This window comes from Streptomyces neyagawaensis (genome assembly GCF_023516595.1).
In the GTDB taxonomy this organism is placed as follows: Bacteria; Actinomycetota; Actinomycetes; order Streptomycetales; family Streptomycetaceae; genus Streptomyces; species Streptomyces neyagawaensis.
Genome location: NZ_JAMGBG010000005.1, coordinates 342,869 through 400,173 on the forward strand (window position 1 = coordinate 342,869; position 57,305 = coordinate 400,173).

48 protein-coding genes and 1 pseudogene (1 of these 49 cut by a window edge) are annotated in these 57,305 nt (G+C 72.3%); 31 read left to right on the forward strand and 18 right to left on the reverse strand.

All coding sequences use genetic code 11. From position 1 onward, the window contains the following. Positions 1-1,006: the 3' portion of an S-(hydroxymethyl)mycothiol dehydrogenase gene (locus tag M8J73_RS03890; RefSeq protein ID WP_055540791.1), read on the forward strand. 83 nt of this gene lie to the left of the window's left edge; only the last 1,006 of its 1,089 coding nucleotides appear in the window; its start codon lies off the left edge, out of view; it ends in the stop codon at positions 1,004-1,006. After that, complete coding sequence (locus tag M8J73_RS03895; RefSeq protein ID WP_249828227.1) at positions 1,006-1,635, forward strand: MBL fold metallo-hydrolase; 630 nt, start codon at positions 1,006-1,008, stop codon at positions 1,633-1,635. The genes M8J73_RS03890 and M8J73_RS03895 overlap by 1 nt, the downstream gene beginning before the upstream one ends. A gap of 1,040 nt (positions 1,636-2,675) precedes the next feature. On the opposite strand, the gene M8J73_RS03900 is transcribed toward M8J73_RS03895, so the two are convergent. After that, a complete protein-coding gene (locus M8J73_RS03900) occupies positions 2,676-3,500 on the reverse strand; it encodes a PP2C family protein-serine/threonine phosphatase (RefSeq protein ID WP_055543220.1) in 825 nt (274 codons plus the stop codon). A 149-nt stretch (positions 3,501-3,649) separates the two neighbouring features. Between M8J73_RS03900 and M8J73_RS03905 the strand changes: the two genes are divergently transcribed. Further along, the gene (locus M8J73_RS03905; protein ID WP_055543221.1) at positions 3,650-4,564 is read left to right on the forward strand and encodes an SDR family oxidoreductase; all 915 of its coding nucleotides are present in this window, start codon (positions 3,650-3,652) and stop codon (positions 4,562-4,564) included. Here M8J73_RS03905 and M8J73_RS03910 read toward each other — a convergent pair. Beyond that, complete coding sequence (locus tag M8J73_RS03910; protein WP_249828228.1) at positions 4,555-5,097, reverse strand: hypothetical protein; 543 nt, start codon at positions 5,095-5,097, stop codon at positions 4,555-4,557. The two genes, M8J73_RS03905 and M8J73_RS03910, sit on opposite strands and share 10 nt — an antisense overlap. 87 nt (positions 5,098-5,184) lie before the next feature. Here M8J73_RS03910 and M8J73_RS03915 point away from each other — a divergent pair, with 87 nt between their 5' ends. Further along, positions 5,185-6,036, forward strand: a complete 852-nt coding sequence (locus tag M8J73_RS03915) for an SDR family NAD(P)-dependent oxidoreductase (RefSeq protein WP_249828229.1) — start codon at positions 5,185-5,187, stop codon at positions 6,034-6,036. Positions 6,037-6,093: 57 nt separating this feature from the next. Here M8J73_RS03915 and M8J73_RS03920 read toward each other — a convergent pair. Further along, positions 6,094-7,495: pseudogene (locus M8J73_RS03920) on the reverse strand (pyridoxal phosphate-dependent decarboxylase family protein). A 245-nt stretch (positions 7,496-7,740) separates the two neighbouring features. Further along, the gene (locus M8J73_RS03925) at positions 7,741-8,520 is read right to left on the reverse strand and encodes a DUF3050 domain-containing protein (RefSeq protein WP_055543360.1); all 780 of its coding nucleotides are present in this window, start codon (positions 8,518-8,520) and stop codon (positions 7,741-7,743) included. Between the two features lie 252 nt (positions 8,521-8,772). Between M8J73_RS03925 and M8J73_RS03930 the strand changes: the two genes are divergently transcribed. Genes M8J73_RS03930 through M8J73_RS03955 form a run of 6 tightly spaced genes read left to right on the forward strand, consistent with a single transcriptional unit; the run spans position 8,773 to position 16,838 of the window. Then, a complete protein-coding gene (locus M8J73_RS03930) occupies positions 8,773-9,360 on the forward strand; it encodes a putative antibiotic biosynthesis monooxygenase (protein WP_372503890.1) in 588 nt (195 codons plus the stop codon). A gap of 31 nt (positions 9,361-9,391) precedes the next feature. Then, a complete protein-coding gene (gene pabB / locus M8J73_RS03935) occupies positions 9,392-11,575 on the forward strand; it encodes an aminodeoxychorismate synthase component I (RefSeq protein ID WP_249828230.1) in 2,184 nt (727 codons plus the stop codon). Further along, positions 11,572-13,179, forward strand: a complete 1,608-nt coding sequence (locus M8J73_RS03940) for a benzoate-CoA ligase family protein (RefSeq protein ID WP_249828231.1) — start codon at positions 11,572-11,574, stop codon at positions 13,177-13,179. Before pabB ends, M8J73_RS03940 begins: the two co-directional genes overlap by 4 nt. 48 nt (positions 13,180-13,227) lie before the next feature. Then, entirely contained in the window at positions 13,228-14,817 is a 1,590-nt protein-coding gene (locus tag M8J73_RS03945) for a class I adenylate-forming enzyme family protein (RefSeq protein WP_055542055.1), read from the forward strand. Next, positions 14,814-15,995 carry an FAD-dependent monooxygenase gene (locus M8J73_RS03950; RefSeq protein ID WP_055542056.1) on the forward strand — a complete coding sequence of 394 codons (1,182 nt, stop codon included), beginning with the start codon at positions 14,814-14,816 and terminating at the stop codon, positions 15,993-15,995. Before M8J73_RS03945 ends, M8J73_RS03950 begins: the two co-directional genes overlap by 4 nt. A gap of 48 nt (positions 15,996-16,043) precedes the next feature. Continuing rightward, complete coding sequence (locus M8J73_RS03955; RefSeq protein ID WP_055542057.1) at positions 16,044-16,838, forward strand: aminotransferase class IV; 795 nt, start codon at positions 16,044-16,046, stop codon at positions 16,836-16,838. 78 nt (positions 16,839-16,916) lie between these two features. Here the strand turns inward: M8J73_RS03955 and M8J73_RS03960 are convergent, their stop codons facing one another. Further along, positions 16,917-17,417, reverse strand: coding sequence for a carboxymuconolactone decarboxylase family protein (locus tag M8J73_RS03960; protein ID WP_055542058.1), 501 nt, complete (start codon positions 17,415-17,417; stop codon positions 16,917-16,919). A gap of 134 nt (positions 17,418-17,551) precedes the next feature. Between M8J73_RS03960 and M8J73_RS03965 the strand changes: the two genes are divergently transcribed. After that, the gene (locus M8J73_RS03965) at positions 17,552-18,247 is read left to right on the forward strand and encodes a L,D-transpeptidase family protein (protein ID WP_055542059.1); all 696 of its coding nucleotides are present in this window, start codon (positions 17,552-17,554) and stop codon (positions 18,245-18,247) included. A gap of 38 nt (positions 18,248-18,285) precedes the next feature. Here M8J73_RS03965 and M8J73_RS03970 read toward each other — a convergent pair whose 3' ends face one another. After that, positions 18,286-19,488 (reverse strand): Gfo/Idh/MocA family protein, encoded by a 1,203-nt coding sequence (locus M8J73_RS03970; protein ID WP_055542060.1) that lies wholly within the window; start codon positions 19,486-19,488, stop codon positions 18,286-18,288. Between the two features lie 223 nt (positions 19,489-19,711). Here M8J73_RS03970 and M8J73_RS03975 point away from each other — a divergent pair, with 223 nt between their 5' ends. Together M8J73_RS03975 and M8J73_RS03980 are read left to right on the forward strand one after the other, a co-directional pair. Further along, complete coding sequence (locus M8J73_RS03975; RefSeq protein ID WP_055542061.1) at positions 19,712-20,902, forward strand: ROK family transcriptional regulator; 1,191 nt, start codon at positions 19,712-19,714, stop codon at positions 20,900-20,902. Positions 20,903-20,962: 60 nt separating this feature from the next. Then, positions 20,963-21,133 carry a hypothetical protein gene (locus M8J73_RS03980; RefSeq protein WP_169797929.1) on the forward strand — a complete coding sequence of 57 codons (171 nt, stop codon included), beginning with the start codon at positions 20,963-20,965 and terminating at the stop codon, positions 21,131-21,133. Positions 21,134-21,176: 43 nt separating this feature from the next. Here M8J73_RS03980 and M8J73_RS03985 read toward each other — a convergent pair whose 3' ends face one another. Both M8J73_RS03985 and M8J73_RS03990 read right to left on the reverse strand, forming a co-directional pair. Next, positions 21,177-22,550 carry a S1 family peptidase gene (locus tag M8J73_RS03985; protein WP_055542062.1) on the reverse strand — a complete coding sequence of 458 codons (1,374 nt, stop codon included), beginning with the start codon at positions 22,548-22,550 and terminating at the stop codon, positions 21,177-21,179. Between the two features lie 227 nt (positions 22,551-22,777). Next, positions 22,778-23,620 (reverse strand): SAM-dependent methyltransferase, encoded by an 843-nt coding sequence (locus M8J73_RS03990; RefSeq protein WP_055542063.1) that lies wholly within the window; start codon positions 23,618-23,620, stop codon positions 22,778-22,780. Positions 23,621-23,882: 262 nt separating this feature from the next. Here M8J73_RS03990 and M8J73_RS03995 point away from each other — a divergent pair, with 262 nt between their 5' ends. Both M8J73_RS03995 and M8J73_RS04000 read left to right on the forward strand, forming a co-directional pair. Further along, a complete protein-coding gene (locus M8J73_RS03995; RefSeq protein ID WP_055542064.1) occupies positions 23,883-24,518 on the forward strand; it encodes an HAD family acid phosphatase in 636 nt (211 codons plus the stop codon). Positions 24,519-24,595: 77 nt separating this feature from the next. Beyond that, the gene (locus tag M8J73_RS04000) at positions 24,596-24,994 is read left to right on the forward strand and encodes a PPOX class F420-dependent oxidoreductase (protein WP_249828232.1); all 399 of its coding nucleotides are present in this window, start codon (positions 24,596-24,598) and stop codon (positions 24,992-24,994) included. A 55-nt stretch (positions 24,995-25,049) separates the two neighbouring features. Here the strand turns inward: M8J73_RS04000 and M8J73_RS04005 are convergent, their stop codons facing one another. Further along, positions 25,050-25,172 (reverse strand): hypothetical protein, encoded by a 123-nt coding sequence (locus tag M8J73_RS04005; RefSeq protein ID WP_372503886.1) that lies wholly within the window; start codon positions 25,170-25,172, stop codon positions 25,050-25,052. 12 nt (positions 25,173-25,184) lie between these two features. Between M8J73_RS04005 and M8J73_RS04010 the strand changes: the two genes are divergently transcribed. The 3 genes from M8J73_RS04010 (at position 25,185) to M8J73_RS04020 (ending at position 28,777) form a co-directional block, all read left to right on the forward strand. Next, entirely contained in the window at positions 25,185-25,358 is a 174-nt protein-coding gene (locus M8J73_RS04010) for a hypothetical protein (protein ID WP_249828233.1), read from the forward strand. A 121-nt stretch (positions 25,359-25,479) separates the two neighbouring features. Beyond that, the gene (locus tag M8J73_RS04015; protein WP_249828234.1) at positions 25,480-26,256 is read left to right on the forward strand and encodes a peptidoglycan-binding domain-containing protein; all 777 of its coding nucleotides are present in this window, start codon (positions 25,480-25,482) and stop codon (positions 26,254-26,256) included. A 130-nt stretch (positions 26,257-26,386) separates the two neighbouring features. After that, positions 26,387-28,777 carry a SpoIIE family protein phosphatase gene (locus M8J73_RS04020; RefSeq protein WP_055541840.1) on the forward strand — a complete coding sequence of 797 codons (2,391 nt, stop codon included), beginning with the start codon at positions 26,387-26,389 and terminating at the stop codon, positions 28,775-28,777. Positions 28,778-29,159: 382 nt separating this feature from the next. Here the strand turns inward: M8J73_RS04020 and M8J73_RS04025 are convergent, their stop codons facing one another. Both M8J73_RS04025 and M8J73_RS04030 read right to left on the reverse strand, forming a co-directional pair. Next, complete coding sequence (locus tag M8J73_RS04025) at positions 29,160-31,064, reverse strand: phosphatase PAP2 family protein (RefSeq protein ID WP_055541841.1); 1,905 nt, start codon at positions 31,062-31,064, stop codon at positions 29,160-29,162. 95 nt (positions 31,065-31,159) lie between these two features. After that, the gene (locus tag M8J73_RS04030) at positions 31,160-32,071 is read right to left on the reverse strand and encodes an N-acetylglucosamine kinase (RefSeq protein ID WP_055541842.1); all 912 of its coding nucleotides are present in this window, start codon (positions 32,069-32,071) and stop codon (positions 31,160-31,162) included. Between the two features lie 240 nt (positions 32,072-32,311). Here M8J73_RS04030 and M8J73_RS04035 point away from each other — a divergent pair, with 240 nt between their 5' ends. The 6 genes from M8J73_RS04035 to M8J73_RS04060 all read left to right on the forward strand — a co-directional run bounded on the left by M8J73_RS04035 (position 32,312) and on the right by M8J73_RS04060 (position 40,594). After that, positions 32,312-33,433, forward strand: coding sequence for an ROK family protein (locus tag M8J73_RS04035; protein WP_055541843.1), 1,122 nt, complete (start codon positions 32,312-32,314; stop codon positions 33,431-33,433). A 277-nt stretch (positions 33,434-33,710) separates the two neighbouring features. After that, on the forward strand, positions 33,711-35,033 hold the full coding sequence (locus M8J73_RS04040) for an extracellular solute-binding protein (protein ID WP_055541844.1): 1,323 nt from the start codon (positions 33,711-33,713) through the stop codon (positions 35,031-35,033). 127 nt (positions 35,034-35,160) lie between these two features. Further along, positions 35,161-36,081 (forward strand): carbohydrate ABC transporter permease, encoded by a 921-nt coding sequence (locus M8J73_RS04045; RefSeq protein ID WP_055541845.1) that lies wholly within the window; start codon positions 35,161-35,163, stop codon positions 36,079-36,081. Continuing rightward, positions 36,078-36,980, forward strand: coding sequence for a carbohydrate ABC transporter permease (locus tag M8J73_RS04050; RefSeq protein ID WP_055541846.1), 903 nt, complete (start codon positions 36,078-36,080; stop codon positions 36,978-36,980). The genes M8J73_RS04045 and M8J73_RS04050 overlap by 4 nt, the downstream gene beginning before the upstream one ends. A 2-nt stretch (positions 36,981-36,982) precedes the next feature. Beyond that, the gene (locus M8J73_RS04055; protein WP_249828235.1) at positions 36,983-38,701 is read left to right on the forward strand and encodes a hypothetical protein; all 1,719 of its coding nucleotides are present in this window, start codon (positions 36,983-36,985) and stop codon (positions 38,699-38,701) included. Between the two features lie 63 nt (positions 38,702-38,764). Next, positions 38,765-40,594 (forward strand): hypothetical protein, encoded by a 1,830-nt coding sequence (locus M8J73_RS04060; RefSeq protein ID WP_249828261.1) that lies wholly within the window; start codon positions 38,765-38,767, stop codon positions 40,592-40,594. A gap of 87 nt (positions 40,595-40,681) precedes the next feature. On the opposite strand, the gene M8J73_RS04065 is transcribed toward M8J73_RS04060, so the two are convergent. Next, positions 40,682-41,344: a nucleoside/nucleotide kinase family protein gene (locus M8J73_RS04065; RefSeq protein WP_055542741.1), complete on the reverse strand. Its 663-nt coding sequence runs from the start codon at positions 41,342-41,344 to the stop codon at positions 40,682-40,684. A gap of 91 nt (positions 41,345-41,435) precedes the next feature. On the opposite strand from M8J73_RS04065, the gene M8J73_RS04070 reads away from it, so the two are divergent. From M8J73_RS04070 to M8J73_RS04080, 3 genes are read left to right on the forward strand one after another with little or no spacing between them, the layout of a single operon-like run. After that, complete coding sequence (locus M8J73_RS04070) at positions 41,436-42,314, forward strand: ANTAR domain-containing protein (RefSeq protein WP_055541259.1); 879 nt, start codon at positions 41,436-41,438, stop codon at positions 42,312-42,314. Between the two features lie 54 nt (positions 42,315-42,368). Then, positions 42,369-43,127, forward strand: coding sequence for an HAD family hydrolase (locus M8J73_RS04075; RefSeq protein WP_055541260.1), 759 nt, complete (start codon positions 42,369-42,371; stop codon positions 43,125-43,127). After that, positions 43,124-45,484: a glycoside hydrolase family 65 protein gene (locus M8J73_RS04080; protein ID WP_055541261.1), complete on the forward strand. Its 2,361-nt coding sequence runs from the start codon at positions 43,124-43,126 to the stop codon at positions 45,482-45,484. The genes M8J73_RS04075 and M8J73_RS04080 overlap by 4 nt, the downstream gene beginning before the upstream one ends. 4 nt (positions 45,485-45,488) lie before the next feature. Here M8J73_RS04080 and M8J73_RS04085 read toward each other — a convergent pair whose 3' ends face one another. From M8J73_RS04085 to M8J73_RS04105, 5 genes are all read right to left on the reverse strand, one after another. Continuing rightward, positions 45,489-46,658 carry a serine hydrolase domain-containing protein gene (locus tag M8J73_RS04085; RefSeq protein ID WP_249828236.1) on the reverse strand — a complete coding sequence of 390 codons (1,170 nt, stop codon included), beginning with the start codon at positions 46,656-46,658 and terminating at the stop codon, positions 45,489-45,491. 131 nt (positions 46,659-46,789) lie between these two features. Next, positions 46,790-48,145: a CAP domain-containing protein gene (locus M8J73_RS04090; protein WP_249828237.1), complete on the reverse strand. Its 1,356-nt coding sequence runs from the start codon at positions 48,143-48,145 to the stop codon at positions 46,790-46,792. A 40-nt stretch (positions 48,146-48,185) separates the two neighbouring features. Further along, entirely contained in the window at positions 48,186-48,503 is a 318-nt protein-coding gene (locus M8J73_RS04095; RefSeq protein WP_055522162.1) for a DUF1232 domain-containing protein, read from the reverse strand. A gap of 90 nt (positions 48,504-48,593) precedes the next feature. Further along, positions 48,594-48,977, reverse strand: a complete 384-nt coding sequence (locus M8J73_RS04100; RefSeq protein ID WP_107467553.1) for a hypothetical protein — start codon at positions 48,975-48,977, stop codon at positions 48,594-48,596. Positions 48,978-49,246: 269 nt separating this feature from the next. Further along, complete coding sequence (locus tag M8J73_RS04105; RefSeq protein WP_249828238.1) at positions 49,247-50,170, reverse strand: MurR/RpiR family transcriptional regulator; 924 nt, start codon at positions 50,168-50,170, stop codon at positions 49,247-49,249. A gap of 185 nt (positions 50,171-50,355) precedes the next feature. Between M8J73_RS04105 and M8J73_RS04110 the strand changes: the two genes are divergently transcribed. Both M8J73_RS04110 and M8J73_RS04115 read left to right on the forward strand, forming a co-directional pair. Next, positions 50,356-50,739: a hypothetical protein gene (locus M8J73_RS04110; protein WP_249828239.1), complete on the forward strand. Its 384-nt coding sequence runs from the start codon at positions 50,356-50,358 to the stop codon at positions 50,737-50,739. Continuing rightward, a complete protein-coding gene (locus M8J73_RS04115) occupies positions 50,739-51,572 on the forward strand; it encodes a DUF1206 domain-containing protein (RefSeq protein ID WP_055542427.1) in 834 nt (277 codons plus the stop codon). Before M8J73_RS04110 ends, M8J73_RS04115 begins: the two co-directional genes overlap by 1 nt. Before the next feature lie 7 nt (positions 51,573-51,579). Here M8J73_RS04115 and M8J73_RS04120 read toward each other — a convergent pair whose 3' ends face one another. Next, positions 51,580-53,232 (reverse strand): cholesterol oxidase substrate-binding domain-containing protein, encoded by a 1,653-nt coding sequence (locus M8J73_RS04120; RefSeq protein ID WP_055542428.1) that lies wholly within the window; start codon positions 53,230-53,232, stop codon positions 51,580-51,582. A 285-nt stretch (positions 53,233-53,517) separates the two neighbouring features. Here M8J73_RS04120 and M8J73_RS04125 point away from each other — a divergent pair, with 285 nt between their 5' ends. After that, positions 53,518-54,018 carry a DUF6328 family protein gene (locus M8J73_RS04125; protein ID WP_055543290.1) on the forward strand — a complete coding sequence of 167 codons (501 nt, stop codon included), beginning with the start codon at positions 53,518-53,520 and terminating at the stop codon, positions 54,016-54,018. A gap of 65 nt (positions 54,019-54,083) precedes the next feature. Beyond that, positions 54,084-57,299 (forward strand): amidohydrolase family protein, encoded by a 3,216-nt coding sequence (locus tag M8J73_RS04130; protein ID WP_249828240.1) that lies wholly within the window; start codon positions 54,084-54,086, stop codon positions 57,297-57,299. The last annotated feature ends 6 nt before the right edge of the window (positions 57,300-57,305 follow it).

The following is a 57,305-nucleotide window of genomic DNA, read 5'->3' on the forward strand; positions in this document are numbered from 1 at the left end:
GCCCGGGGAGGCCGTGGTGAAGGTACAGGCGTGCGGGGTGTGCCACACCGATCTCCACTACAAGCAGGGCGGCATCAACGACGACTTCCCCTTCCTGCTCGGCCATGAGGCGTCGGGCGTGGTGGAGTCGGTCGGCGAGGGCGTCACGGACGTCGCCCCCGGTGACTTCGTGATCCTCAACTGGCGTGCCGTCTGCGGCAATTGCCGCGCCTGTCGACGCGGCCGGCCCTGGTACTGCTTCGCCACGCACAACGCCGAGCAGAAGATGACCCTCGCCTCCACGGGCCAGGAGCTGTCGCCCGCGCTCGGCATCGGCGCCTTCGCCGAGAAGACGCTCGTCGCCGCCGGGCAGTGCACCAAGGTCGACCCGGCCGCGTCCCCGGCGGTCGCCGGTCTGCTGGGCTGCGGGGTCATGGCCGGCATCGGCGCGGCCATCAACACCGGCAACGTGGGCCGCGGTGACAGCGTCGCCGTCATCGGCTGCGGCGGCGTCGGGGACGCGGCCATCGCCGGGTCCCTGCTGGCCGGCGCGGAGAAGATCATCGCCGTCGACATCGACGACCGGAAGCTGACCACCGCCAAGAAGATCGGCGCCACCCACACCGTCAACTCCCGTGAGACGGACCCGGTCGAGGCGATCCGTGAGCTGACCGGCGGCTTCGGCGCCGACGTCGTCATCGAGGCGGTGGGCCGCCCCGAGACCTACCAGCAGGCCTTCTACGCCCGCGACCTCGCCGGCACGGTCGTCCTCGTCGGCGTCCCCACCCCCGACATGAAGCTGGAGCTGCCCCTGCTCGACGTCTTCGGCCGCGGCGGTTCGCTGAAATCCTCCTGGTACGGCGACTGCCTGCCGTCCCGTGACTTCCCCATGCTGATCAACCTCTACCTCCAGGGCCGCCTGGACCTGGAGGCGTTCGTCACGGAGACCATCGCACTCGACGACGTGGAGAAGGCGTTCGAGCGGATGCACGCCGGGGATGTCCTGCGTTCGGTGGTGACGCTCTGATGACCGCGCGGATCGAACACCTCGTCACGTCCGGCACGTTCAGTCTGGACGGCGGCACCTGGGACGTCGACAACAACGTGTGGATCGTCGGCGACGACCACGAGGTCGTCGTCATCGACGCCGCCCACGACGCCGACGCCATCGCCGAGGCCATCGGCGACCGCAGGCTGACGGCCATCATCTGCACCCACGCCCACAACGACCACATCGACGCCGCGCCCGCCCTCGCCGAGCGCACCGGCGCCCCGATCTGGCTCCACCCGGACGACCTGCCCCTGTGGAAGCAGACCCACCCCGACCGGCAGCCCGACCACTGGCTCGCCGACGGCCAGGTCATCGAGACGGCCGGCGCCGACCTCACGGTCCTGCACACCCCGGGCCACGCGCCGGGCGCGGTGTGCCTCTACGATCCGGGCCTCGGCACGGTCTTCACCGGCGACACCCTCTTCGCGGGCGGACCGGGCGCGACGGGCCGGTCGTACAGCGACTTCCCGACCATCATCGACTCCATCCGCGACCGCCTGCTGGCCCTGCCGCCCGAGACGGTCGTCCGCACGGGCCACGGCGACAGCACGACCATCGGGGCCGAGGCCCCGAACCTCCAGGAGTGGATCGACCGGGGCCACTGACCACCACCGCCCCCGCCCCCGCCCCTCCCCGCGGAGGTGCCGGCCACCACGAAGGCATGGCGGCGGGCACGGGCAGAGGCACGGGGAGGGGGAGGGGTGGCGCGGGCGACATCGGCACCGTTCCCTTGGGCGGTTGGGCGGTTGGGCGGTTCGGCGGTTCGGAGGTTGGGCGGATGGGCGTCAGTCCGGCTCTGCGGCGCGGGTCGGCTCCGCGGGATGTCGGCGCCGGGCTCGCGTCGAGTCAACCGCCCTCATCCGCCCGGCGTCGGCCCGCCCGGTTCGCGGCGCATCGACGCCGGCCCGGCTCGCCCCGTCGGCGTGGCATGGTGCCGGCCCGGCTCGCCGTGAACCAACAGGGGCTCGGCGGCGTACCGGCCGGGCCCGGCGGCGCCTTGACTCGGCTCTGCGCGGGCGTCGGCCCCGGCTTCCGCGTCCGCTGCCGCTCCTCTCAGCCCGTCGCCGTCGTCGTCACCTCCAGCCCGTCGCCGTCGTCGTCACCTCCAGCCCGTCGCCGTCGTCGTCACCTCCAGCCCGTCGCCGTCGTCGTCACCTCCAGCCCGTCGCCGTCGTCGTCACCTCCAGCCCGTCGCCGTCGTCGTCACCTCCAGCCCGTCGCCGTCGTCGTCACCTCCAGCCCGTCGCCGTCGTCGTCACCTCCAGCCCGTCGCCGTCGTCGTCACCTCCAGCCCGTCGCCGTCGTCGTCACCTCCAGCCCGTCGCCGTCGTCGTCACCTCCAGCCCGTCGCCGTCGTCGTCACCTCCAGCCCGTCGCCGTCGTCGTCACCTCCAGCCCGTCGCCGTCGTCGTCACCTCCAGCCCGTCGCCGTCGTCGTCACCTCCAGCCCGTCGCCGTCGTCGTCACCTCCAGCCCGTCGCCGTCGTCGTCACCTCCAGCCCGTCGCCGTCGTCGTCACCTCCAGCCCGTCGCCGTCGTCGTCACCTCCAGCCCGTCGCCGTCGTCGTCACCTCCAGCCCGTCGCCGTCGTCGTCACCTCCAGCCCGTCGCCGCCGTCGTCACCTCCAGCCCGTCGCCGCCGTCGTTACTCTCGGCCCGTCGTCGCCGTCACCGGGATGATGAGCGCGGTGACGTTGTCCTGGCCGCCGGCCTTCAGGGCGTACGACACCAGGGCCCGGGCACCGTCGAGTGGGTTGGCCTCCCGCAGCACCGCCCTGAGTCCGGCCGCGTCCGGCAGATGGCGCCACAGTCCGTCGGTGCACAGCAGTAACCGGCCCGTGCACCTCGGCCGGTAGCTCCGTACGTGCGGCACGGGCTCGTCCGCGTCGGCGCCCAGCCATGCGGTGAGGGCCTCCAGGCCGCCCGTGTCGTCCTCGGTGAGCGCCATGCCGGGCCCCTCGTCCGGCAGCCAGTACGCACGGCTGTCACCCACCGAGCCGCTCCATATGCCCTCCGGCCCCACGACGCCCGCCACCCAGGTGCACGCAGGGGCGACCCCGTCCCGCTCCCCGGTGTTCGCCGACCCCGTGTCCGCCAGTCCGGCGACCACCTGCCCCGCGCGACCGGCGGCCTCGACGAGCGCGACCTCCGGCAGGACACCGGACTCCAACAGCCCCGCCAGTGCGGTGACACCCACCTCGGCCGCGACCCGGGCGGCCCGTTCGGCGCGCGGCGCCATCGACACGCCGTCGCAGACGACACCGATCGTCCACGCCCCGCGCTCCACCAGCGCCATCGCGTCCGCGTTGATCTCGCGCCGCGTGCCACGGTCGCTCACCCCGGCCGCGCCGCCGGCCGCCTCGATCTCCAGGCGCGCCCGGAACGCGACCTGGGCCGCACCGCACTCCCAGCAGTGCCCGTAGGGGGCGACCGTTCCTCCACATCGTCCGCAAGGTGCCGTCTCGTCCATGATCCGCGCATCCTGCCAGGCGCACCCGGCGTGGGAAAGCGAGAAAAGGCGACAGGAGATGTCCGGCTTCTCGGGAAGGCTCGTGTCGAGGACGCCGGGCGACACCCGACGTCGGTCATGGTGGCAGTCGTACGCACAGGAGGTCGGGCATGGTGAAGCCGTTGGACGGCAAGGTCGCGCTGGTGGCGGGAGCCTCACGCGGAGCGGGGCGCGGGATCGCGGTCGAGCTGGGCGCGGCCGGGGCGACGGTGTACGTGACGGGGCGCAGCACGCGGCAGCAGCGGTCGGAGTACGACCGTCCGGAGACGCTGGAGGACACGGCCGACATGGTCACGGAGGCCGGCGGACAGGGCATCGCCGTCCCCACGGATCACCTCGAACCGGCGCAGGTGAAGGCGTTGGTGGATCGGATCGACAAGGAGCAGGGCAGGCTCGACGTCCTGGTCAACGACATCTGGGGCGGCGAGAAGCTGTTCGCGTGGGATGCCCCGGTCTGGGAGCACGACCTCGACAACGGGCTGCGGCTGCTGCGGCTCGCCGTGGACACGCACGCGATCACCAGCCACCACGCGCTGCCCTTGCTGCTGCGCCACCCCGGCGGGCTGGTCGTCGAGATGACCGATGGCACCGCCGACTACAACCGAGACACCTACCGGGTGTCCTTCTTCTACGACCTCGCCAAGGCCGCAGTCCTGCGCATGGCGTTCGCCCTGGGTCACGAACTGGGCCCGCGCGGTGCCACGGCCGTGGCCCTCACCCCGGGCTGGCTCCGCTCGGAGATCATGCTGGATGTCTTCGGCGTGACCGAGGACAACTGGCGCGACGCCCTGGACCGCGTCCCCCACTTCGCCATCTCCGAGACCCCGCGCTACGTCGGCCGGGCGGTCGCCGCCCTCGCCGCGGACCCCGACGTCGCCCGCCACAACGGCACCTCCCTCTCCAGCGGCGGCCTGGCCCAGGTGTACGGCTTCACCGACCTGGACGGCAGCCGCCCGGACGCCTGGCGCTACCTCGTGGAGGTCCAGGACGCAGGCAAGCCGGCAGACACCACCGGCTACCGCTGACCTCCGGGCGCCGCAGGCATCTGCCAGCGCGCCGAATGCCCTGGCGGGAGCGCGAGATCCTCCCGTACGGCGGAGTAGTAGCCCTCACGCCCGGCGCGCTGACGGTCCAACAAGACCTGCCAGGCGCCGGGGTCACGCCTCCCGGCACGGAGGAACTCCTCCATCTCCAGCACCACGACGACCCAGCCTCGTGCCTTCTCCACGACCTCCGGGCTGCCGAGGAGCAAGAGCGCCTCACCCGAGGGGTCGCGGGCGACGGTCGCCTCCGCCTGGAGAGGCGCGGCCTCGTCCGGGGACAGCGGATGGGGATGGGGGTCGTTCCCGAAGTGGGAGGCGATCCGGTAGGCCAAGGTGACGGACTGCTTCAAAGACCGGGCCCAGTCCGCGTACACCGTGAGGCGCCGCTCCTCCCACCGCGCGGCCCGCTCGCGGCGGAAGCGGACCTGCTCGCCCCGCATGACCACGAGGTACGAGCCGAGCGCGCCTATCACCACGCCCAGCAGCGCCGGGAGTTGCTGGATGAAGGTTGACATGCTCGCACCGTAACCGGGCTCGTGATCGCGTCGCACCTGTCGTGGTGATCCTTTCGTGGTGATCGGGTGCGCAGTACGTTTTGGCGTATGGATGCGACGGGACGCTTCGAGGGGTACGGCGGACGCTTTGAGGGGTACGGCGTGCTGATCACGGGGGCGGCGCGGGGGATCGGGGCGGCCACCGCTCGGCGGCTGTGCGGGGAGGGCGCTCGGGTCCTCGTCACCGATGTGGACCTGCCGGCGGCCGAACGGACCGCCGCGGAGCTGCGCCGCCGGGGGGCCGCGGCGCACGCCTTCCCCTGCGACGTCGGCGACCGGGTCTCCGTCGAGGCGGCCGTCGCGCACGCCGTGGACCTCTTCGGCTCCCTCGACGTGCTCGTGAACAACGCCTTCGGCTGCACCCCGGACACACCCCTGTTCGAGGACACCCCGGACGAGACCTGGGAGCGTGACCTCGACCTGACGCTCACCAGCGCGTTCCGCTGCTCCCGCGCGGCGCTGCCGCACCTGGTGGCCTCCGGGCGCGGGGCGATCGTCAACATCGGTTCCGTCAACGGCCTCCAGGACTTCGGCAACCACGCCTACAGCGCCGCCAAGGCGGGCCTCGCCTCACTGACCCGGACCCTCGCCGGGGACGCCGCCCCGCGCGGTGTCCGCGTCAACCTCGTGGCCCCCGGAACCGTCCGCACCTCGGGCTGGGCGGGCCGCGAGGCCCACCTCGACGCCCTCGGCGAGATCTATCCGCTGGGCCGGGTCGGCGAACCGGAGGACATCGCGGCCGCCGTCGCGTTCCTGGCGTCACGGGACGCCGCCTGGATCACCGGCACGACCCTGCGCGTCGACGGGGGCCTGCTGGCCGTGAACACCTCCTTCGAGCGGGTGGCACGCGCCTGGCGCGAGGAGGAGCATGCGGGTGAAGACGTGGGGGAGGACGGGTAGGCGCCGCGGACGACGGGGCGGCACGCGGGGCTGCGGCCACCTCCGGCCCCGAAAGACTCAGGATCCTGTCTTCGCCACCCCCGCCAACACCGCTTCCACGACGCGCTCCACGTCCCCCTCCGTCGTCCGCCAGTTGCTGAACGCCGCCCGCAGCGCGTGCGTCCCGTGGAGGACCGTCGGCGTCACGAAGGTCTCGCCCCCGGCGGCGATCGCGTCGGCCAGCGCGTGCACCCGCTCCCGCGTCGGCCGTTCGGCGAGTGTGAAGCACACGACGTTCAGCCGGACCGGCGCCGCCAGGACCAACTCCGGTGCCTGTGACAGCCGTTCGCCCAGGGTGCGGGCCAGCGCGACATTGCGCTCGACGATCTCACGGTGCCCGTCACGGCCGTACGCCGTCAGCGAGAACCAGGTCGGCAGGGCGCGCAGCCGCCGGGAGTTCTCGGGGGTGAGGTGCAGGAAGTCGGGCTCGCCGGAGGGCAGACCCAGGTACGGGGAGGCGTTGTGGAAGACGCGGACCTGGAGGTCCTGGCGACGGGTGAACTGGACGGCCGCGTCGTAGGGCACGTTCAGCCACTTGTGCAGGTCGACGCAGACCGAGTCGGCGGCGTCGAGGCCGTCGACGAGATGCGCGTACGCCGGGGACAGCGCGGCGAAACCGCCGAAGGCGGCGTCGACGTGCAGCCAGAAGTCGTACCGCTCCTTCAGCGCGGCGACGGCCCGCAGATCGTCGAAGTCGACCGTGTTCACCGTCCCGGCGTTGGCCACGACGATCGCCGGGCGCCCGCCGAGCGATTCCAGGGCGGCGGCGAGCGCGTCCACGTCCACCGCCTCCCGGCCGCCGGGCAGCAGCGGGACCGTGCGCAGGCGGTCCCGGCCGATGCAGAGGACGGAGAGCGCCTTGGTGACGCTGGAGTGCGGGCTGCCGGACAGGACGTCGACCGGGCCGAGGGCCGCCGCGCCCTCGCGGGACACATCCACGCCCAGGCGCTCGCCGAGCCACTCGCGGGCGACGGCCAGCCCCACCGTGTTGGAGACGGACGCGCCGGTCACGAACGCGCCCCCGTAGTCCCCGCCCAACCCGAACAACTCCCGCAGCCAACCCAGGGTCTCGCGCTCCAGGGCCGTCGCGAAGGAGTCGCCGCCCCCGGAAACGTTCTGGTCGTAGGCGCTGGTCAGCCAGTCCCCGGTGACGGCGGCCGGGGTGGCGCCCCCGGTGACGAAGCCGAGGTAACGGGGCCCGGCGGAGCCGGAGAATCCCGGCGCCCAGCGCTCCGCGAAGCGGGCGAGGGCGCCCTCCGCCCCGATGCCCGCCGACGGAAGCGGTACGGGACCGGGCCGGCCGCCGGGTCGGGCGACGGGGCGCTCCGCGATGCCCGCCACCTCCTTGGCGGGCGAAGTCACGGGCGGACTGCAGGAGATCGGGGAGCCGGGAGAGGTCGTCGGCGAGCACGGGGTCCATGAATCCGCAGCGTAGGGCGGGACGGAGACCCGGTCGTGGGCCACTTCGAGGAAACTGGACTGGTCGGCGGCGCGACGACGGCGCCTCACCGGGCTTCGGGCGGCGACGCGACGACGGCGCCTCACCGGGCTTCGGTCGGCGGCGCGACGACAGCCCCCACCGCGCTTCCGACGGTGGTGCCACGACGGCTCCGTACACGCTTCCGGCGGCGGCCCCTGCACCCCCCGCCCCCTCTGCCCCACCCGCTACCCCATCGCCTCCACGACCCCGTCCCACAAGCGGGCCCTCGCTTCGAGTGCGGCGGTCGCCGTCTCCACCGCCTCCTCCCACCGCCCCTCCTCGTCCCCGCACAGGTCGGCCACCATGGCCATCGCCATCGGGGTGTGCTCCTCGCCGTCGACCTCGATGTGCCGTGCCAGATAGTCCCGGAACAGGGGGAACCGGTCGGTGCCCTCCGTGCCGATCACCTGGTCGAACATGTCGGGGATCAGGTCCTCCCGTGAGAACGCGAACGCCGCGGCCCGGCAGTGCAGCGGCCGCTCCGCGATGATCTCGAACGTGGTCCGCACGAACTCCGCCGCAGGTCCCGGCACTTGGGCCACCCTCAGGGCGGCCGACACATCGTGGCCCTCCCCGACCAGCCCCAGGAACGTGTCGAGGCGGGCGGTGTCCGCGCCGGCCTCGGCCATGCCCGCCCGGTACAGCTCGAAGTGACTGGTGAACCCGTCGTTCAGCTCGTCGCTCTCCTCGACCAGGACGATGTCGTTGATGAGCCGCCGGCTCACCTCCGAGCCCCGTGGCACCCATGGGACGTCGACGCACGTGAGGTCCCGCTGGAGGGACTTCAGCAGGGACATGAAGTCCCACACCGCGTACACATGGTGCTCCATGAAAACAGTCAGGTCCGCACGGCTTTCCACCCGCCGATAGATCGGGTGCGCGGTGACCTCTTTCCGTACGGGTTCGATCGCGGCACGTGCCCTGTCAATTCCCTCGTGCTGGACGTCCCAGTCGTACCTGGACATGGCCCTCCTTTTCTCCGTGCTGCTTCTTCGCATTCCTCCGTGCTGCTTCTTCGCGGAGTCCGAGGGCGATGGTGCGCCTTTTTCCGTTTGCCGGGCAAGCGCTTCCCGAAATTACCGGAAGTTACTCCGTCGTACTCCCCGACAGAAGGCTTCAAGGCGGCTGAAAGAGCGTCATACGCGAACGATCCGGACAGCTTGAAAAAGTTCTTTGAAGATTTGAACGGGACGTCAGTTCTTCCCGTACTCGACGGTGTGAGCAGGAATCCCGTTACCGTCACCATCGCGTATCACGTGGTGTCGGGGCGTGAGGCCGACTTCCACTCGTGGGGGTGGGCCGCGCTGCGTACGAGTGCGCGGCAGCCGGGCTTTCTGGGGGGCGGCGTACTGGTCGACGGAGAGGCGGAGTGGCATGTGGTCTACCGCTTCGACAGTGAGGATTCGGCCCGGTCCTGGGAGAACTCCCTGGTCAGGGCCGAGTGGGCGGCACGTGCCGAGGGGCTGGCCCGGGAGACCGGGCGCCGTAGCGTGACGGGCTCCAAGGCCTGGTTCGACTCCCAGGCCACCCGGGAACCGGCGCCGGCCGCTCCGCGTCCGCCCCCGAAATGGAAACTCTGGCTGGTGAATATGAGCGCGGTCTTCCCGCCCGTTCTCCTGTTCAACCTGCTGGTACTTCCTTATCTCGCCGATCTCAATCCACTTTTCCGCACACTTCTGCTGTGTCTGTCCGTGACGGCCATCGTCACCTGGATTCTCATGCCGAGACTTCAGCGATTCCTCAAAAAATGGCTGTACCCGCCGCTGCAGGCGCTGCGCGGCCGGCACAAACGTCGGACCGCCTAGGTCCGGGAACGATCAGAGGGGGGTGGGCAGGTTGAAAACCTTGCTCATCGACAATTACGACTCGTACACGTACAACCTGTTCCAGCTGATCGCCGAGGTCAACGGCGAGGATCCGGTGGTCGTGCTGAACGACGCCTCGCCGGACGGCATTCCGGAACTGCGGGAATTCGACAACGTCGTGGTGTCGCCCGGGCCGGGCCACCCCTCGGAACCGCGCGACTTCGGTATCGCCGCGCAGGTCATCGCCGAGGCCGCGATCCCCGTGCTGGGTGTCTGCCTGGGCCACCAGGGCATCGCGGTGGGGGAGCGGGCCGACGTCGAGCCCGCCCCGTGGCCCCGCCACGGACATCTCTCCACGGTCCGGCACGACGGCCGTGACCTGTTCCGCGGGCTGCCGCAGAACTTCACCGTCGTCCGCTACCACTCGCTGTCCGTGCGCGAGCCGCTGCCGCCGAGCCTGGAGGCCACCGCCTGGTCCGAGGACGGTGTCCTCATGGGGCTGCGCCACCGTGAACGGCCCCTGTGGGGAGTCCAGTTCCACCCCGAGTCCGTCCTCACCGACCACGGCCACCGCCTGCTGGTCAACTTCCGGGACCTCACGGAGGAACGAGCCGGTGGCCCCCGTACGAGAAGCTCCCGCAGCGCTCCGCCCGACCCGCATGGGGGCGCCCCGGTCCCCGCACCGGCCCGCGCGGGGACCACCGCCGTCACCCCCCTCTCCGGCGCGATCCCCCGCCCCCGGCGCGCCCCCGGGCCCGCGTACCGGTTGCACACCCGCCGTATCGCCGTCGCCGTCGACGCCGAGGCCGCCTTCACCCGGATGCACGCCGACGCGCCGCGCGCCTTCTGGCTGGACAGTTCCCGCGTCGAGGAGGGCCTGTCCCGGTTCTCGTTCTTCGGCGACGGCACCGGCCCCCTCGCCGAGTTCGTCCGCTACGACGTCGACAGCGGCGTCTGCGAGATCGAGCGGGAGGGACGGCCCACCCGCCGGGTCCGCGCGAGCGTCTACGACTATCTGAAGCGGCAGCTGGCCAGCCGCAAGGTCGACGCGAGCGGCCTCCCCTTCGACCTCACCGGCGGCTACGTCGGCTACTTCGGCTACGAACTGAAGGCCGACAGCGGCTCCCCGAACAGCCACACCGCCGACACCCCCGACGCCTGCTGGCTGTTCGCGGACCGGCTGATCGCCGTCGACCACCAGGAGGGCCACACCTACGCCGTCTGCCTCGCCGAGGACACCCCGGCCGCCGCCCGCGAGGCCGGCGAATGGCTCGACACGGCGCTCGCCCAGCTGACCTTCATCGCCACGAACCCCACCCTGCCGCTGCGGTCGTCCGCGCCCTACCCGCGCGCCGCCGAACCCTGGCTGGTGCGCGACCGCGCCACCTACCTCGCCGACATCGACGCCTGCAAGGCCGAACTCCACGCCGGCACCAGCTACGAGGTCTGCCTCACCAACGCGGCCCGTTTACCCGCCCCGTACGACCCCTACGACTTCTACCGGGCGCTGCGCCGCGTCAACCCCGCCCCGTACGCGGCCTTCCTCAGGTTCGGTGACCTCGACATCGCGGGCTCCTCACCCGAACGCTTCCTGCGGATCACCCGCGACGGCCTCGCCGAGGCCAAACCCATCAAGGGCACCGCCCCGAGAGGCACCACACCGGAGGAGGACGACCGGCTGCGGGACGAACTCGCCGCGGACGCCAAGACCCGCGCCGAGAACCTGATGATCGTCGACCTGCTCCGCAACGACCTCGGCCGGGTCTCGCGGACCGGCACCGTACGCGTCTCCCGCCTCATGGCCACCGAGACGTACGCCACCGTGCACCAGCTCGTCTCCACCGTCGAGGGACGGCTGCGCGAGGGCACCGACGCCGTGGACTGCGTCCGGGCCTGCTTCCCGGGCGGCTCCATGACGGGGGCGCCCAAGCTGCGCACCATGGAGATCATCGACTCCCTGGAGACCGAGGCGAGGGGCGTCTACTCGGGCGCCCTCGGCTACCTCGGCTGTGGTGGCGGCGCCGACCTCAACATCGTCATCCGCACCGCCGTGTTCCGGGGCGGACGCATGCACCTGGGCGCCGGCGGCGCCATCGTCCTCGACTCCGACCCGGCCGCCGAGTACGACGAGATGCTCCTGAAGACCGCGGCACTCATGCGGGCCCACCGCGAACACGCCTCCGCACCGGCCGTCAGCGAGGAGAGCACCCGATGACGACGACACCGCACCCCACGCTGATCGAGGCCGTCGCGGCCATCCCCGCCCAGCGGAGCGCCTCCGGGCCCCGGCCGGCCGACGCGGACGCCCCCGGCAACCTCGCCGCGCACCTGGCGGCCCTCGCCGAGCGCCGCGGCTGGACCGACCGCCCCGCCTTCCACCAGGGCCACCGCGCCCACACCCACGGCGCCGTCCACGACCTCGCGGCCCGCACGGCCACCGTGCTGCACGACCACGGAGTACGCCCCGGAGACCGGGTCCTGCTGGCCCTGCCCGACTCCGTCACCTGGGTCACCACCTTCCTCGCACTCGCCCGACTGGGCGCGGTCGCGGTGCTGGTCAACCCCGAACTCCCGCCGCCCGACCTACAGTTCATGGCGGACGACACCGAGGCCGTGCTGTGGGTGACGGGACCCGGCCTGGACCGGAGCCTCCCGGCCGGCGCGACCACGCCCGGCGCGGCCCCCCGAGCGCCGCGCCTCGGCTTCGACCAGCTGACCGCGCTGACCGCGACGGCACGGCCCCTGCGGACGGCGCACCCGGTGGACGCCCACACCCCGCTGTACATCCAGTACACCTCCGGCACCACGGGCCGCCCCAAGGGCGTCGTCCACGTCCACGGCGACCCGAGGACCTACCACGACCTCATCGGCCGCCGGGTTCTGCGCATCACCCCCGACGACGTCGCCCTCTCCGTCTCCCGGCTCTACTTCGCCTACGGCTTCGGCAACGCCTTCGTCTTCCCCCTCTTCTCCGGCTCCAGCGCGGTCCTCACCGACCGCCGCCCCACCCCCGCGACCGTGGACGACCTGGTCGCCCGCCACCGCGTGACCCTGCTGTACTCGGTGCCGTCCGCGTACGCCGCCCTCGTCACCGACCTGGCCGACGGGCACGAGGGCTGCTTCGCCTCGGTACGCGCGGCGATCTCCGCCGGCGAGGGCATGCCCGCCGGCATCGGGAAGCGGGTCACCCACCTGCTGGGCGCCCCCGTCCTGGAGCAGATCGGCTCCACGGAGGCCGGCCATGCCTTCTGCGCCAACGGCTTCGACCACAACCACCCCGGCACGGTCGGCCGCCCCGTCCCCGGCTTCGAGATCGAACTGCGCGACCGCGCGGGCAACCCCGTGCCCGACGGCGAGACCGGCGAACTCTGGGTGCGCGGGCCGACGGTGACGCCCGGCTACCTCAACCGGCCCGAGGAGACCGAACGGGCCCTGGTCGGCGGCTGGCTGGGCACCCGGGACCGGGCCCGCCGCGAACCCGACGGCACCTATCGGCACCTGGGCCGCGCCGACGACATGGAGATGGTCGGCGGCATCACCGTCTCCCCGCTGGAGGTGGAGGCCCTGCTGCGCACCCACCCCGGCGTGCGGGACGTCGCCGTCGTGGCCGTCACCGACGAACGCGGCGTCAGCCGACTGCGGGCCTTCGTCGTTCCCGTCCCGCCCATCGGGGTGGGCCTGGAGGCCGAACTCATCTGCAAGGCCCGCGACAACCTCGCCGCCTTCAAGGTCCCCCGCAGCGTGAGCTTCGTGCCCACCCTGCCCCGCACGGCGACCGGAAAGCTCCGCAGGCACCTCGTCCGCCAAGGGGCGTGGTGATCCATGGCCGTCACGTCCGCCACCGCCCCCGCAGAAAGGTTGGGCACCATGCGACATCAGCAGCAGGCCGGGCCGAGCGCGCCGCCCGTGTTGGCCGGACGCGGCTTCTACCTGGGCTCGATGCTCCGGGAGGCCGCCGACCGCCACGGGCAGGTCTTCGTCACCCTCGACCGGCCCCTCGACGTCGCCCCCGCCGCTGGGACCGACCTCACGTACGCCACCCTCGCCGACCTGGTCGACGCACTCTCCGGCCGCCTCTGGGAAGCGGGCGTGCGCCCCTCCGAGGAGGTCGCCGTCCACAAGACGGACAACGTCGACATCGTCCTGCTGACCTGCGCGATCTCCCGTATCGGCGCCGTACCCGTCCTGCTGTCGCCCGGTCTCGCGGGCCCCGTCGTCGGACAGCTCCTCGAACGCCTCCACCAGCCCTGGCTGATCACCGACCGCGCAAAGCTCGACGGCCCGCTAGGGGACATCGACCTCACCGGCGCCGTCCGGCGCACCCTCTCCGTCGACGACGCCCCAGGGGCGGAACCGCTGGAGAAGTACGCGGGCGCGGCGACGCCCACCGCCGTACGCCTCCACCCCCGCGAACCCTCCCTGATCACCCACAGCTCCGGCACGACCGGCGTCCCCAAGCTCGCCGTGCACTGCCCGAACACCATGTGGAACCGACTCGTCCCGCAGAAGGCCATGGGCTGGCCCACCCGGGGCGAGACCGCCGCCCTGCACATGTCGTTCGTGCACTCGCGCTTCTACCATCTGCTCGGCGTCCTGTTGCACTTCGGCAGCCCGCTGGTCCTCATCCTCGACCCGGAACCGGCGAACGTGGGCCCGCTTCTCGCCCGGCACCGTCCCGGCATCGTCGAGACCCACCCCAACACCTTCGTCCTGTGGGAGGAACTGGCCGACGCACCCGGCGCCCCGCTGTCCCGCGTCCGCTCCTACGGCTCCACCTTCGACGCCATCCACCCACGGACCGTGCGCAGGCTGCTGGACGCCTCCCACCGGCGCTCGCCCTGGCTGATCCAGCTGTACGGGCAGAGCGAGACCGGCCCGGTCGCCTTCCAGTGGTTCACCCGTCGCAGCGCCGCCCGCGCGGACGGCCGCCGGGTCGGCATCGGCATCCCCGGCTTCACCCGCGTCCGCGTCGCCGACGAGAGGGGCCGCCGGGTCGCCCCCGGCACCCCCGGCCGCATCGAGGCCCGCACCCGCGGCCGCATCCTCACCTACCTCGGCGCCCGTGAACGCTATCTGCGCCAACTCGACGGCGACTGGTGGCAGATGGGCGACATGGGCTACCAGAGCCGCTGGGGCGCCCTCCACCTCATCGACCGCGAGATCGACCAGATCGACTCCGTCCACAGCAACCTGGAGGTCGAGGACACCCTGATGTCCCGCCTGGAGGAGCTGCGCGAGGTCGTCATCGTCCCCGGCGCCGACCGCGAACCCGTCCCCGTGGTCTGCGTACGCGGTGAACGCCCCCTGGACCCGCGACGCTGGCAGGAGGCCACCGCGGACCTGCCGGCCATGGCAGAACCGAGGCAGTGGCGGTTCGAGGACCTGCCCATGACCTCCACCTGGAAGGTCAAGCGGGTCGAGATCACCCGCATGCTCACCGAGGGCGCCCGCACATGACGACCCCGGCACTCGTCGTGGGCGCCGGCCCGGTCGGCCTCGCCGCCGCCCTCGCCCTGCGCGCCCACGGCCTCCCCGTCGTCCTGCTCGAAGCCGACCCCGAGGGCCGCGAACGGCCGGGCAGCCGCGCCCTGTTCGTCCACCGCGAGACCCTGGACCTCCTGGAGGGCATGCGCCCCGGACTCGCGACGACGATCGCCGGGTACGGGCAGACCTGGCACACCAAGCGCACCCTCTACCGGGGCCGCGAGGTCTACGCGCGCACCTTCCCGCCGCCCACCGGCACCCCGCCCTTCACCAGCCTCCGCCAGGTCGACACCGAGCGCTTCCTGCTCGCCGCCTGCGAGGACGCCGGAGTGGAGTTCGTGTGGGACGCGCGGATCACCGGAGTGCACACCGACCCCGCCGGGACGCGGCTCACCGACGCCGACGGCCGCACCTGGGAGGGCACCCACGCGGTCGCCGCCGACGGCGCCCGCTCCGCCGTACGCCGCGAACTGGGCATCCCCCTGGAGGGCACCCACGGCGAGGGCTTCCACGTCGTCGTCGACGTCGCCGACATCCCCGGAGCCGAACTGCCCCTGGAACGGGTCTTCCACTACGAGCACCCGGCGCTCGGCCACCGCAGCGTCATGCGCGTGCCGTTCACCGGCGGCTTCCAACTCGACCTGCAGTGCCGGGACGACGACACGACCGAGGAGTACGGCACCGAGGACGCCGTGCGCCGCTGGCTGCCCGAGGTCGTCGGCGACGGCTACCGCGACCGCGTCCTGTGTGTCTCCACCTACCGCTTCCTGCGCAAGGTCGCCGCCGTCTTCACCGACCCGCACCGCCGGGTGCTGCTCGCCGGTGAGGCCGCCCACCTCTTCCCGCCGTTCGGGGCGCGCGGCATGAACAGCGGGATCGCCGACGCGGCGGCCGCCGCCCGGGCGATCGCCGACGGCACGCCCGAGGCCGTCGCCGGCTTCGCCGAGGTCCGGCGCGCCGCGGGCCTCTTCAACAGCGCCGCCGCGGGCACCGCCCTGGACCATCTACGGCCGCGGCGCCGTATCGTCCGCGTCAAGCAGCGCGCGGCGGCGGCCCTCGCCCCCGTCGTCCCCCGATGCGGCGCCTGGCTGGAACACGCGCCGTACGGCCCCCGGCACCTCGCCCCGGCCGTCGCGGGCCGCAAGTACTGACGGGCCCTCACGTACGGAACCGGGATCGAACGAACACAGGAGCACTGAGTGACACAACCGGCCATCGCGGAAGGTCTGTCGACCTGGTCCCCCGAACACGGCCTGACCCCCGGTCAGGCCCAGGGCGGACGCCTGCTCGTCGCGGACTCATGGTTGGTGCGCGACGGGCGGGTGCGCGGTTTCGACCGGCACCGGGAGCGGTTCCTGCGGTCCTGCGGCGAGTGCGGGGCACCACCGCTCGGCCGGGTGGTCGACTTCTGGACGGACATGACGGCCGCGCTGCCCCGTACGGGGGAGTGGTTCCCCCGGGTGGAACTCGCCTCCGGATCACTGGAGTTGCGTCTGCTGCTGCGGCCTGCCCCGCCCCTCGGTGCCGAGGTGCGGGTGTGGGCGGCCGGGCAGCCCGACCCGCGCACCGTGCCCCGCCGCAAGGGACCCGACCTGGACGCCCTGGCCCGGGTGCGCGGCCGGGCCTCCGGCGCGCAGGCCGACGAGGCCGTACTGATCGCCCCGTCCGGACTGGTCCTGGAGGCCGCCAACTCCAGCCTGTTGTGGTGGGAGGACGACACGCTCTGTCTGCCGCCGCCCCGGCTGCCCGTCCTGCCCGGGGTGACCACGGCGCTCGTCCTGGAGCGGGCGGCCCGCACCGGGGTCCGGGTCGCCCACCGCGAGCGCTCCCTGGCCGACCTCGACGGCCGCGAGGTGTGGCTCGTCAACGCACTGCACGGGATCCGCCCCGTCGCCGCCTGGACCGGCAGACCCATGACCGCCGGCCGGGCGGTTCGCGCACCACAATGGCGGAAATGGTTGGACGGCATTATGGAGCCGCTTCCCGAAACATAGGAAACAGGGCAGCGAGGACAAGCGCCGGACCGAATGAAAACGGCCCGGCGCATTCCATGCCGCACTACCTGTGAAATTTCACTTCTGTACCGGCTGCTTCTGTACCGGCTGATAGGCGCCGGGGACCATCCGGGTCGCGATCGCTATCCGGTTGTAGGCGTTGATCACGGTGGCCGCCCAGATGAGTGCCGCGAGCTGATCGTCGTCGAACACCTCGGCCGCGGCCGCGTACACATCGTCCGGCACATGTCCCTCGTCCACCGAGGTCACAGCCTCGGTGAGGGCCAGCGCGGCCCGCTCCCGGGCGGTGAAGAAGGGTGTCTCGCGCCAGGCGTTCAGCGCGTAGATCCGCTGCTCGGTCTCGCCCTGGGCACGGGCGTCCTTGGTGTGCATGTCCAGACAGAAGGCACAGCCGTTGATCTGCGAGGCGCGAATGCGGATCAGTTCGAGGATCTCCGGCTCGACCTTCGCGTCCCGCGCCGCAGAAACGGCGGCGGAGTGCAGGGAGCCCATTGCCGCGGACACATCCGGGGTGATTTTCTTGAGGGCCACGCGAGATATGTAATCGCTGTTGCTCATGGGGAGAACTCTATATGCGAATTACTCGCCGTGTAACTGTTTCGTCTCGAAGCGACCCGGACCACAACCGCCGGCCGACGCCGGCTGTCTACCTCCGCAGAACCTACAAAACGCGTGAAAGGGAAAGGCCCGCCATGGGGGACATAGGAAGACGAGGCGCCATCGCACTGACCGTCACCGGACTGCTGGCGCCGCTCACGCTCGCGCTGGGCACGACGCCCGCGCAGGCGGCGAGTTGCACGACATCGGCCGGGCCGTACCAGAAGCAGGTCGAGAAGTTCCTCGGCCGACCGGTCGACGGCAGGCAGTCGGCCGCCGACTGCCGGGCCATCAAGGCGTTCCAGACCAAGCACGGCATCAGCCCGAACATCGGCTACGCGGGCTCCGTCACCTGGGGCGTGATGGATCTGATGAACAAGCAGAAAGCCGTCGGCAAGAACCCGAACAAGGCCGGGAAGTGCCCGGTCAACAAGGGCCGCATCGCGTGCGTCGACCTGACCCTCCAGCTGAGCTGGATCCAGGACGGCAGCAAGCTCGTGTACGGGCCCGTGCCCGTCCGCACCGGCCGCGACGGCTACGAGACCCGCACCGGTCTGAAGAAGATCTACTGGCGGCACATCGACCACGTGTCGTCGATCTACCACGTGCCGATGCCGTACAGCCAGTTCTTCGACGGCGGTCAGGCCTTCCACGCCGTCGGCGTCAGCGTGTGGAACCCGCCGGGCTCCCACGGGTGCGCCAACATGACCACGGCCGACGCCAAGAAGTACTGGGCCCTGCTGAAGAACGGCGACGACGTCTACGTGTACGGCCGCAAGCCGGGCACCTGACACACCGCCAGGAGCCCGGCCTCGGACCGCCGTGCACGTCACGCCTCGGGCGCGTCCCCGAAGTCCGGGATCTCCAACCGCACCCCACCCTGCCGCGCGGACTCGTGCGCGACGATCCCCGGCAGGGTGTAACGGGCCGCCACCCACGCGTTGACCGACGGCAGGGTGCGGGAGTTCACGGCGGTCACGAAGTCGTCCACCAGGAAGTGGTGGCTGCCCTCGTGGCCGTTGTGCAGATGGTCGAAGGCCCGCGGCAGCCGCGACCGGTCGTGCACCGGCGCCGAACCGGAGGTGAACGCGGCCCGCAGATCCGGCGCGATGTGCTGGAGGGACGGATCGTCGGGGGACAGCGTCTGCTTGGGTTCGAGCAGTTCGCTGATGTCCTTCACCCCCTTCTTGTCCTGCCACAGCGCAACCGTGGCGAGCTGCTCCATGCTCGCCTCCGTTCCGAAGAACCGGAAACGGGACTCCCGTATGTGCGAGGGGTAGCCCACCCGCCGGAACTCGTTCGTACGGAACGAGCCGCCGCCCGCCACCTCGAACAGCGCGGTCGCGTTGGAGAAGTCGTTGCCGAACTGGCTGACGTCCTTGTCGAACACCCCGTCCCCGCGCCCGTCGACCACGCCGATCGCGGAGACGCTCACCGCGTGCGTCTGCCAGGCACCGAGCACCCCGCCCACCGAGTGCGTCGGGTACAGCAGCGGGGGATAGCTCGCGGTCCGCTTCCAGTTCTCGCCGCCGCTGTACTGGTACGCCTCGTAGAACCCGAGGTCCATGTCGTGGACGTAGTCGCCCTCGGCGTAGAACAGCCGCCCGAAGGCGCCCTCGGCGATCTGGTTGCGGGCGTGCACGGTCGCCGGGTTGTACTGGCTGGTCTCACCCATCATGTACGTCAGCCCGGTCGCCTTCACCGCGTCGATGATCGCCGCGATCTCCTCCGTGGTGATCGCCATGGGCACCGCGGAGTACACATGCTTGCCGGCGTTCAGGCCCTTGAGGACCAGCGGCCCGTGCGTCCACCGCTGGGTGAAGATCGCCACCGCGTCCACGGCCTTCGACTCCAGCATCGCCTCGTACGAGGGGAAGGTGCCGGCCAGGCCCTGGGCGGCGACCAGGCGCTCGGCCCGCTCGGGCAGCAGGTCGGTGACATACACGTCGCCGACGCCGGGGTGGGCCTGGAACAGTGTGGCGAACTGGCCGGAGAACTGACCGGCGCCCACGATGCCGAGGGAGAACGTCATGGAAGAGATGCCCTTCATGGATGGGTGGGTCACTGCGACCGGCTTGCCGCCCCCGTGAGATGTCCTCCATCGCGGGCGGCCTCAAAGCCCACCACTTACTTTCGTCGCGAAAATATTCACCCGTCAAGGGGTGGGAAGAGACCTTCTGAAAGAGGCGTGAGGCCCGCTAGGATGACGTTGTTGCTTCCGTCGTGAAAAAAACAGGGTGTGGGAGTGTGACCCCATGACCGCTCTCGCCGCCAGTTGGCTGCCCCTCAGCGCCGGAGAACGCGCCGTGGCGATCGAGGTGCTCGTGCACGGCCCGCTCTCACGCACCGATCTCGCCCGGCGGCTCGGCCTGTCCGCGGGGAGCCTCACCCGGCTGACCAAACCGCTGATCGAGTCGGGGCTGCTGGTCGAGACCGCCGAGGGCGCCGCGCTCCCCGAGACCCGGCAGGGGCGCCCCTCCCAGCCGTTGGACATCGTCGCCGAGTCCCGCACCTTCCTCGGCTTCAAGATCACCGACGACATGGTCTACGGCGTGGTCACCACCCTCAGGAGCGACATCGTCGCCCGGTACGACCGCCCGCTCACCTCGCACGAGCCCGAGCGGGTCGCCGATCTGCTCGCCGAGATGGCCGCGGAACTCGCCGGCCGCCACCCCTCCCTCGCGGGCGTCGGCATCGGCGTCGGCGGACTCGTCGAGCACCAGGCCGTGGTCGGCGAGTCACCCTTCCTGCTGTGGCGCGACGTCCCGCTGGCCGGACTCGTCGAGGAGCGCACCGGCCTGCCCGTGGTCGTGGAGAACGACGTGGCCGCGCTCGTCGAGGCCGAGGCCTGGTTCGGCGCCGGCCGCGGCCTCGACCGCTTCGTCGTCCTCACCATCGGCGCGGGCCTCGGCTACGGACTCGTCCTCGGCGGCACACGCGTCCGTGGCGGCGAGGAGGACCGGGGCTTCGGACGCCACTGGATCATCGACCCGGGCGGCCCGCTCACCCCCACCGGCGAACGCGGCAGCGCCGTGGCCATGCTCACCATCCCGGCGATCCGCTACCAGGTCCAGGCGGCGACCGGCCGCGAGGTGACGTACGAGGAGATCCTCGCGGGGGCGGCGGCCGGTGATCCGATGTGCGCCCGCGTCATCGGCGAGGCGGGCCGCGCGCTCGGCACGCTCGTGGCCCAGATCGCCAACTTCGTCATGCCCCAGAAGATCCTGCTCGCCGGGGAAGGGGTCGGGCTGATGGAGGTGGCGGGCCGGGCGGTCGACGACGCCGTCCGCGCCAACCGGCACCCCCTCGCCGCACCGGTCCCCCTGGAGACGAAGGTGTCCGACTTCCACGACTGGGCGCGCGGCGCCGCCGTGCTCGCCATTCAGGTCCTGGTACTCGGGGCCGCCGATTCCTCCACGCAGAGTGATCAGCTTCACGGTCCGTAATGTCCGAACTGGGATCTTTACTCACATCGGCTTCACGTGTGACGACATAGGGTTTACATCATGTCCACTACCCCTGATGTCGTCCTGGAAAGAGCGGAAAGACCGGTACGCACGGCCGCCGAGGTCAACGAGGAGATCCGGGCGCTCTGGTTCCGGAGCGGCGGGACATTGAACACGGAGCAGCGGAGCCAGTACGAGCGCCTCGTCCTCGAGTGGGCCGCGGCCCAGTAGCTCCCCGGCCGCGGCTCCCTCGTGGCTGATCGTGATGGGGCGCTCAGCCCCACGTCTGCGAATACTGGCGGCGGTAGGCCTGCCGGTCCTGTTCCGTACGGATGAAGCGGGTCGCCGCCAGAGCGACCATGCTCCCGGCGACGACCAGAAGCCCCGGACCCACATTGCGCGGGTCGGCGAGTCGGTCGATCAGATTGGACGCGGCACCGGACGCGTCCACCGGCCCCACCGCCCCGGGCTCCACGGCACCCGGCGCGGCGGCCCCCTGCTCCGCGTCGTCGGAGGGCGCGTCGGCACCGGCGGTCGCCTGGGCCTGCGGAACACCCGCCAGCTGGACGTTCAGCTCGTCCAGGGCGTCACTCAGCGGCTGGAAGAAGGTCGTCCCGCCCTGGGTGCAGTCGCCGTTGCCGCCCGAGGTGACGCCGAGGGCCACCCCCTCCGAGAACAGCGGGCCGCCGCTGTCGCCGGGCTCCGCGCACACCGTGGTCTCGATGAGCCCGGAGACCGTGCCCTCCGGATAGTTGACCGTCGCGTCGAGGCCGGTCACCTCACCGTTGCGGAAACCGGTCGTACTGCCGCTGCGGAACACCCGCTGACCGACCGCCGCCTCGCCGATCCCCGTGATGCGCACCCCGCGCCCGTCGCCGACGGCGATTACATTGCTCGCGTTGCTCGGCGCGTCCTTGAGGTACTGCACGAGCGAGAAGTCGGCGCCGGGGAAGTTCGTCTCGACGGTCCGGCCGATCTCCTCCCGGCCCTGGTTGTCGGAGAACCACACCGAGCCCGTCGGACCGCAGTGCCCGGCGGTCAGCATGAAGGCGTTCTCCCCGTCGGTGACGTTGAAGCCGATCGAACAGCGTCCACCCGTACCGAAGATCGGCTGAGCGCCGTTGAGGCGCATCGTGTACGCGCCCTTGGTGCGCTCCATCCGCACCGAGCCGCCGATGTCCTCGGCGAGGTCCGTCAGCCTGGCCCAGTCACCCTTGGAGACCGTGCTGTCGGCGCGCACCACGACCTCGTTGGACGCCGGGTCGATGGCCCAGGAGGTGCCCGGGACACGGGGCGCCGACCGCAGGGCCGCCGTGGCGGACTTCAACTCCTTGCCGCTGTAGCGGACCATCTTGGGGCGGGCGCCGGCCTCCTTCACCTCGGCAGCCGCCTCCTCGTCGGTGACCGCGACGACGGGACGCCCGTCGTCGGCGATCCAGGTGCCCGCCGTACGGGAGGAGCCGAGTCTGCTCACCAGGCCCGTGCCCGTGCCGGAGGCCGCCAGTACCGAACTGCGGGTGGCGGGCGGCGAGGTGGTGGGTTCGGTCGCCATCGCCGCCTGGGTGACCATCAGGCCCCCGCAGAGCAGTCCTCCCACGGCCGCAAGCCGTGCCACTCGCTTCACGACTCGTCGTCGTGCGTGCCTCATTACCTGGCTCCCGAACCCCGTACGACACGGTGTCGACACCGCGAGGGCGTCCGGTCCTTGAGCGCCCTTCCTCTATACGTGCGGTGACGGGCGCGCGTTCACCGGTCGGCCTCGACATACCCCGACGTCCGGTTCATGGCGATCGCCCGGGTGTGGTCCGCCGTACGACTGGAAACGGCCCATGTCGACGCCGGTGACGTCCAGTTGGAGCCGAACCCGGTCGATCGTCAACGCCGCTTGGCCGCCACTCCGCAGTACATGGCCACTTCCTCCGGTTCCCCGGCGTCGTCGCCGGTGCTCTCCGGGCGCCAGCGCGTGCACGACACCACGCCCGGTTCGAGGAGGTCCAGCCCGTCGAAGAAACGGGCGATCGCCGCCGGAGTGCGCTGGGTCAGCCGAGGCGTGCCGTGCACGTTCCACCAGGCCGCCGCCATGTCGACATCCGCCCACCCCGGCCCCGTGATGGTGTGCGACAGCACCAGATGGCTGCCCGCGGGCAGGGCGTCCATCAGCCGGCGCACGATGCCGTACGGGTCCTCGTCGTCGCCGACGAACGCCATCACGTCGAGCAGCAGCAGCGCGACCGGCCGGCTCAGGTCCAGGGTCCGCGCGGTGTGTTCGAGGACCGAGTCGACATTGCGCACGTCCTCGTCGACATGGTCCGTGCGGCCCTCGGGCGAACTGGTCAGCAGGGCGCGGGCGTGCACCAGCACCAGCGGGTCGTTGTCGACGTAGACGACCCGCGCGTCCGGCGCGATCCGCTGGGCGACCTCATGGGTGTTGTCCGCGGTCGGCAGCCCCGCGCCGATGTCCAGGAACTGCCGGATGCCCATGTCGGCGGCCAGATGCCGCACGGCCCGCCCGAGGAAATGCCGGTCCGCGCGGGCGTAGTCGTGGATGCTCGGGTGCATCCGGCTGATCTCGTCACCGGCTTTCCGGTCGACCTCGTAGTAGTCCCTGCCGCCGAGCCAGTAGTTCCAGATCCGCGCCGCGACCGGCCGGGTGGTGACGATACGGCTGTTCAGCGACGAGGAGGGGAAGTCGTCCGAGGCTGCCGGGTTGTCCGTCACGGCATCAGCTCCTGGATCTTCTGTGGCGCAAGCAGAGTCAACGGGCAATGTAGACCCGTTGGTTGGCCTTTGCCGAGTCTTCTGCGATCTTCCCCGCGACCGGATCCCGTGCACGCTCCGAGCCCGCCGATTTTTGATCGTCGCGACCCCTCTACCAATCAGTAACTCTCGGGTAGTCTCCCGGCCACTGATGGGCATGACCATGACGAGTGCGGCGACGGTTCGAACGACCTCGCCGCTTTCACATGCGAAGGGGACGAACATGACAACTAGCGGTGTGGGACGCCGCGTCACGACGGTCGCCGCGGTGGCCGTCCTGGGTCTGGGCGGTTCGCTGACCGCCGCGGTGCCGGCGGCCGCCGCCCCGAGCCGGGCCGCTGTGAGCGCGGCCGCGGCCGCCGAGGTCGACTACGCCACCTGGCAGAAGGACGTGAAGGCCGTCGTCGACACGGCGACGCCCTACGTGCAGCAGCGCACCACCAACACGTCCGGGCGCAAGCTCGCCATCGTCTTCGACATCGACAACACCACGCTGGAGACGCATTACACGCCCTGGTACAAGCTGCCCACCCCGGCGCTGAAGCCCTCTCTCCAGCTGGCCCAGTACGCCAAGTCCCGCGGCGTCGCCGTCTTCTTCGTCACCGCCCGCCCGGGGATCATCGAGAGCATCACCGAGTGGAACCTGAAGTCCGTCGGCTACCCCGTCGACGGCCTCTACGTCCGTGACCTGCCCGATCTGTTCGCCGAGGTCTCCGCCTACAAGACCGCCTCGCGCGCGGACATCGAGTCGGACGGCTACACGATCATCGCCAACGTCGGCAACAACACCACCGACCTCGTCGGCGGCCACGCCGAGCGCACCTTCAAGCTCCCGGACTACAACGGCCTGCTCGACTGACGCCGCCCGTCCTCGAGAGCCGCTCATCGCGGTACGGCCGCCGGTCCGACCGGCGGCCGTGCACCTACACTCCGCCCATGGCCGACACCACACTCGACGCGCTCGGCGCGGGCAAGTACCTGCTGATCACCACCTACCGCAAGAACGGCACCGCCGTCCCCACCCCGGTGTGGGTGGTGCGGGACGGTGACGCGCTCGGCGTCTGGACGGTCGCCGACTCCTGGAAGGTCAAACGGATCCGCAACCGCGCCGACGTCGTCGTCGGCCCCTGCGACGTCCGCGGCAATCCCACCGGGGAACCCGTCCCCGCCCGCGCCGAGATCCTCGACGCGGCCGGCTCCGCCGCCTACCGCCGGCTCATCGCCCGCAAGTACGGCATCCTCGGCCGCCTCACCCTCCTGGGCAGCCGGCTCCGCCGGGGCACGGACGGCACCGTCGGCATCCGCGTGACCCTGACGCCTGCGGGCTCCGCCTGACCCCTGGCTCCCGGCATGACCTCTCACTCCTGGCCCCCGGTGCCCCTGTCCCGTGTCAGGCATGGTCGCCGACGAGGCCCATCCGCCAGGCCCACGCGGCGATCTCGACGCGGTTCCGGGCGGCGAGCTTCAGCTTGGATGCCACCAGCCGGACGACGTCCAGCCCGCGGTCGGTCAACGGCTCCCGGGCGTGCGGCGCCTCGGCCCCGGCGGCACGCTCCGTCTCCGCCGCGACGGCCGCGGCGGGGCCGGGCTGCCGGAAGCGGCGCGCGGCGGCGGCTTCGGACTCGCCGGGCTCAGCGAACGCGTCACCGCGCCAGGCGGCCGGATCCAGGACCGCGACCGCACCGACGGACCCGGCTGAGAGGTCGTCGCCGTGCTCCCCGCCGCGACACCGGGCGGCGGATGAGCTGAACCCTCCGCCCGGTCCTCCCGTATCTCCTCACGGGGATGGCGGGAGACCGCTCGCACGGAAGGAGAACAGCGTGTCGATGCCGCCCGAACCAGGGCAGACGACGAAGCGTCCCACGATCGAACCCACGTACGTGATGCGACGCCGCCGGACCGAGGCCCTGGCGGAACTGCTGCGTGAGTTCGAGCAGTACAAGGGGACGACGGCCCCCAAGGAGGAGTACGAGACCGTCGCCGTCCCGCCCGCACCCGCCCCGGAGCCGCCGGCGGCACCGGACCCCGAGCCCGCCCCCGAGCGGATCCTGCCCCGGACGGACGAGTACGAGACCGAGGAACTCCCGCCGCTGCGGATCGGCGAGGACTTCGCCAACGGCGCCGCCCCGCGCGCCGAGCGACGGCCGAGGAGACGCCCGGCACCCGGCGGGGAAGCGGGCCTCAAACGCGCGGCGGTCGTCGTCGGCGTCGGCGCGGCGGCCCTTCTGGGCTTCGCCGCCGCGCTCCTCCTCCCCGGCGGTGAGACCCGGCCGGAGGCCCGCCCGACCACCCCGACCCCGTCGGCACCGGCCGAAGACGCGCCCGCGCCCTCCGCCCCGGCCCGTGACGCCGCCGCCGACCCCGACGGGCCCGGCACCCTCCGCGAGGGCGACAGCGGCCCCGAGGTCTCCGAACTCCAGCAGCGCCTGCGGCGCATCCCCAACGTGTACGACAACGGCCCCACCTCGGGCGAGTACGACGTCGTCCTCAGGGAGGCCGTCGCCCGGTTCCAGCTCTGGTACGGCATCCGCGGCGACGAGACCGGCGTGTACGGCGACGACACCCGCAAGGATCTGGAGTCCCGCACCACCGCCTAGGAACGCCCGCCGCAACCGGAACCGCCGGGCGCCGCCCGGAACCGCGGTGCCCGCCGGGCGGCGGTTCCGGGCCCGGTGGCCCCGGACCATCCGGGTTGTTGCCCAGCCACGATCGGACCATCCTGGCCATATGGTGACGAAGGCGTCCGGTGCCCGGGGGGCGGCCGCGGCCGGCGAGGCGATGGCGGTGGTCGACGCCGACGGCCTCGTCTCGGACTGGAGCGAGGGCGCGCGCCGGCTCACCGGGTACACCGCCGCCGACGTCGTCGGACGGCCGGCGGCCGACCTGGTCGAAGGGGACGCGACGGTGGCCCGGCGGGCGCTGCTCGCGCACGGCGAGACGCTGCTCACCCTGCGGTACCGGGACGGCCGGCCCCAGCGGACGGCCGTGCGGATGGTGCCCCTGCTGGGCGGGACCGACGGCCGGCGGGGGTTCGTCGTGGTCGCGAGCCCGAACCCGCCCGAGGCCGCCCTCGGTGAGCTGGCCTTCCAGCAGGCGTCCATGTCCATGTCGGTCTTCGACACGGGGCAGCGCTACCTCCGGATGAACGACGTGGCATGCCGGGACATGGGCCGGCCGGAGGCCGAGTTCCGGCACCGGTACTACCCGGAGACCGTGGAGGACGCCGACCACAGCCGCGGCTTCCTGCGCCACCTGGAGATGGTCGTGGAGACCGGGCGGCCCGTCCACTACGAGAGCTGGACCCGTTCGCCGTCCGGCCGCCGCACGCACGCCTGGAACCTCGAGATGTGGCCGGTACGGGACCGCACCGGGGCCCTCATCGGCACCGCCCTCGCCGCGTTCGACAGCAGTGAGCAGCACCGGGCACGCCAGCGCCTGGCCCTGCTCAACGAGGCCGCCGGATCCATCGGCACCAAGCTCGACGTGGTCCGCACGGCCCGCGAACTCGCCGAGCTGGTCGTGCCCCGGCTCGCCGACTTCGCCAGCGTCGACCTCCTGGAGTCCGTGCTCCAGGGCGAGGAACCCGAGATGGGCCCGATCGACGGCGGCGTCGAACTGCGCCGGGCCGCCCACCACTCCGCCACGCCCGGCGTCCCCGAGGCGGCCATCGGCCTGGGCTCCGCCGACCTCTATCCGTCCTTCTCGCCGCCCGCCCGCGCCCTCCTCAGCGGTGAGCCCGTCCTCGCCAGGACCGGCGACCACGACCTCGACACCTGGTTCGCCCGGCACGACGCCCGCTCCGCCAAGCTCCGGGAGACCACGGCGCACGAACTGTCCCTCATGGCCGTACCGCTCGTCGCCCGCGGTACCACCCTCGGCGTCGCCGTGTTCGTCCGCAGCCTCACCCCCGAGCACCCCGACGCCTTCGACCAGGACGACATGATCCTCGCCGAGGAACTGTGCAGCCGGGCCGCCATCTGCGTGGACAACGCCCGCCGGTACACCCGGGAACGCACCACCGCGCTCGCCCTCCAGCGCAGCCTGCTGCCGAGGGCGGTCGCGGGCCAGGCGGCCGTCGACTTCGCCTCCCGCTATCTGCCCGCGCTGTCGCAGGCCGGGGTGGGCGGCGACTGGTTCGACGTGATCCCGCTGTCCGGCACCCGGGTCGCCCTGGTCGTCGGGGACGTCGTCGGACACGGCATCCACGCCTCGGTCACCATGGGCCGGCTGCGCACGGCGGTGTGGGCGCTCGCCGACGTCGACCTGCCGCCCGACGAACTCCTCACCCACCTCGACGACCTCGTCGAACACCTCGCGGCGGGCGACGACAGCGGCGGCGGGGAGATCGGCGCCACCTGCCTGTACGCGGTGTACGACCCGGTGGCCCGCGCCTGCTCGATCGCCTCGGCGGGCCATGTGCCGCCCGTGGTGGTACGGCCCGACGGCCAGGTGGACGTCATCGACGTGGTGGCGGGACCGATGCTGGGCGTCGGCGGCCTGCCCTTCGAGTCGACGGAGCTGGAACTGCCCGAGGGCTCGGTCCTCGCCCTCTACACCGACGGCCTCGTGGAGGCACGGGACCGGGACGTCGACACCGGCACCGCAGCCCTCCGCGCCTCCCTGAGCGGGCCGCTCGGCAGCCTGGAACGCGCCTGCGACACCGTGCTCAGGGACCTCCTGCCGGACACCCCGGCCGACGACGTCGCCCTGCTGCTGGCCCGCACCCGCGCTCTCGACGCCGACCAGGTGGCCGTCTGGAACTTCGCCGCCGACCCCTCCCTCGTCGCCGACGCGCGCAAGCTCGCCACCGACCAGCTGGTGCGCTGGGGCCTTGAGGACGCCGTCTTCGTCACCGAACTCGTCGTCAGCGAACTCGTCACCAACGCCATGCGCTACGGCGGCGCCCCCATCGAGCTGCGCCTCATCCGCGACCGCACCCTCATCTGCGAGGTGTCCGACGCCAGCAGCACCTCGCCCCATCTGCGCCGGGCCCGCACCTTCGACGAGGGCGGCCGCGGCCTGCTCCTCGTCGCCCAGCTCACCGACCGCTGGGGCAGCCGCCCGAGCGGCGCGGGCAAGACCATCTGGGCCGAACAGGTGCTGCCGCCGGCCCCGTGAGACGACGGTCGGGGGCGGCATCCGCCGCCCCCGACCTCCTCACCGCCGTGCGGTGCTCCTCCTCGTGCGTTGCTACCGAACTCTTGCCCGGTGCTCCACCCTTCAGGGTGGAGGTGTAGGGCGTCCTGCCCCTGGCGGCCCGGAGGGCCGCAGATTCATGGCTGGATCGCCTTGTCCGACGACGTAGTTGTCGGATCCACCGCCGGACGGGCGGGATGTCAGGCCTGCGGAGGCCGTGCAGGACCGATCCTCACCGGTCGGCAGTGGCCCGTGAAACAGGAACCCGAGGTGGAACCGCGATGGGGGTCCCCCTGCTCGAGCGAAGCCGAGAGCTTGGGGGAGGTACGGACCGGAATCTCCTGCCCGCGGGCAGGGGAGGGCGTCAATTCCTCCGCAGCCGCACCGCCACACCGTGGCCGGTGCAGACCTGCTCGGCCGTCCAGCCCTCGACGGCGACGGTCACCTCCGAGAACCGGCCCCGCAGGGAATGCGCCCCGAGCACCGCCACCGTGCTCCCCGAACGCGGCGGCTGCCCGGGGTCGAAGCGGACCACCAGCTCGCTGCCCCGCTCCAGAACCGCGCGCCCGTCCACCACGAGAGCCGGGTCGCCGCCCCGGTCCAGCGTCACGTCGAGGACCCCGGCCTGCGTGTACCCGCCGCGGACCCGGACCGTGCGGTCGCCCGTGCTGAGCGTGCCGTCCGTCACCCGCACGTCACCCCGGCCGAGGGCCTCCTTCGAGCCCGCCGCGAGCACACCGGCCTCCACCGTGGTGCCGCCCGTGTACCGGTTCGCGCCGGTCAGCGTGAGCGTGCCGCCGCCCCGCTTGACCAGGCCGCCCGGGCCCGCGATGTCGTTGCGCCAGGTGTCGGCCCCGTGGAAACCGCCGAGCGCGGCGTCCAGCGTGACCGTGACGTCCGAGTCGAAGGCGCCGTAGCCGTCCGCCGCCGCGAACAGGTTGAGCCGCCCCCACTGCTCCCAGCCGTCCAGCAGCACGTACCCGGACGGCAGCGCGGTGGTGCGCAGTACCTCGCGCCGCTGCGCCGCGTCGAGGTACGGCAGCCGCGTCTCCAGCAGCACCTCGGCGCCCTTGGGCACGGTCAGCTCCTGCGAGCGGCCCCGCCGGGTCAGCACGTACGTCAGCTTGGGCTCGACCAGCCGGGCGTTGGCCCCGCGGTCGGCGTACCGGTCGTCGGGGTCCGAGTGCGCGTAGGCGAACAGCGTGTCCGCCGTCGTGCCCGTCCTCGCCTGGAAGTACTCGGCGGCCTGCCGGCGCGCGGCTGCCTTGAGCGCGGTGTTCTCCGGCTTGTACAGCACGGCGGCGGCGAGCGCGGTGGCCATGATCCGGCCGCCCATGACGTCGACCGTGGAGTGCATGCCGGACATGATCCGGGTGTGGCTCAGCTCGAAGGCCCGGGTGATGATCTCCTGGAAGCGCTCCGGGACCGCGTACGCGTAGGCCAGGGCCGCCAGGTGGAAGGCGTTGGTGTGGCCGCTGGGGAAACCGCCGTCCTCGGCCGGGACCTCGCTGCGCTGCCGCAGCAGCTGCTTCACGACGACGACGTCGGAGTCGTAGACCGGGAACCCGAGCGCGTCCTTCTGGCCGGTGTCGACGACCTCGCTGTCCTCGTTCATCCGCCACGGCCGCGGGTACTGGAAGGTGAGCTTGGCCGGGTTGCTGGAGGTGAAGTCCCCGCGCACGGTGTCGACGAGCTTGGCCACCAGGCCGAGGTCGGAGTCGTGGGAGCCGGCGCCCAGCGCGGAGCCGGCGGGCGCGTCGGCGGGCACGGCATCGTTGATCTTCGTCGCCGGTATGTCGTCCGGGGCGGCGGTGATCGAGGTGACCGCCTTGGCGCCCGAGCGGTACAGCTCCGCCAGCGGGCCGAGCGCGCCGATCATCGCGTAGCTCTGGTGCTGCCGGTCGTAGACGAAGGCCTCGCGGGCCTGAGCCTCGGTGCGGCGGTTGGTCAAACGGGCGCAGTAGCGCATGTTGGCGCGCAGGATCTCCGGCAGCAGCGGAGTGCCGGTGTTCCAGGCGTCGCCGGTCTTCCAGATCTCGGCGAAACCGCCGAGCGCCCGGACCACGGCGTTGGTCTCGGGGGTCCGGTTCGACGTGATGTTCGTGCTGTAGTCGTCGACGAACGCGGCGAACGCGGTGGCGGCCTTGGCCTCGGGAGCCTGCCACAGGTTCGCGAGGGTCGGAGCGGCGAGGAGGCCGGCCGAGACGCCGAAGGAGTTCCTGAGGAAGTGACGCCGGTTGAACGTGTGGTGCCCGGCAGATGACGGCATGGAGGTGCCGCTCCTTTCGCGGTGGGGTGATCGTGCGGGCTGAGCGTGGAGCTGACGTACGACCGGCGCATGTCCGGTCCGCGACGGGCCGGTGATCAGGATCCGGCCGGCCGGAGGAGGGATCGCGCGAACGCGACCGCCCCCTCGACCGGCGGCACCTGGAGGGGCTGCGGCCGGGCGAGGGGGAGTGTGTGGGTCAGGGCGACGGCGAACGCCGAGTACAGGGCGGGCCGTGACAGGATCGTGCCGCCCGCGACCACCACGTCGTCGACGCCGACACCGCGCGCGGCGAGCCGCTCCACGAGCGAGGCGAGGGCACGGCCCCCGTCGTCGATCACCCGGTGCGCGAGGACGGACCCCTGCTCGGCGGCCTCGAACACCACCGGAGCGTGCCGGCCCCACTCGGCGGACACGTCCGTGGCGCTCTCCAGGGCCGCGCCCAGCGCCGGGACCTCGGGCACCTCGAACGACGCGATCAGCAGCCGGGCCAGCGGGTCGGGTGCCTCACCGCGGTCGTGCGCCGCCCAGACGGCACGGGCCGCCTCACGGACCAGGCCGGCCGCGCCGCCCTCGTCGCCGAGGACCGCACCCCAGCCACCGACCTGCACCGGCGTGCCGTCGGCCCGGCGCCCGACCGCCACCGAACCGGTGCCGGCGACCAGCGCCGCGCCCTTGTCGAGACCGGCGGCCGGCACGAGGAGTTCGGCGTCGCCCGCGACCAGGCACGGCACCTGAAGCCGAGCCTCCAGTGCGAGGCGGATCTCCTCGCACTGCCGGGGGGTCTCGCAGGCGTGCGCGCCGACCGCCACAGCGGCCGGCGCGATGTGCGCGGGCAGCACCTCCTCGACCAGCGCGGCGAGCCACTCGGTGGCCGCCGCCGGGTCGTGCGGTCGCCAGCCGCGGCTCGTACGGACGTGGTCGGCGACGGTCTCCGTCCCCGTGACAGCACGGAGATGGGTCTTGGTGCCGCCCACGTCGATACCGACCGCGGGTCTGAACTCCTGCACGGCAGGCCTCTCTCGTCGTTGCGTTGCGATGGGCGCTGCGACGGCGGGCGAACCGTGCCTGGACACAGAAAAGTCTGTGGGGGGTGCTCGGGAAGCCCCGGGACGGGCCTCTGCTGGTGCGGCAGGCGAGTACCGCTTGACTTCGTTAGGAAATTAACTAACGAATTAGGGAGCGTCAAGAGGTTCGGACCCGGATGCCGCACGACCCGTGCGGACCGCCGCGGCACGACTGGGGAGACCATGTACCTGAGCGAGAGCGCCCGCACCGTGTTCGCCGTGCTGGCGGCCACGTGCACCGCCACCCGCCCCCAACTGGCCGCCGGGGCGGGCCTGTCCAAGCCGACCGTGTCGTCCGCCGTGGCCGAGCTGGAGGCGGCCGGGCTCGCCGCCTGCTCGGGCACCGCCTCCGGCGCCACCGGCCGCTCCGCCGCCGTCTATGCCCTTGGGCCCGCCGCGGGCGCCGTGCTCGCCGTCGACCTGGGCCCGAGCCGCACCCGGGTGCGTGGCTGTGCCCTCGACGGCACCCTGCTCGCCGAGGGTGCCGGCTCCCGGCCCGACGCCGCGTCAGTGGTGAGCGAGGCCCTCGCCGGGCTGCCGACCGGTGCCCCGCTGCGGGCCGTCGTGGTGGCGGTCGGCGACGTGACCACCCGGGGCCGGGAGGGTGGCGGGGAGCGCCCGGCGACCGCCAAGGCGGGCCCCGTCTTCGACGCCATGTCCGTCGCCCTGCCGCCCGGCGTCCCGGTCCACCTCGAGAACAACGTGAACTGCGCGGCGCTCGCCGAGCTCCACGAGGGTGCCGCCCGCGGCCGGGACACCTTCGGCTACCTGCGGATCGGCGTGGGCATCGGCCTCGGTGTGGTCATCGGCGGCCAGGTGCTGCGCGGCGCGAACCACGCCGCCGGTGAGGTGGCCCGCCTGCCCTACCCCTGGGACGCGGACCGGGAACCGCGCCACGAGGGCCTGGAGGCGCACCTCGGCGCGGGTTCCCTGCTCCGTCGGGCGGCGGGCGCCTGGCAGGACGCCGACGGGCCCTGTCCGAGCACCGCCGAGCGGCTGTTCGCCCTGGCCGACGAGGGCCACCCGAGGGCGTGCGAGGTGGTGGGGAGGCACGCCGCCGACGTGGGCCGACTCGCCGCCGCCGCCACGGCCGTGCTCGACCCCGGCCTGATCGTCCTGGGTGGCGCCGTCGGGTCGAACCCGCAGCTCCTGCCCGGTGTGCGGGCGGAGCTGGCCCGGCTCAGCTGGCCCACCGAGGTGGTGAGCAGCGCGCTGGGCGAAAGTGGCACCGTCGTGGGGGCCAGTCGGCTGGCCGTGGCCCGAGGAATCCAAACCGTGACCGGAGGGGTGCGAGTGGAGGATTGACGGACTCCATGGACATCTGCCAATGTCCGGACAAGCGCTTTCTAAGTCGGCCGGGAACGCCGGCTTGGGGCGAGTCTCCCAGTCCGTACGGGACGTACGGCAACCGCACGAGGGCGTGCCCGTGCGGTGACGGCCACAGCGGCCGGGGATACCGCTCCGCGTGGACGACGCGGCCGGGCGAGGCCGCGCCCCCGGAAAGCGACTCACCTGCAAACTGCACCTGTGCCGCCTCGGTCGGCGCCGTGCTCTGTCCCCTACGACGAAAAAGGGAACGAAGATGATCACTGTGGGTGTGCGGCGCTCCCGCCGACTCGGCCGCGGCGGTATACGCCGCCTGGTTCCCCTCGCTGCGGTCGCCACGGCGGGCGGCCTGCTGCTCTCGGCCTGCGGCGGGGGATCCGAATCGGGCGGGACCTCCAAGTCGCTGACGTTCTGGATCTCCACGGTTCCGGGGCAGGACGCGGGCTGGAAGAAGATGGTGGCGCAGTACGAGAAGGAGACGGGCGTCAAGGTCAAGCTCGTCAACATCCCCTACGACGGCTACACGACCAAGCTGCACAACGCCGCGCAGGCGAACTCCCTGCCCGACGTGGCGGCCGTCCCGGCGCTGGACCCGATCTGGTCGAACAAGCTGATCGACCTCAGCTCCATCGCCGACAAGAAGAGCAACAACATCAACGCCAACTTCCTGGCGAAGGACAAGTCCGGGAAGGTGCTGTCGATCCCCTCGGACGTCACCGCGTCCGGCATGTTCATCAACAAGTCCCTCTTCGAGAAGGCCGGCGTCTCCTTCCCGACCTCGCCCGAGAAGACCTGGACCTGGACCGAGTTCATCAAGGCGGCGAACAAGGTCCGTGAGAAGACCAAGGCCAAGTACTCGCTGACCTTCGACCAGTCGCCGTCCCGGCTGCGCGCCATGGTGTACGAGATGGGCGGCAAGTACGTCCACGCGGACGACTCCGGCAAGTTCTCGGTGGACGCGGCGACCAAGAAGGCCGTGAACACCTTCGTCGGATGGAACGACAACAAGACCATGCCGAAGTCGGTGTGGACCAGCGGCGCCGACCCGTCCGCGATGTTCCAGAGCGGTGACGTCGTCGCCTACTGGTCCGGTGTGTGGCAGGTCCCCGCCTTCGCGGAGAGCGTCAAGAAGTTCGAGTGGGCGAGCGTCCCGACCCCGGCCCAGCCGGTGCAGGCCAGTGACGTGAACGCCGGTGGCAACATCGTCGGCTTCAACAACAACGCCGACGCGGCCGCCGCCGCGAAGAAGTTCCTGACCTACCTGTACGAGCCGGACCACTACCGGGCGCTGTGCGAGGCTTCCGGCTTCCTGCCGGTCGAGAGCGGTCTGAACCCGAAGTACCCCTTCAAGTCCGAGGCGGCGCAGGCGGCGTTCAAGCTGTACAACGAGTCCATCCCGCTCTACGACCCCATCTCCGGCTACTTCAACGGCGCGCAGACGCAGTGGGTGCTGAACGGCAAGAGCCTCACCGAGGACCCGACCAAGACGGAGCTCGGCAAGGCGATCAACGGCCAGCAGTCGCCCGACAAGGCCCTGGAGAACATCGTGGCCGGCTACAACCAGCAGGTCGGCGGCTGACGCAGGCCGACGGTCCCCGGGCGGCAGGAGCGAGACACCGCCGCCCGGGGACCGTCGGGTCCCGCGCGATGCCGGGCTCATAGCCCGGGCCCACCGCAACCTCATCCACCAGCACGGAGTCAGGAACATGACAAAAAGCGCCTCGGACGCCGCAACCGTGTCCGTGAGCCCGCCCAGGAGACGCAGCAAGTACACCCTCGCGCCGCTCGTCCTCATCGCGGCCAATGTCGTGCTCTTCGCACTGTTCTTCGTCTGGCCGGCGGTCATCGGGCTCGTCTACTCGTTCACCAACTACACGGGTGTGGGCGTTCCCCAGTTCACGGGACTGGAGAACTACAGCAACCTGGTCGGGGACTCCACCTTCTACCACGCGCTGACCCGGACGCTGCTGTACACCGTGCTCTTCGTCCCGCTGAACTTCGCGCTCTCGCTGCTCGCCGCCAACCTGGTGGTGAGCAAGCACGCCAAGGGCACGTCGGTCGCCCGCGTCATCTTCTTCATCCCGTGGCTGCTGTCGCCCATCGTCGTGGGCGTCCTGTGGCGGTGGCTGTTCGGAGAGAACTTCGGACTGGTCAACTACGTCATCGGCGAGCTGGGCGGCAGTGCCGTCCCGTGGCAGTCGAACGCGGACCTGTCGCTGCTCGTGGTGGTGATGGCGGCATCCTGGACCTGGACGGGCTTCACGATGCTGCTGTTCATCGCGGCGATCAAGAACGTGCCGGTCTCGTACTACGAGGCGGCCTCGCTCGACGGCGCCGGCCCGTGGCGCCAGTTCTTCAGCATCACCCTGCCGAGCATCGCGCCCACCTCGTTCATCGTGATCCTGCTCAACACGATCAACGCGATGAAGGAGTACCCGGTGTTCGTCGCCCTCAACAACGGCGGACCCGGCACCTCGAACAACCTGCTCGTCCAGTACATCTACGAGACCGGCTTCAAGCGGGGCCAGATCGGCTACGCGAGCGCCGCGTCCTTCGTGCTCATGCTCATCCTGATGGCCGTCGCGATCATCCAGCTGATCGTCAACCGGCGGATGGAGAACCGATGACCACCACAGACATCCCGCGCCCCGTCGACGCCGGGCCCGGACGGGCCGTCTCCAAGAAGGCGCCGCGCAAGCCGGCCACCGGTGGGCTGCGGCGGGCGGTGCCCGCGACGACACTGCTGTGGATCATGGCGTGTCTGTACGGGCTGCCGGTGCTGTGGTTCATCCTCAGCTCCCTCAAGCCGGCCAGCGACCTGTTCTCCTATCCGCTGTCGCTGGTCCCGGACGACCCCACCCTGTCCGGCTACATGACGGCGTGGCGCAGTGCCAACTTCTCCCAGTACTTCATCAACACGACCCTCGTGTGCGTGATCACGACGATTCTCACGGTGGGTGTCAGCTGCTGCACGGGGTACGCGCTCGCCAAGTACGACAACCGATGGCTCAAGGCCTTCTTCCTCTGCATCCTGGCGACCACCATGCTGCCGGGTGAGGTCATGCTCGCCCCGTCGTTCCTGGTCGTCCGCGACCTGGGCCTCTACAACTCGTTCGCCGGCATCATCCTCCCGGCCGTGCTGACCGCGACCGGATGCTTCATGTTCCGCCAGTTCTTCCTGACGGTCCCCGACGAACTCGTGGAAGCCGCGCGCATCGACGGAGCGCGGGAGCTGTCGATCTTCGTGCGGATCATGGTGCCGCTGTCCCGGCCCATCATGCTCACCCTCGCCATCCTGTCCTTCCAGTGGCGGTGGAACGACTACATCTGGCCGCTGCTGATGCTCAACGACCCCAACAAGTTCACCGTGCAGATCGGTATCCAGAGCATCGTCGGCGCGCAGAACATCAACTGGTCGGTCCTGCTCGGCGCCTCGGTCATCTCCATGATCCCGCTGATCGTCGTCTTCCTGGTGTTCCAGCGTTACGTCATGAACGCCGACATCAACGCCGGACTGAAGGACTGACCTTGCCCACCCCGCTCGACCACGAGTTCCTCCGGTCGGCGGCCCGTGCCGCCGACCGGTGGGCCGCCCCGCTCGCGGCCCGCCCCGACGAGGAGCCCGCCGGTGAGCCCCACCGCGCACTCGCCCGCCGGGTGAAGACCCTGGTCGCGGCCCACCGGTCCCCGGACTCGGCACTGCACGGCAGCGAGCGCGCCGTCGCCGCCGCGACGACCCACCTCGCCGCCCTGCGGGCCGCGCAGACCACCACCGGCCTCTTCGCCGGCGGCGACAACGTCCAGTCACCACCGGACTCCGCGTTCACCGTCAACGACGTGTGCGACGCGCATGTCCTCGCCGCCGGCGCGGGACCGGACCTGCACGACGTCACGGCGGCACTCGCCGAGATCGCCGGCGCCGCCACGGAGAGCCTCCTGACCGGCGGGGTGCACACCCCGAACCACCGCTGGGAACTGTGCGCGGCGCTCGCCCGGCTGCACCGGTCGTTCCCCGACCAGCGGCTCCTCGACCGCGTCGAGGAGTGGCTCGCGGAGGGCGTCGACATCGACGGGGACGGCCAGTACTCGGAACGGAGCGCCATCTACGCGGCCCATGTGTCCAACCCGTCGCTGCTGCTCCTCGCCGATGTCCTCGGCCGCGCCGACCTGTCGGACGCCGTCGAACGCAACCTCACCACGACCCTGGACCTGATCAGGCCCGACGGCACGGTGGAGACCGTCCACTCGCGACGGCAGGACCAGCACCACCCGTTCCCGCTGGCGCCCTATCTGCCGCACTACCGGCTGCTCGCGGTCCGCACCGGCCGCGGCGACCTCGCCCGGGCCGCACTCCTGGCGGCATCCGGCGGCATCGACGACCCCGACCTGCTCGCGCAGACCCTCCTCACCCCGGACCTGACCCGCGCCCTGCCGGCCCCGGCGGCGGAAACCCTTCCGCGCCACCGGTACCTCACCACCGCCGGTCTCGCCGCACGCGCGACGACCACCGCGCACACGGTGCTGTACGGCGGCTCCGACGTGCCCGCGCACCGGCACGTCCGCTCGGGCCTCGCCTGCAACCCCACCTTCCTGCGCCTCTTCGCCGGCGACGCCGTCCTCGACGCGGTCCGCCTGTCGCGCGGGTTCTTCGACCTGGGGCCCTTCCGCGCCGCCGCCATGGAACAGGTCGCCGACCACCGGTACCGGCTCACCGAGACCCTCACCGCCGCCTACTACCAGCCGCTCCCGAAGGAGGACAGGCGCGACGACGGCGGCTACCGGCTGGTGGACGAGGGCCGCTTCTCCGCCGCGATGGCGTTCCCCGACCGGCCCCGCGACGAGGTCAGCCACACGACCCGCGTCGAGGTCGACCTGCGGGAGGACGGCGCCGACCTGCGGATCGACATCAGCGGCCCCCGGGTGCCCTGGTCCCTCGAACTGACCTTCCGGCCGGGCGGCGCCCCCGAGGGCGCCGTACCGCTGGGCGAGGGACGCTGGTGCCTGACCACCGGGTCGATGACCTACCGGGCCGGCGACGACGAGATCCGGGTCGAGGCCACCGTCGAGGCGGGCGAACCGCTCGCCGGGCCCGACCGGAGCGACGTCCTGCGGTACGACCCGGGTCAGGACCACACCGTGGTCGGCGGCACCGACGCCACGACCGGGAACCGCGTGTACATCGGCGGCCTCGGCCCGCACACCCTGACCGTCGCGCTGCGCGCCCACCGGCCCGCCCCCGCCGCATGACTCCGACCACCCACGCCATGGCCACCTCCGGTACGAAGGGCTGATCCACCCGTGCGTCCACCCGTGCACCTCCCGCGCCAGCTCGGCTCGCTGCACGACCTCCCGGACTCCCCCGAGGCCTACGACGAGGTCCTCGCCGACGTCACCGAGCAGGCCCTCGCCCGGCTCACGCCCGAGGGCAACCTCGAACACCCCGACTGCGACGACGACATCGGCGACACCTCCCTCGGCATCACCTCATTGCTGGCGCTCGCCTGGCAGCGCACCAAGGACCCCCGGCTCCCCGAGGCCGTCCGCCGCAGCACGGACTTCCACCTGCGCGAGCGCGTCTACACCGACGACAACCCCGGCTACCCCAACCTGAGGGTCCGGGGCTCCGGCCTCCCCTACGCCCGATACGTCCTGGCGGCGGGCGCCCACCCCATCGGCGACTGGCCGAGCACGGTGTGGTCGCTGCTCCAGGCCGTCAACCTGCTCGACCTCGCCGAAGGACTCCTCGACGACGAGCGGACCGCCGCCCTGCGCGCCATGGCCCACGGCTACTGGCGCTGGCTGACCGAGGCGACCTTCTTCAACCCGCAGGAGGCCGGCAACCAGGCCATCGGCTGCGTCGTCGGCGGCCTGATGCTCGCCCGGCACCTGCCCCCGGAGGAGGGCGAGCGGGTCCGGGAGCGGGCGATCGCCCTGTACACCGACGAGATCCGCGCCCACCGGGTTCGCGACCGGGGCGCGCTCCTGCCACCGGAGCACGGCGGCGCCTACGACAACAACTACGGCCCCATCTCCCTGTCCTTCCTCGCCCAGGCCCACCGGGTGAGCGGCGCGGAGATCTTCGCCGAGGACGGCGACGCCGTCGCCCGCTACCTCGACGCCCGCCTGACCACCGGCGGCTTCGACTTCGGCGGCCCCCGCTACAGCGAGCAGCACTCCGGCTTCGAGTCCGTGCTCGGCCTGCGCTACTTCGGCCACCGCGTCGGCGCCGACCTCGGCCGCTACCGGGGCGACACCAGCTGGGGCCGGTACGCGGTCAAGCCGGACGGCGGGGTCGACGGCCACTTCGCGTGGATGCTGGTCTGGCAGATCCAGGACACCACGCCCTGGCACCGCACGCCGTCCACGCAACCCGTGCGGCACCAGCTGCGGGCGGGCGGCGTCTCGGTCGCCTTCGACTCGCGGATGACCCCGTCACTGATCGAGGCCGACGGGACGTACCTCCTGCCGGCCGCCGTCAACCGTCAGCACGGCTTCGGCCCGGTCGTCGACGGCTTCCTGCTGTGCCGCCCGATGGGCGAGGTCCGTGTCCGCGACGTCCGCACGGACGGACTGGCCGCCAAGCTCGTCACCAAGCCCGTCGTCACCCGCGACCACGTCCTGCGGCACGTGCGGTCCCTGTACGTCACCGACGGCACCCGGCTGTGGACCGCGGTGGCCGTCGAACGCCTCCCCGGCGAGCCGTACCTCCTCGCGGGCCTGCCGTACGTGGCGGACGACGGCGACCGGCTGCGCCGTATCGCCGAGGCCGAGGTGGCCTCCGCGGGCCACCTGCGCCTGACCCACCCGACCGCCGAGGGCCCGGAGTACTTCGACGCCCGCGCCGACACCACCCAGGAGCAGGCCGCCTTCACCCTCGCCGCCGACCCGCGCGGCTACGGCAACCCCGACGAGGGCTGGTCCCACCTGGTGGCGTCCACGGCCGTCGAGGCGACCCCCGTACCAGGCGGCCCGGACGACCTGCACGTCTTCGCGGTCCGCTACGGACCCGGCGATACCTTCCGGGCGTCCTTCGACCGCACCCCGGACGGCCTCACGGTCCGCACGGAGGCGTTCACCGCCGTCATCGGCGACCCGGCGGGCGACGAACACGGCGAGCCGCTGCTCACCCTGCGCGGCTGAGCCCCCCCGAACGCGAGGGCGGACCCGCCGGTACCTGACCCCGGCGGGCCGCCCTCGTCCCGCCTCCCCTCACCGCACGGCCTCCCCTCACCGCACCGTCGCGCCGGCCGCCGGCATCGCCGCGGGCGGAACCACCAGGTCCGCCCGCTCCCGTGTCGCCGCCACCAGGTCGGCGTTGCGCTGGTCCGTGCCCAGCACCCACGCGACCGCCTCGTCGTGCCCCTTGCCGAACTCCTCGTGCCGGGCGACGAGGCGCCGTACGCGTTCGGTCTCGTCGAGCGCGCAGAACCAGACCTCGTCCAGCCGGGCACGGACGCGGGCCCAGGCCCCCTCCTCCAGCAGCAGGTAGTTCCCCTCCGTCACGACCAGACGGGCGGCGGGCGGCACGGGGATCGCCCCGGCCAGAGGCTGCTCCAGTGTCCGCTCGAAGCCCGGCGCGTACACCACGTCGTGCTCGTCGTCGCGCAGCCGCAGCAGCAGGGCCGCGTACCCGGCCGCGTCGAACGTGTCAGGCGCGCCCTTGCGGTCCCGGCGGCCCAGGCGGTCCAGCTCCACGTCGGCCAGGTGGAAGCCGTCCATCGGCACATGGGCGACCCAGGGCTCCCCGTCGCCGTTGAGCGCCGCGGTCAGCCGCTCGGCGAGGGTGGTCTTGCCGGCTCCCGGACTGCCGGTGATGCCCAGCAGCGCCCGGCGGCCGGGGCGGACGAGTGAGGCGGCCCGCTCCAGCAGGTCGTCGAAGGTCAGGGACATGCGGACGACGGTAGCCCCATGCGGATTGTCCGGGCCCGGACGGGGCAGGCGAGTGGTGCTGTTGCCGAGGACAGGGAAGTGGAAGGTGACCATGGAGGAGGAGCGCGAGCCGGGGTCGGTGGGCGACGTCGAGGCGATGCGGGAGGAAGTTGCGCGGCTGCGGGCGGAGGTCCGGCAGCTGCGCACCAGGATGGGCAGCCGCCCCCTGATCGCCCAGGCCCAGGGCATGCTGCGGGAACGCTACGCGCTGCCCGACGTCGAGACCGCGTTCGCCCTGCTCCAGCGCGCCTCGCAGCAGCACAACGTCAAGCTGCGCACCCTCGCCGAGGCCGCCGTGAACGCGCCGAGACCCGACGGGCGCGGCACCCTGTGGTTCCCCGGCCGGGCCCGGCACGCGGAGCCCTCCCTCACCTTCGAGGAGGCACGCGGCCGCCGCACCGGACGCGGCAACCGGAGCGAGGTGCTGACCGCCGTGCTCAGCCAGACCCTCGCGGTCGTCGGCACCGACATGGGCAACGTCCAGATCGCCGACCGCGCCGAGCGCGGACTGCGCATTGAGCGGCACACGGGCCTCACCGACGACTTCGTCGACTTCTTCGCGTTCGTCGGCGAGGAGGGCACCTCCTGCGCGTTGGCCGCCCGTGACATCACCCAGGTGACCGTCCGGGACGTGGCGACGCACCCGGTGTTCACCGACGACGCCCGGCAGGCGATCCTCCTGGCGGGCAGCCGCGCCTGCCACAGCGTGCCCCTGACCGCCGCGTCCGGACTCTGCGTGGGCATGGTCTCGGCCCATCTCGAACGCCCGCTCCAGGAACTGACCCGCGCTCAGCTCAAGGCCCTGACCGTGGTCGGTGCCGAGGTCGGCGCATGGCTCTCCTGGTACGACAGCACCGTCGTCCTGGACGCCCTGGAACACCTCCACGCCCTCGGCCGCGCCCACAGCGGCAGCCGCGTCCGGCGCCGCTGACGAATTCCGCGATCTTCGCCCACTGACTGCCGCCGCACGGGGAACCCCCCTTCCATGACAGAGACCACCGAACCGACGGACCTGGGCCTTCCCCGGCACGTCCGGGCCTGCCTCTTCGACCTCGACGGCGTCATCACCCGGACCGCCGTCGTGCACGCCGCGGCCTGGAAGCAGGCGTTCGACGAGTTCCTGCGCCGCCACGACGGCGACTCCTTCCGCCCCTTCGACCGCGGCAAGGACTACGACGAGTACGTGGACGGACGCCCCCGCGCCGACGGCGTCCGCACCTTCCTCGCCTCCCGCGGCATCCAACTGCCCGAGGGCAGCCCCGACGACCCGCCGGACGCGGCCACCGTGCACGGCCTCGGCAACCGCAAGAACGACCTGCTCCTCCAGCTCATCCGCACCGACGGCGTCGAGGCCTACGACGGCACCCTGCGCTACGTCGAGCGGGTCCGCGCCCGGGGGCTGCTGACCGCGGTCGTCTCCTCCAGCGCCAACTGCCGTGACGTCCTGCGCTCCATCGGCGCCGAGCACCTCTTCGACGTGCGGATCGACGGCGTGGTCGCCGCCGAGCGCGGCCTGCCCGGCAAACCGGCCCCGGACACCTTCCTCGCCGCCGCCCGCGACCTCGGTGTCGAGCCCGCGGAGGCCGCCGTCTTCGAGGACGCCCTCGCCGGCATGGACGCCGGACGCGCGGGCCGCTTCGGGTACGTCGTCGGCATCGACCGCGTCGGCCAGGCGGACGCCCTGCGCGCCCATGGCGCCGACGTCGTCGTACCGGATCTGACGGAACTGGGGGACTGGGCGTGATCACCCACCGCTCGTACGGCGTCGCCCCCTGGGCCCTGCGCGAACGGCACCTGAACCTCGACGTCCTGCCGCAGAGCGAATCGGTGTTCGCCCTGTCCAACGGCCACATCGGCTGGCGCGGCAACCTCGACGAGGGCGAACCCCACGGCCTGCCCGGCAGCTACCTCAACGGCGTCCACGAGACGCACCCGCTGCCGTACGCGGAAGCCGGGTACGGCTACCCGGAGTCCGGGCAGACCGTCATCGACGTCACCAACGGCAAGATCGTCCGCCTGCTCGTCGACGACGAGCCATTCGACCTGCGCTACGGCCGCCTCCGCTCCCACGAACGCGTCCTCGACCTGCGCGAGGGCGTGCTGCGGCGCACCTGCGAGTGGACCTCCCCGGCCGGGACGACCGTCCGCGTCCGCTCCACCCGCCTCGTCTCCCTCACCCAGCGGGCGATCGCCGCTGTCGCCTACGAGGTCGAGGCCGTGGACAGCGAGGCCCGCGTCGTCGTCCAGTCGGAACTGGTGGCCAACGAGCAACTCCCGGAACGCGACGGCGATCCCCGGGCGGCCGTCGCCCTGGAGTCACCGCTGGAACCCGAGGAGCACTTCGCGGACGGGCCCCGGCTGAGGCTCGTCCACCGCACCCGGCGCACCGGTCTGCGCGTCGGTGCCGCCGCCGACCACCTCGTCACCGCGCCCGGCCCCGTCACCACCAGCGGCGAGAGCCGGCACGACGTGGCCCGCCTCACCGCGACGACCGTGCTGGAGCCCGGCCAGACCCTGCGGGTGGAGAAGCTCGTCGCCCACGGCTGGTCCGGCACCCGCTCGCTGCCCGCCGTCGCCGACCAGGTCGACGCCGCGCTGTCCGCCGCCGCGTACGGCGGCTGGCAGGGCCTCGTCGACGAACAGCGCGCCTACCTGGACGACTTCTGGGCCCGCGCGGACGTCGAGGTCGACGGCGACGAGGAGATCCAGCAGGCCGTGCGGTTCGCCCTGTTCCATGTCCTCCAGGCGGGCGCCCGCGCCGAGCAGCGAGCCCTGCCCGCCAAGGGCCTCACCGGCTCCGGCTACGACGGGCACGCCTTCTGGGACACCGAGACCTTCGTGCTGCCCCTGCTCACCTACACCGCGCCCGGCGCGGTCACGGAGGCCCTGCGCTGGCGGCAGAACACCCTGCCCGCCGCTCGCGAGCGGGCAGCCCAACTGGGCCTCAAGGGGGCCGCGTTCCCGTGGCGGACCATCGACGGCTCGGAGGGCTCCGCGTACTGGCCCGCCGGTACGGCCGCGTTCCACGTCAACGCCGACATCGCCGACGCCGTGGTCCGCCACATCCTCGTCACCGGTGACACCGACTTCGAACGCGACACCGGCCTCGAACTCCTCGTGGAGACGGCCCGGCTCTGGCGCTCCCTCGGCCATCACGACCCCCACGGCGCGTTCCACATCGACGGGGTGACCGGCCCGGACGAGTACAGCGCCGTCGTGGACGACAACACGTACACCAACCTCATGGCCCGCGCGAACCTCCTGGCCGCCGCGGACGCCGCGGAACGCCACCCCGAGCGGGCCGACCGGCTCGGCGTCGACGACGAGGAGAGCGCCGCCTGGCGGGACGCCGCCCACGCCATGCACATCCCCTACGACCCGGAACTGGGCGTCCACGAGCAGCACGCCGGGTTCACCCGCCACCAGCGCTGGGACTTCAGCGGCACCCGCGCCGACCAGTACCCGCTGATGCTGCACTTCCCGTACTTCGACCTCTACCGCAAACAGGTCGTCAAACAGGCCGACCTCGTCCTCGCCCTGTACAAGTGCGGCGACCGCTTCGACGAGGAGCAGGTGGCCCGCGACTTCGCCTACTACGAGCCGCTGACGGTCCGCGACTCCTCGCTGTCCGCCTGCTGCCAGGCGGTCATCGCCGCCCAGGTCGGCCATCTCGACCTGGCCTACGACTATCTGACCGAGGCGGCGATGATGGATCTGCGGGACCTGGAGAGCAACACCCGCGACGGACTGCACATCGCCTCCCTCGCCGGTACCTGGACGGCGCTGGTCGCGGGCTTCGGCGGCATGCGCCACCAGGGGCCGGTCGTGGACTTCGCTCCCCGGCTCCCCGAGCGGCTGAGCAGGCTCGCCTTCAGCCTCGGACTGCGGGACACCTGCCTGCGCGTCGAGATCAGGCCCCGCCACGTCACGTACGAGCTGGTCGGCGGTGTCTCCCTGACCATCCGGCACTACGGCGAGCCGGTCGCCCTCGACGGGGAGAAACCCCGGCGGCTCGACATCCCCGCCGCCCGAGAAGCCGGTCCGCCGCCGGAACAGCCGCCGCACCGGCGCCCCGGTCGGCGCGGCAGGCGCGGAGCCTGAGGGGTCAGCCGCAGAACGCGGCCTCCAGGGTGCGGTTCATGGTGGTGTACACCGTCCCGTTGTTGGAGGTGTTGGCGAACGACGTCAGGCTGCGCTTGCCGTTCTTCGAGGTGAACGCCCAGGTGTAGTAGCCCTGCACGGTGCCCGTGTGCCCGTACACCGAGCCGCACGACAGATCACGACGGCGCAGCCCCAGCCCGTACGCCTGGGTGCTGTTCACCGGCGTCCACTTCAGCATCTGCTTCAGCTGGGCGGCGGAGGTCAGTTCGCCCCGCACCAGCGCGGAGAGGAACTTGTTCAGGTCCTTGCCGCTGGACACCAGGGCCCCCGCGCTCTGCGCCCAGGACACGGTCTGCCGGGTCGAGTCGATCTTCCGGCCGGAGGAGTCGGCGGTCATGTAGCCGCGGGAGTACCGGCCGGGGATCGTGTTCTTCGGATGGACGTAGTACGTGTCGGTCAGCTTCAGCGGCTTGATGAGGCGCTCCTGGTACGCCGTCGCCACCGACTTCTTGGTGAGCTTCTCGATGAGCATGCCCGCCACGACGAAGTTGGCGTTGGAGTAGGAGTACACCGCGCCCGGCGTGTTGGTGAGGGGCTTCGCGAGCGACAGGTCCATCAGCTGACGGTAGGTGTAGACGCGGTTGCGGACGTTCTCGAACCCCTGCACCGACTGGGCGAAGAGGGTGTTGGCGTGGTCGTACAGACCGCTGCGGTGACTGAGCACGTGACGCACGGTGATCCGCCTGTCGGGCAGCAGCCCCGGCAGATAGGTGTTCACCGAGGTGTCCAGCTTCAGCTTGCCCTCGTCGACCAGTTGCAGCAGCACCACCGCCGTGAAGGTCTTGGTGACGCTGCCGACGCGGATCAGGTCCCCGGTGCCGATGGCCCGCCCGGTGCCCCGGTCGGCGACACCCTCCGCCAGATGGATGGCCTTGCCGTTGTCGTCGACCCGCGCGAACGCCCCCGGCGCTCCTTGCGACAGGGCCGTACGCAGCGTCTTGCGCAGCTCCGCCGTGTCCGGGGCGGCCAGGGGGGCCGTGGCCGCGGTGGCGTCGTGGCCCGCGGCGGCGCCGGGCGCGGGGGGCGGGGTGGCCGCCTGCGCGGGGACCGTCAGCAGGGACAACACGACCGCGCTCAGGGCAGCCGCGCTGGTGCCCACCGTTCTCGACTTCATCTGATTCGTCTCCCGTTGCCTTCTGTCCATCGACAGGGTGCATTGGAGACCAGTGATCACGGAGAGTCAAGTAGCTTGCTGGGGTGCCGAGTTGAGCGACTCGAAAGAAGGAAAGGCACGGGGGTTCGGTTTCAACCGCCGAACAGCTGGGTCCAGTAGGTGCCCGCGCCGCCGCCCCCGGTGAATCCCACGCCCATATGGGTGAAGTCGGGCTTCAGGATGTTCGCGCGGTGGCCCGGGCTGTTCATCCAGCCCTCCACCACCTCGGCGGCGGAACGCTGCCCGCACGCGATGTTCTCCCCGATCGTGCGCCGGGTGGATCCGGCCGCCGCCGCGCGGTGCCAGGGTTCGCCGCCGTCGGGGGAGGTGTGCGCGTAGAACGCCCGCGCCACCATGTCGTCGCAGTGCGCCTGGGCCGCGACGGTGAGCAGAGGGTCGAAGGCGAGCGGGGGCAGCCCGGCCGCGGTCCGCCGGGCGTTGGTGAGGGCGATGACCTCGTCCGCCGTCCTCCGCAGCCCCTCGGCGGAGAAGGGCCGGGCCCACAGCGCGGTCCAGTAGACGGTGCCCGTGCGCGGGTCGGTCGCCTGCCCGAGCCCGGCCTCGCTGCACGCGGGCTCGCAGAGGGTGCGCCGGGCCTGCGGGTCGGACAGGCAGTAGTCGACGAACTCGGCCGGGGTGCGGGGACCGGACACCAGGTGCTCGCCGACGGTCAGATAGCGGTAACCCCCGGCGGTGACCCGCTGATGGACGGAGAGCCCGTCCGCCCCCTCCGAGTCGAGCCGCCCCTGCGCGGCCATCGCGGCGGCGTGCGCCCCGGCAGCGGTCGTGAGGGACGGACTGAGCGAGACGGCGGGGGAACCGGCGGCGGCCCGGGCGGAGTTCACCAGTCCGAGGAAGCCGTCGGGGGAGGGCGCCTGCGGGGGCGTGGGTGCGGCGGGGGAGGGTGCCTGCGCGGATGTGGGCGCGGCGGGGGAGAGCGCCTGCGGGGTCGTGGGCGCGGTGGCCGTGTCCTCCAGGACATCCACGCCGAAGTCCCTCGCCACGCCCGCGAGTCCGTCCGCGTAACCCTGCCCCAGGGCCCGGAGCTTCCAGCCCGGCCCCCGGCGGTACAGCTCCGCCAGCAGCAGGACCGTCTCCCGCCGGGGGCGCGGCGGGGTGAAGCGGGCGAGGGCGCGGCCGTCGGCGCCGGTGACGAACAGGGTCGGGGCGGGGAGGTCGCCGAGGGGTGTGCCCGGTGCGGCCGGGCTGATGACGACGGTGAGGCGGGTCGCTCCGGGGCGCAGCCGGGGCGGATCCACCGTCAGGGTCCCCCCGGCGAGGCGGGCGCCCGGCGCCGCCGGCTGGTTGTAGAAGACGAAGTCGGCGTCGCCGCCGACCCGGCCCGTGTCGTCGGTGACGAGGGCGGATACGTCGAAGGGGCCGGGCACCCTGATCGTCAGGGTGCCGTGCGGCAGGGGCACATTGCCCCCGGGTACCAGCTCGCTCATCGGGGCCGTCCGTCGCAGTGACCGTCAGCCCGACAACGTCTCACCCCCGCAGGGCGGTTCCCGTGCCGTCACCGCGCTCGGCGGCCAGGGCGTCCTGCCGTCCGGAGCGCATCGACTTCAGCGCCAGCAGCAGGACGCCGATGTCGTCGAGGTACACCGGGTCGGGCAGCACGTCCGTCGGGAGGACGAGATAGAGGACGGCACCCCAGAAGATCCACTTGGGGCCGGTGGGGAGCCCGGCCCGCTGGAGGTCGCGCCGGGTGCGCACCAGGCGCAGGAGCAGCCATACGGCCACGCCGAGGACGGCGGCCGCGGCCACCACGATCGCGACGATCACACCCCAGGTCCAGGAGTCCATCGGTCCCGCCCCTCGCTCGTCCGTACCTCTACCCGTACCTTCTCATCGTGTTCCCGGCACGGGCGCCGCCTATCGCGAACGTCGCACGTGTCAGTGCGAGGCGCGGGCGTGGTTGTGGTCCACGAGGGCCTGGCTGACCGCCCGGATGGAGCGGGCGATGTGGCTGAGCTGCATGACCTCGGCGGCGTACATCTTGATCGTGTGCTCGATGACCGACTCGGACATCCCGAGGCCGGGCAGCTCGGAGCGGGCCGTCTGCAGGGCCGTGCGGGCGACCCGGATCTCGTGCTGGACCTGGATCTGGGCGTGCCGGGCGAGCAGGACGGGGTGCCGCAGCATCGCCGGGTAGCTGCCGTAACGCGCCGGCACCAGCTCGCGCAACCACTTGGCCGCAGACCGCTCCCAGTCGTAGCTACCGGGTGTCTTGACCTGGCACGGCCAGTCCGTGCGGATCGGCGAGGAGGTGAGGGCCATGTTCAACACTCCGGTCTTGCATCGAGGCGAAATGAATTCCTGCGGTGGAGTCTTGGGCGGCCCCGGTCTAGGGGATGGCCGGGGCCGCCGCACCCGGGGCGCCGTGGCGGGTAGGAGCGGACGGTCCCGGGCGGAGGACGCGTCCCGGAGTCTCACCGGGCCGCGATCCGGGAGCAGTATTTATATATACCGATGAGTTTGCAAGGGCATGAAAAAATTCATGCCGGGAAAGTTCTGAATAATCCCGTGCTCTGGGGATGTAGGGGGACTCAGTCCCTGAGGAAGAACTGGTGCTGCTCGGAGACCTGCTCGTACGCCTCCAGCCGGGCCTGGGTCCGTTCCGGGTCGGCGTCCGTCATGGCCTGCAGGAGCGCCGAGGACATCATCACCGGGGCGGCGTAGGAGTCGAACACCAGGCGTGAGCCGGTGGCGGTGGCGAAGACGGCGTCGGCCTCGTCGGCCAGCGGCCCGAGCCCCAGATCGGTCACGAGGGCTACCTTCAGCCCGGCCGTGCGCGCGACCCGCAGCGCGGTGAGCGTCTCCTGCGCGTGCCGGGGCATGGAGAACGCCAGCAGCCAGGTGCCGCCCGCCTCACGGGACTGCAGCAGCGCGTCGTAGGCGACCGTGCCGCCCTTGGTCACGAGCCGGACGTCGGGGTGGATACGGCGGGCGGCGTAGGCGAAGTACTCGGCGAGGGCGCCGGAGATCCGCAGGCCGAGGACGGTCAGCGGGGTCGAGCGGGACAGGGCGCGGCCCACCTCGATCACCTGGTCCGGGTCCGCGAAGTCGCGCCGGAGGTTCTCCAGGTTCTCGATCTCGGCGTCCACGGCGGCCTGGAGCTCGTTGCTGCGGTCCGGTGCGGGGGCGCCCGGCGCGCTGCCGAGGGCGGCGAGCGCGATGGCCTGGAGCCGCTCCCGCAGCGCGGGGTAGCCGCTGAAGCCGACGGCGGCGGCGAACCGGGTCACCGAGGGCTGGCTGACGCCGACGCGGTCGGCGAGGTCCGTGATCGACAGGAACGCGGCCTCGGTGATGTGCTCGATCAGGTACTGGGCGATGCGCCGCTGCCCGGGGGAGAGACGGGGCCCGTCGAACAGCTCTCTGAGCCGGGCCGTGGGCGACGGCTCGGTCTCCTCGGCGGTCCGCCCGGACGTGATCGCTGATGCCTGCGCACGTGCCTGCTGCGGCGATGGCACCCGCGCGCCTCCTTCGTCTCCCACGACCACTCAACATAGCCCACGGTCAGCGGGGTGACGGGCGCGTCCGACGCGCGAGTGAACCGCTCCGGGCCCGGTAGCCGGGGCGCGACCTGCGGGACCCCCGTTTCGGGCCCACCATGGGGGTACACGCAACCCTGTCGTCCACACCAGGGAGAAGGCTCGTGACTCTGCCCCATCTGCCCGTGTCACAGGTCGAGGTCGTGCTCTGCGACTGCTCCGCACAGGACGCCGAGCGCGTCTTCGCGTGCCTGTGCGCCCATTTCGAGTCGGACCGGAGTCCCGAGGACCCGCCGCACGAGGCCGCGGGCGGCCGACCCACCATGTGGACCGGCACCTACGACACGGCGGCCGTCCCCTCCGGCGCCGAGGAACCCTCCGCACGGCTGTCCGGCCCCGTCACCGTCGATGTGCAGGGCAGTCCGCCCGCCGTCCGGATGCTGCGGGCGGCCCTGGAGGAGAGCTACTCGGTGCGTCAGGTGGGTGTGGACGCCGGCGACCAGGAAGTGAGCCTGCAACTGCGGCTCGAAGGACGACAGGAGAGCTGATGACGGCAGTGGGGGTGGGCAGCGGGCGTGCGGCCCGTGGTTCTGTGACGGAGGGCGCGGCCCGGGCCGGGCTCACCGCACGCGGTGTGATCTATCTGCTGGTCGGGGCGCTGGCCCTGCAGATCGCCTTCGGTGAGGGCGGCGGGCAGCAGGCGGACCGGCAGGGCGCGCTGGAGGAGATATCGGAGAAGCCGCTGGGGTCGGTCCTGCTGTGGGCCCTCGGTATCGGCGTGGTCGGCATGGCCCTGTGGCGGCTGTCGGAGGCGGTGTTCGGCGCGGCGGGTCCGGACGGCCGCAAGTGGACCAAGCGGCTCGCGTCGGCCGCCCGGTTCGTCTTCTACACCTTCGTCGCCTACTCGGTGCTGACCTTCGCGGCCGGCTCGGGCGGCGGGAGCGGCGGGGGAGGGGGCTCCAGCGACGAGCAGTCGAAGGACGTGACGGCGCGCGCCCTGGAACTCCCCGCCGGCCAGTGGCTGGTGGGCGCGGCCGGGGTCGGCGTGATCGTCGCGGGGGTCTGGATCGCTGTACGGGCCCTGATGCGCTCGTACCACAAGCACCTGCGTCTCGGTGAGATGTCGCGCCGCACCCGCCGTGCCGTCGATGTCACCGGGGTGGGTGGCGGGCTCGCGCGGGGCCTGGTCTTCGCCGCGGCGGGCGTCTTCGCGGTCCGTGCCGCCATCGACTACGAGCCGGACAAGGCCAAGGGCCTCGACGACACCCTGCGCTCCTTCGCCGACACACCCGCCGGCCCCGCGCTCCTCGCCTGTGTCGCGGCGGGCCTCGTCCTCTTCGGGCTGTTCTCGTTCGCGATGGCGCGCTGGCGCCGGGTCTGAGATTCGCTCACGCGAACAACCGGTCGAGGAAGGAGTTCCCGTACACCCGGTGCGGGTCGAGCCGGTCGAGGACCTGCCGGGCCCCGGCCCAGCCAGGCCCCTCGCCGTCCTCGTACGAGGCGGGTACGACGGTGCGCAGCACCTCCTCGTCGTTCCAGGCCGCCTCGTCGGTGTACCCCCAGCCCTTCGACCACTCGACGCGGGTGAGGGCGTGACCGCCGTCGTACGTCCTGACCAGGAACCGCTCCAGTTCACGGAAGAACGCCTCGGCGCCCGGTGTCCCCGGCAGCGTCAGCACGTCCAGCCACACCGCGGTGTCCCACTCGGGCCGGTCGGCGCGCGGCCGCAGTGCCGACAGCAGCGGGGCCCGGGCGCCGGCCGCCCCGACGTCCGCCGGGTCGTCGAGGCCGGTCACCCGGATCTCGACCGAGCCGTTGACGGGGAAGCTGCCGCGCGCCGCGTACGCGGCGAGCCGTTCCCGGTAGAAGGACGTGAACTCCGCGATCACACGCTGCACCCGGCTCCGCGAGGTCAGTACCGCGTACCCGTTCGCCGTCACCCGCAGGGTCGTCGGCCTGACGTAGAGCAGCGTGTTCTTCGACGGCCCCCACAGATCCGCCGACGCCGTGGCCACCAACCCCACCTCCGCCGCGGTCAGTTGGGCCTTGCCCAGCACCGGGGCCAGATACCAGGCGCCGTCCGACACCATCCGCCCGACCAGGTCCGCGACGACCGTCGGCACGGTGTCCGAGAACGGGTAGTTGTACGGCGAGGTCACGCGTCGGGAGGTGAGCGGGCGGGTGGGCGCCACGCTCCACACCTTCAGCCAGGGGAACTCGGTGAACGGGAACCAGATCGCCTCCAGCCGCCCCGCCTCGTCCAGGAAGCTCTCTAAGGTGCGCCCGCCGCTGCCGGGAGCGGCGAACAGCTCCACGGCGGGGATGTCGGTCCGGCTCCGGCACCGCAGGTTCGTGTCGGCCCCCACCCGCAGCACGAACTCCGTGATCAGCGCCCGTCCCACATGGGTGAGCAGCGCGGCACCGTCGGCCTCGTCACGGGTGAACGTCCGCAGCACATACGCGTCGCTGTCGGCGTCCCACACGACCGCCGTCAGCTCCAGCACGAGATTGCTGAGCGAGCCGTAGGTGTGCCCGGGCAGCCGGGTCTCCCCGTCGGCGGGTACGGCCGTGCCGTGGGCGTCGACGGCGAGGGCGCCGCCGTTGGAGAGGTCCCCGGGCGCCGGACAGGCCGTCACCCCGAGCCCGTGGCCCTCCAGGAAGGTGAGCAGGCCCTCCAGGGTGGCGCCGGAACCCACCCGGACCGCCGCCGGGTCGGTGGACTCCAGTGACAGGGCGGTGAGGTGCCCCGTCGGGTCGACGAGCAGCACGGGCGCGCCGGACCCGGTCCCCTCGGTGACGGTCAGCGGCGACCAGCCGTGGGAGAGGCCCCGCGGGCGGATCCTCCAGCCGTGCCGCCGGGCCCAGTCGACCACCGCCACCGCCTGCTCCCCGTCGGCGGGCGCGCACGCCCACAGGCCGGACGCGGTGATCTCGCCGACCCAGTTGCGGTACGCGGAGCGGTACAGCTCCACCTCCTCGGGGAAGCCGGGCAGCTCGGCCGCCGCCGAGGCCGGGTCCTGGCGGACGAACTGCGGCGTCAGCGCGAACGCGGCGGTGCCGAGGAGGAACCCGCGGCGGGACCACGGCGCGGACCACGACGCGGACGATGGCGCGGGCCACTGCGCGGGCCGCCCGGGCTCGGGCGGGAGGGCGTCGGCCGGCTTGTCGGTGGTCACGTGATCACGCTAGGCGGGAGGGGCGCACATACGACCGATCGGTTCAGCGGATTCACTCGTGCGAGTGAAGCGGTGGATCTTCCCGCTTGTCGGTGCCGGGCGGGGCGCCATCCAGAAAAGGGGGGACACCGACCGAGCCTGGAGGACGCCGTGCCCGGCACCGACAACGGATACGCCACTCCCGAGCGCGGCCGCGACGAGACGGCGGACGAACGCGCCGACCGCCGCTGGGGCGAACTCATCCAGGAGGTCCGGGTCGCCCAGACCGGCGTGCAGATCCTCTTCGGCTTCCTGCTCACCGTCGTGTTCACCCCGCGCTACGCACAGCTGGAACAGACCGAGCAGACCATCTACATCGTGACCGTCGTCCTGGGCGCCGCCGCCACCGGCGCCCTCATCGGCCCCGTCTCCTTCCACCGGATCGTCGCCGGTCGCCGCATCAAGCCGGCCGCCGTGCTGTGGGCGGCCCGGCTGACCGTGGTCGGCCTGATCCTGCTGCTCGCCACGATGACCGCCGCGCTGCTGCTGGTCCTGCGCGTGGCCACCCACGACGGCTATGTGCCCTGGCTGGTGGCGTGTGTGCTCGTCTGGTACCTGCTGTGCTGGTTCGCGCTGCCGGCCTGGATCCGCCGCCGTCATTCCGGCGGGTGACCTCCGTGACTGGCGCGAATGGTGGTGTTGCCGCTGGGGCGCGTGGTGCGCCAGCGTGACGTTTCATGGACCCTGACCACAGCAGCTCCATCCCGTCCCTGACCCGCCGTCAACTCCTCGCCGCGGGCGGCGCCGCAGCGGTCCTCGGCGCCGCCGCCACGACGACCCCGGCCGACGCCCGCGACCGCGCTGCTGCCACTGCCACCGCCACCGGCACCGCCCTCACCTTCACCCGGGCCACCAACGGCTCGGCCACCCTCGCCCCCGGCGGCGACACCCTGATCGCCGAGGTCCAGAGCGGGCTGTGGTCCCTGCCCCGACGCGGCGGCAAGGCGGTCCCCCTCACCCCGGCGGGACTGGAACCCAACCGGCCCACCTACTCCCCGGACGGCTCCCTCGTCGCGTTCTGCGCCTACCGGGACGGCGGCTTCCACCTGTGGACCATGCGCCCCGACGGCTCCGGCCTGCGGCAGCGCACCGACGGCCCCTGGGACGACCGGGGCCCGGCCTGGTCGCCCGACGGCACCCGGATCGCCTTCGGCTCCGAACGCGGCGGCGACCCCGTCACGGGCAGCCCGTACCGGATCCACGTCCTGGACCTGGCCACCGGGGACATCGCCCGCGTCACCGGCCTCCCCGGCCAGGACGGCCCCCTCCAGGACGGCGCGTGGGAGGACTTCGACCCCACCTGGTCACCCGACGGCCGCCGCCTGCTGTTCGTCCGGGCCAAGGTCGTCACCTCCGCCGCGGGCACCGGCGTCGAGTCCAGGACCGTCGTCGCCGTGGCCGCCGACGGCACCGGCCCGGTCACCGTCGAGCACACCGAGACCGAGGCCGCGCAGGTCATGACGCCCGCCCTCGCCCCCGACGGCCGCCGCCTCGCCTATCTGCGCACCACCGCCTCACCGGGCGGCTCGTGCACCCTCGTCGTCGACGGCGAGCCGGTCCGCGTCGGCGGCGACATCGCTCCCGTGCCGCCACGCTGGACAGCCGACGGGGCCCTGCTGATCACCCTCGACGGACAGTTCACGCTGCTGCGCCCCGACCACCCCGACAAGCCCGACACCATCCCCTTCGAGGCCGTGCTCCCCGTCGACCGGCCGCGCTACCGCGTCAAGGAGTACGACCTCGGCGAGGCCCGGGTCCGGCCCGTGCGCGGCATCCACCTGCCCGCGCTGTCGCCCGACGGGCGGAGCGTCGCCTTCGCCGCCCTCAACGCGCTCTGGCTGGCCGGCACCTCGGGCGGACGCCCCCCGAAGCGGCTGCGGACGTCGCCGCCGACCCGCTACCTCCTCGCTCCCTCCTGGTCCCGTGACGGGCGCTCCCTCGTCTACGCCGACGACCGCGACGGCCTGCTCGGCGTGTACCGGCACGATCTCGCCACCGGCGAGGAGACCGCCCTCGCCACCGGGGGCCGTGTCATGCCCGCCCTCTCACCCGACGGGCGCCGGCTGGCCTGCCTCGACCTGACCGGGCGCCTCGTCGTCCGCGACCTCGCGAGCGGCGAGGAACGCGTCCTGGCCACCCCCCTCGGCGGTGGCGGGCTGCCCGGCCGGCCGTCCTGGTCGCCCGACGGCAGGTACCTCGCCCTGTGCGACCGCAACCGTCTCGGCGCCCGCTTCCGGGAGGGCTACAACCTCATCCGCGTCGTCGACACCAGGACCGGCGCCGACCGGCTGCACGCCGTCGCCCCGCACACCTCCATCGCCGACCGCCACGACTCCGGGCCCGTCTGGTCGCCCGACGGCCGCTGGATGGCCGTGATCGTCGAGTCCGCGCTGTGCCTCCTGCCCGTCGCCGCCGACGGCACCCCGCGCGGCGAACTCCGCACCCTCACCACCGAACCCGCCGACCATCCCACCTGGTCCGGCGACTCCAGGACCCTCCTGCACCTGTCCGGCACCAGGCTCCGCCTCCTCGACATCGCCGACGGCCGCACCCGCACCGTCCATGTGCCCCTCGACCGCTCCCGGACCACCCCCGCCGACACCGTCGTCCACGCCGGTCGGCTCTGGGACGGCACCGGCGACACCGTCCGCGAGGACGTCGACATCGTCGTCCGCGGCGGCCGCGTCACCGCCGTGGAACCCCACCGGGCCGGCCGCCGTGCCGCCCTGCGCCGGATCGACGCCTCCACGCACACCGTGCTCCCCGGCCTGTGGGACACCCACACCCACCCCTGGCACAGCACCTACGGCAGCCGCCAGGCCGCCGGGCAGCTCACCTACGGCGTCACCACCGCCGTCTCCCTCGGCGGGTTCGCCTACGAACAGGTCCGCATCCGCGAGGAGGTCGCCGCCGGCCGCCTCGCCGGGCCCCGGCTGCTCACGACCGGTGAACTCCTCGACGGGGCGCGCGTCGCGTACAGCATGGGACGCGCCCACCGGACCGAGGCGGGCCTGAGGCGCTCGCTGGAGCGGGCCGCCGCGCTCGACTGGGACTTCGTCAAGACCTACGTCCGGGCGCCCGGCTGGGTGATGAGCGAGGCGGCGCGCTTCGCCCACGAACGGCTCGGCGTGCGCACCGGAAGCCATCTGCTGTCCCCAGGCGTCCAGCTCGGCCAGGACCTCACCACCCATCTCCAGGCCACCCAGCGCGCCGAGTTCGGGCACGCCATCACCAGCACCGGGCGCGCCCACCAGGACGTGGAGGAGGTCTACAGCGCCCACGGCGTCGGCTTCTCCCTCATCGCCACGCCCTTCACCGCCGCCCCGCTCCTCGGCGCGGATCCCGCCCTCGCCGACGACCCGCGGGTCACCGTCGTGATGCCCCCGTGGGACGCCCTCTCCGTACGGCAGTCCGCGGGCACCCCGCCGACGCCCGCCCAACTGGCCGCGCTGCGCACCGAGACCGACGTGTACCGGCGGATACTCGCCGCGGGCGGCCTGGTGGCCCTCGGCACCGACCAGCCGCTCGGCCCCGTCGGTCTCTTCCTCCACCTCGCTCTGCGCGCCCTGCACGCGGGGGGCCTCAGCCCCGCCGAGACCCTGCGCACGGCGACCGTCATGCCGGCCCGGCTGTTCGGTCTCGACGACCACCTCGGAACCGTCCAACCGGGCAGGCTCGCCGATCTGACCGTCGTCGACGGCGACCCCTTCACCGACTTCGACAGCCTCGTGCGGACGGTGGCGGTCCTCCGCGGCGGCACTCACTACACCACCGAGGACCTGGTGGCCGCGTACCGGCCGACCGCACGCCGGGCGAGGGCCGCCGAGAGCGAGGAGCACTGGCTGGAGGTGGGCCGGCTGATGCGCAGGGACGGGTGCTGCGACGCCCACTGAGCGAAC

What these genes read in the sequence shown, in the direction of transcription:
- M8J73_RS03895 (WP_249828227.1), top strand. Translation starts at nt 1,006, where the DNA reads ATGACCGCGCGGATCGAACACCTCGTCACGTCCGGCACGTTCAGTCTG.
- M8J73_RS03900 (WP_055543220.1), bottom strand. Translation starts at nt 3,500, where the DNA reads ATGGACGAGACGGCACCTTGCGGACGATGTGGAGGAACGGTCGCCCCC.
- M8J73_RS03905 (WP_055543221.1), top strand. Translation starts at nt 3,650, where the DNA reads ATGGTGAAGCCGTTGGACGGCAAGGTCGCGCTGGTGGCGGGAGCCTCA.
- M8J73_RS03910 (WP_249828228.1), bottom strand. Translation starts at nt 5,097, where the DNA reads ATGTCAACCTTCATCCAGCAACTCCCGGCGCTGCTGGGCGTGGTGATA.
- M8J73_RS03915 (WP_249828229.1), top strand. Translation starts at nt 5,185, where the DNA reads ATGGATGCGACGGGACGCTTCGAGGGGTACGGCGGACGCTTTGAGGGG.
- M8J73_RS03925 (WP_055543360.1), bottom strand. Translation starts at nt 8,520, where the DNA reads ATGTCCAGGTACGACTGGGACGTCCAGCACGAGGGAATTGACAGGGCA.
- M8J73_RS03940 (WP_249828231.1), top strand. Translation starts at nt 11,572, where the DNA reads ATGACGACGACACCGCACCCCACGCTGATCGAGGCCGTCGCGGCCATC.
- M8J73_RS03945 (WP_055542055.1), top strand. Translation starts at nt 13,228, where the DNA reads ATGCGACATCAGCAGCAGGCCGGGCCGAGCGCGCCGCCCGTGTTGGCC.
- M8J73_RS03950 (WP_055542056.1), top strand. Translation starts at nt 14,814, where the DNA reads ATGACGACCCCGGCACTCGTCGTGGGCGCCGGCCCGGTCGGCCTCGCC.
- M8J73_RS03960 (WP_055542058.1), bottom strand. Translation starts at nt 17,417, where the DNA reads ATGAGCAACAGCGATTACATATCTCGCGTGGCCCTCAAGAAAATCACC.
- M8J73_RS03965 (WP_055542059.1), top strand. Translation starts at nt 17,552, where the DNA reads ATGGGGGACATAGGAAGACGAGGCGCCATCGCACTGACCGTCACCGGA.
- M8J73_RS03970 (WP_055542060.1), bottom strand. Translation starts at nt 19,488, where the DNA reads ATGACGTTCTCCCTCGGCATCGTGGGCGCCGGTCAGTTCTCCGGCCAG.
- M8J73_RS03975 (WP_055542061.1), top strand. Translation starts at nt 19,712, where the DNA reads ATGACCGCTCTCGCCGCCAGTTGGCTGCCCCTCAGCGCCGGAGAACGC.
- M8J73_RS03980 (WP_169797929.1), top strand. Translation starts at nt 20,963, where the DNA reads ATGTCCACTACCCCTGATGTCGTCCTGGAAAGAGCGGAAAGACCGGTA.
- M8J73_RS03985 (WP_055542062.1), bottom strand. Translation starts at nt 22,550, where the DNA reads ATGAGGCACGCACGACGACGAGTCGTGAAGCGAGTGGCACGGCTTGCG.
- M8J73_RS03995 (WP_055542064.1), top strand. Translation starts at nt 23,883, where the DNA reads ATGACAACTAGCGGTGTGGGACGCCGCGTCACGACGGTCGCCGCGGTG.
- M8J73_RS04000 (WP_249828232.1), top strand. Translation starts at nt 24,596, where the DNA reads ATGGCCGACACCACACTCGACGCGCTCGGCGCGGGCAAGTACCTGCTG.
- M8J73_RS04020 (WP_055541840.1), top strand. Translation starts at nt 26,387, where the DNA reads ATGGTGACGAAGGCGTCCGGTGCCCGGGGGGCGGCCGCGGCCGGCGAG.
- M8J73_RS04025 (WP_055541841.1), bottom strand. Translation starts at nt 31,064, where the DNA reads ATGCCGTCATCTGCCGGGCACCACACGTTCAACCGGCGTCACTTCCTC.
- M8J73_RS04035 (WP_055541843.1), top strand. Translation starts at nt 32,312, where the DNA reads ATGTACCTGAGCGAGAGCGCCCGCACCGTGTTCGCCGTGCTGGCGGCC.
- M8J73_RS04040 (WP_055541844.1), top strand. Translation starts at nt 33,711, where the DNA reads ATGATCACTGTGGGTGTGCGGCGCTCCCGCCGACTCGGCCGCGGCGGT.
- M8J73_RS04045 (WP_055541845.1), top strand. Translation starts at nt 35,161, where the DNA reads ATGACAAAAAGCGCCTCGGACGCCGCAACCGTGTCCGTGAGCCCGCCC.
- M8J73_RS04050 (WP_055541846.1), top strand. Translation starts at nt 36,078, where the DNA reads ATGACCACCACAGACATCCCGCGCCCCGTCGACGCCGGGCCCGGACGG.
- M8J73_RS04065 (WP_055542741.1), bottom strand. Translation starts at nt 41,344, where the DNA reads ATGTCCCTGACCTTCGACGACCTGCTGGAGCGGGCCGCCTCACTCGTC.
- M8J73_RS04070 (WP_055541259.1), top strand. Translation starts at nt 41,436, where the DNA reads ATGGAGGAGGAGCGCGAGCCGGGGTCGGTGGGCGACGTCGAGGCGATG.
- M8J73_RS04075 (WP_055541260.1), top strand. Translation starts at nt 42,369, where the DNA reads ATGACAGAGACCACCGAACCGACGGACCTGGGCCTTCCCCGGCACGTC.
- M8J73_RS04085 (WP_249828236.1), bottom strand. Translation starts at nt 46,658, where the DNA reads ATGAAGTCGAGAACGGTGGGCACCAGCGCGGCTGCCCTGAGCGCGGTC.
- M8J73_RS04090 (WP_249828237.1), bottom strand. Translation starts at nt 48,145, where the DNA reads ATGAGCGAGCTGGTACCCGGGGGCAATGTGCCCCTGCCGCACGGCACC.
- M8J73_RS04095 (WP_055522162.1), bottom strand. Translation starts at nt 48,503, where the DNA reads ATGGACTCCTGGACCTGGGGTGTGATCGTCGCGATCGTGGTGGCCGCG.
- M8J73_RS04100 (WP_107467553.1), bottom strand. Translation starts at nt 48,977, where the DNA reads ATGGCCCTCACCTCCTCGCCGATCCGCACGGACTGGCCGTGCCAGGTC.
- M8J73_RS04115 (WP_055542427.1), top strand. Translation starts at nt 50,739, where the DNA reads ATGACGGCAGTGGGGGTGGGCAGCGGGCGTGCGGCCCGTGGTTCTGTG.
- M8J73_RS04130 (WP_249828240.1), top strand. Translation starts at nt 54,084, where the DNA reads ATGGACCCTGACCACAGCAGCTCCATCCCGTCCCTGACCCGCCGTCAA.